The organism is Edaphobacter sp. FHG110511_03 (genome assembly GCF_059115365.1).
This window is the reverse complement of the sequence record NZ_JBZYWL010000001.1, coordinates 691,812-749,482: the sequence shown is the minus strand read 5'-3', so window position 1 is coordinate 749,482 and position 57,671 is coordinate 691,812. Positions and strand designations below refer to the sequence as shown.

Here is a 57,671-nt window from a genome sequence, read left to right as displayed (position 1 = left end):
GTAGCCGACGAGCAGGTGCTGGAGATGACCATCGTCGAGAACCTGCAGAGAACGGATCTGAATCCGATGGAACAGGCTCGGGCCTACCAACGCCTGGGCCAGGAGTTCAAGCTGACCCAGGAGCAGATGGCGACCCGCACGGGCAAGGACAGGGCTTCGGTGTCGAACTTCCTGCGCCTCCTTCGCTTGCCTGAGGGCGTTCAGGCGAAGGTGGAGACAGCGGAGCTGAGCTTCGGGCACGCTCGCGCCCTACTGGCGCTGGACTCTCCTGACTCGATCACCTCGGCGGCTCAGAAGGTTCTTGCTCTGTCCTTTTCGGTTCGCCAGACGGAGAACTACGTCCAGGGCCTGATCAATCCGGAGGCGAAGGAAAAGAAGGAGAAGCAGCAGCAGGTGCAGACCGAGGATCCGAACGTTCGCGAAGCAGAGGACAAGCTGCGAAGATCGCTGGGCCTGAAGGTGAGGATTGAAGATAAGAAGGGCAAGGGGAAGGTGATCATCGAATACTCGGGGTTGGAGGACTTCGATTCTCTGCTGGAGATGCTAGGCGGTAATTAGCTGGCGGGGTGAGAGCTAGTCTCCGCAATAAACCTCGTCTTCATGGTCAGGGTATTCTCCGGCGAAAAGGAACTTTATAGGTTCCAGCGCGTATGTATCCTCGGACCACCAAACAATTGTTCGTTTAATCGTTACATATTCTTATCTACATTTATGAAAGCCACTGCTCTCGAGTTTCGTCTTCGTTTTCTATTTCATGCTGTGATCTATGTGCTGGGCTTCACCGCTCCATGGGACCGGTGGCTGCATCTGGATTCCATCCGCACATGGCAGTATCTTGCGGCGTGGCTGACGCGCAGTGGATGGCTGAATTTCAGTTCGGCGACAGTGCTGGTCCTTGGGATAGGGGTCCTGTTCGCGTTTACAGGCGCATTTTGGCGCACGTGGGCCTCGGCCTACCTTGGAGCTTCGGTCGTCTATTCGCCGACGATGCACGGCAGCGGGATGGTTACCGCCGGACCATATCGGAGGACGCGGAATCCCCTCTACCTGGGGTTGATGCTGCATACGGTCGCCCTGTGCCTGTTGATGCCGCCGAGCGGAGCCATTGTGACGGTGGTCCTGATTGTTCTGTTCGAGCTGCGGCTAGCTCTGGGCGAGGAGTCTTTTTTGAGTGAGAGGTTCGGTGAGCCTTACCGCGAGTATGTCCGCCGCGTTCCGAGGCTGCTGCCCGCGCTCAGCCCGCGCTTTGAAGACAAGGGAGCCAAACCGCAATGGGGTTGGGCGTTTTTGAGCGAGATCTATATGTGGGGTGTCTTTGTCTCGTTTGCCGCACTCGGCTGGCGGTATAACTCGCTGCTGATTATGCAGGGTGTGCTGGTCTCGCTGGGCGTTTCGCTGGTTGTGCGAGCTATTTTGCCGAAGCCGCAGACGGCGGTTTGAGAGACTGAGGCATGGCGCGACTTCGAAGTCCCGAAAAACGCAGGGCCATTCTGGAGGCAGCGGTGATTGAGATCGCCGAAGCCGGGCTGGGAGCACCTACTGCAAAGATTGCAAAGCGGGCGGGCCTGGCAGAGGGCACGCTGTTTACCTACTTCGCCACAAAAGAAGAGCTGCTGAACGAGCTTTATGTCGAACTGAAACTTGAGGTGTTTGAAAGATTGAATGCGGACTTCCCTCTCAGGGCAAGCGTCAGGGAGCGGGCGTGGCATGTGTGGTCGAGCTCTTTGGAATGGGCAATTGAGTTTCCGCAGAAGCGTAAGGTCTCGGTGCAGTTGAATCTTTCGGATGCAGTGAAGGCGGAGACACGGGAACGGACTGCGGAGAAGCGCGGGCAAATCGATGCGCTGTTTCGCGAATTGGCCGAACGCGAGACGTTGCGGGACCTTCCGGCGGGCTTTGCCGGGGCGACCATGGCGGCGATGCAGGAGGCGACGATGGATTTTATCGCCAGAAGCCCGCGACAGCGAAAGGTCCTGATCGAGCGAGGGTTTGCTCTCTTCTGGCGGTCGGTGCGGTAACGGCTGTAGTTTGAATCCCTGATTCGACGCTTTCTTTCTTAACTGCTTCAGCGAATAAATGAGCAACCACTCGCTCATTTTAGAATCCTATGACACAGGAGGATCTGGCGAATGGCTAAGGTCTGGTTGATTACGGGAAGCGGAAACGGTTTAGGGCGCGACATCGCTGAGGCGGCCCTGGCGGCGGGAGACAGCGTGGTTGCAGGAACGCGGCGTATCGACGAACTCGATGCCTTGGTGGCACGGTATGGCGATCGTGTGCAGCCGGTCGTACTTGAGGTGCGCGATGAGGTGCAGGCGCGTGCAGCCGTCCAGCTCGCGGTCGACAGATTCGGCAGATTGGATGTACTGGTAAACAACGCCGGCTATGGGCAGCTTGCGCCCTTTGAGCAGATGAGCGGGGAGGACTTTCAGGCTGTCGTTGATACATGTTTCTACGGTGTGGTGTATACGACGCGCGCTGCGGTTCCAGTGATGCGACGGCAGAGAAGCGGACACATCTTCCAAGTCTCTTCGATAGGAGGGCGCTTGGGAATGCCGGGTAACACGCCGTATCACGCGGCAAAGTGGGCCGTTGGAGGCTTCAGTGATGGGCTGGCGATGGAGGTGGGCCCGTTCGGGGTAAAGGTGTGCTCGCTCGAGCCCGGTGGAATCCGGACGAACTGGGCGCGGCGCGCAGGGCAGAATCCTCCGGAGCTGTTGCCCGAGTATGAGCCTTCCATCGGTCCGATTCTCGAGCTGGTGAAGTATATTGAAGGGCGCCAGGAGGGCGATCCGAAGAGGATTGCGGATCTGATTGTGCGTCTGGCAAACAGCGACGATGTTCCGGTGCGATTGATTTTGGGTGTGGATGCGGAGAAACGGGTCAAGACCGCAGAGACGGCTCGCGCGAAGGAAGCAGAGAAATTTCGCGAGCTGACGCTATCCACCGTGTACGAGGATGCAGAGCCCATTCCTGAGCTATTGCGCCGATAGAACGAGGTACTAACAAGAAAGCCCGCGTGATTTTGTCGGACGACGACGCGGGCTTTATCTTTTTGTCCTATCTGCGGCTGGCTACCTGTCAGTAGTTCCTGTTTCGTTTGCCACACTGGACTGACGATATAACTACAATGTGAATGCGCCTTCCGCGGGGTTGATGCGAGGCTTTTTTGCCGGCGCGCCGCTTAAGGCTTTTTGGTATGCGGCCACCCCAGGAGATTGGCCCGCATGGGTTGATTTTCGGAGTGAATACGAAAGTCGCTGAATAGGAGCATGCGGAGGATCGTGTTCGGACGGAGATACCAGCTTGCCCAGCTGAGAGGAGAATCACCGTAGGCGTCACGCGCATCGATTTGAGCTCCTGCATCCAACAGCAGTTTGATCGTGTCCTCGTTGCCAAAAGCCGCGGCACGGTGAAGAGGTGTCTCTCCGCGCGTCCTTGAGTCGCGCATGAAGCAGCCGGTCTCCACGCCGATCTTTGTTACCACGTTTGGGTTGGCTCCATGCGAGAGAAGCACTGTGAGGACGCGGTCATGCGTCATGCGGTCGGTCGTGCATAACGCACTGTGCAAAGGAGTCTCTCCAGTCTCGGCGATAGCTCGATTCACATCAGTTCCCTGTTCCAACAGAAACTTACACAGTCGCCAGTGACCGTGAAAGGCTGCGGCGTTGAGGCCATAGTCTTCGCCAAGCGTGTTCAGTCCTGGTCCACGGGAGAGCAGGACCCTCATGGCGCTGACGTCGCCGTAATAGGCACACCACTGCAGCAGTGAAGCTCCCTTCTCCACGGTGTCGTGTGAGACTCCATACTGGAGAAGCTCGAAGATGAGGTCCGTGCGTCCATCAACAAATTCGTGGAGCAGCGAAGGTCTGTCGGGCTGTGGCATGTGGAAACTCCTCGGCGAGAAATTCTCCTGGAAATTTGAATGCTACATGCGAAAGAGCCCGCGTGGCTTCGTGGTTTGACGACGAAGGTGCGGGCTCTTCTTGTCTGATTGTCGCGGCGCGTTTGCAGTGTAGCTTTGGCGCCAATGTGTTGCCGGTTCAGTGCCGCCTGTCGCGACGGATGAAGCTACTTCTTCGGCGGAGCGATGGTATCCTTGGCGACCTTGGCCACGCGGAACTTCACGACGGTCTTCGCCTTGATCTTGATGGTCTCGCCGGTCTGAGGGTTGCGGCCCAGGCGTGCCTTGCGCTCGGCCTTCACCAACTTGCCGATGCCGGGAATGGTGAACTCACCGTTCTTCTTGGTCTCCTTGACGGCCGTCTCGGCCAGCAGGTCCAGGAAGGTTGCGGTCTGCTTGTTGGTGAGCTCGAGCTTCTCTGCCAGTTGGCGAACCAGCGCTGTTTTGGTCAATCCCTTTGCCATGTGTGTTGCTCCTTCTTGCATTCTTGTTTTGTCTAAAGCAGGTCATCCGCCCGTCTTCGAAACTGTCTTTTCGGCGTTTTGCGAAGCGCGAATCGCCAGTGTTCATGCGGGTGCAGAGAAACCGTACCGCAATTCACCTTCAGCTTTTCCGCGCGTTTTGTCAATCGGATTTGTTTGGTTTCCACAGGTTTTTTAGGGTTTTTCCGTTTTTTGTCCCATTTTCGGCACTTTTTACCCCAAATTGGCGACTTTTAGGTCCCACAAAAGCCGCTTCCATGCGTGGATGAAAGCCCTAAAACAGAGGTTTGCGGGGCTTGCGAACGACCAGAGGCGCATTGAGAAGAGCGACAAGCGGTGCGGTTGCTTCGAAGCGCTTCACGATCTCCTTGAGCAGCGTTGGGGTGGTTGCGGCATTAGGGGGAAGGTGTGCTGTCACTCCCCACTGGCCACAGAGGAGCAGGTCCATTGCCGGCGAATCCGGTGGAAAGCCCTTGGGGGGACGGGTAAGTTTGTGGCCGTCGAACTCGGGCATGACAGTACGCAGCTTTTTCGATGCGAGCAGGCGACGCAGTTCTTCGTGGTGGGTCTCGATGTGACGACGAATCGCAAGGAGTTGTTCCCGCTCGGGCATGTAGACACCGGCGGCGATGACAAGCTCGTCGGGACCCATGTGGAAGTAAAAGCCTCCGCCGGAGGTCTTTTCCAGGCCGGAGCGAGCCCACCACGCCCCCTGATTTCTTTTGTACGGTCGCTTGTCGGAGCTGAACCGAATATCGCGATAGATCCGCATCGCCACCTTTTGCGGGGGCTGAACATTCTCGGGTGCGAAGCGAAGCATGGCTTCGTTGATCGCGGTGATGAGGTTGAGCGTGGGGGCTTTTATCTCACGTTCATAGATAGGCTTGCGGGCGTTGAACCATTCACGGTCGTTGTTGCGCTTAAGGCTGCGCATAAATTTCAGGGCTTCAAGGGAGTAATGCGGTGCGACAGACGCCATGCGGCTATCTTAGCTGGAGATGCTGACGGCGAATGTCAGTAGGGCTTGGCTCCCATAGGGAAGATTTGAAAAATATTTCTGCCGAAGACTCCGTCATAGCCTAGATTGCTTGTATGTCATGGAACGATCGTCGCTCTTTCCTGAAGATGACCGCGCTTGCTGGCGCGTTTTCGACTAATAGCCTCTTTCGCCAGGCGCATGCCGAGGAGATGGGAGCCGCATCGTCTGCGGTGAGCCATCTGGACGCGAGTGCGGTGGCCCAGAACGAAGACTTCTGGAGCGTGATTCAGCGCGGCTATTCGGTGAGCACGCAGATCATCAATCTCAACAACGGTGGCGTATCGCCGGCTCCCGTCGTGGTGCAGCAGGCGGTTGAACGCTACAACCAGATGACGAATGAGGGGCCGTCGTACTTTATGTGGCAGATCCTCGATCAGGGGCGCGAACCTCTGCGGCAGAAGTTGGCTCACCTGGCGGGCACGTCGCCTGAAGAGATTGCGATCAATCGCAACGCGACCGAGGCCCTGAACACCATCATCTATGGATTACCCCTCCAGCCTGGCGATGAGGTGATTGGTACGAAGCAGGACTATCCCAACATGATGAATGCGTATCGCCAAAGGGCTGCGCGCGATGGGATCGTCTACAAACAGATCAGCTTCGACTTTCCCATCGAGAATGCCGATACGATCGTGAAGGCCTATGAGCAGGCGATTACGCCGCGCACGAAGCTCGTTCACGTTACCCACATGGTCAACTGGGTCGGTCAGCTGATGCCGGTACAGCAGATTGCTGACATGGCGCATGCAAAGGGCATCGAGGTGATCGTCGATGGCGCGCACTCGTTTGGCCTGATGGATTTCAAGATTCCTGATCTGCATTGCGACTACTTCGGAACCAGTCTGCACAAGTTCCTTTCGGCGCCAATCGGTTCAGGGATGATGTGGGTGAAGAAGGACAAGATCGAAAAGCTGTGGCCGCTGACCTGTTATGGCGATCCGCATAGCCCCGACATTCGCAAGTTCGAGGCGCTGGGAACGCGCAGCTTTCCGATCGAGCAGGGTATTGGTGAGGCGATCAACTTTCATGAGGCCATTGGTTCCAGACGCAAGCAGGAGCGAGTCTTCTATCTGAAGAATTACTGGGCCATGCAGGTGAAAGACTTCCCCGGCGTCAAGCTGCATACGTCGCTCGACCCGCGCTTCTCGTGCGCGATCTGCGGTGTGAGCATCGATGGTGTCCCACCGCACGATCTAATGAATACGTTGTTCGACCGCTATAAAATTCACACGGTCTCGATCGACTACGAAAAGATTCACTGTATTCGCGTGACACCGCATGTGTACACAACGCTCGCGGACCTAAATAAGTTTGTGGGTGCGATAGGTGAGATCGCAGCCAGTAAGAAGGCGGAAGCGCCAGTCAGCTCACGCTAGGTCTACATCAGTTGGTGCGGGCAGCCTTCTCTCGTAGTGCAGTGATGCTTGTCGCCGAAGGCTTCGATGAACAAGCCTAGGCTTGAGCCGAAGTTTTCTTGAACATCAGCGGGACGACGAAGGTTCCGCTGACCCCGAGCTGCGAAATAATGGATGAATGTATAAGACGCAATTTCAAGGTCCCGCTGTGGGGATCGATTTTGGCACGACGAATAGCTCGGTAGCGGTTGTGACAGAGGATTCGAAGGTAGAACTTGCTTCGTTTCCGGCCAACGGAGGGAGCACGGTATCGTATCGTTCCGTTCTTTATCTTGAGCAGACGAAGAAAGCCGGCACAAAACAGGTACTTTCGAAGACTGGACCCGCGGCTATCGAGGGTTATCTGGATACCGAGGAGAAAGGCCGGCTCATCCAGTCGCTCAAGTCCTACCTTCCGAACCATACGCTTACTGGAACAGAGGTTTTTGGCCGCCGCTACACGCTCGAGGAGCTTGTAGCGCGCATGCTTGCTGATCTGCGCGGGTATGCGGAACGTCAGTTCGGTATGCCTATTCGCCATGCCATGGTGGGGCGACCGGTTCGCTTTGTCGGGGCCGAGACCGAGGAGGATGATGCCTACGCCGTCTCGCGGCTCCGCAATGCCTTTGCACTTGCCGGTTTTGAGAGCGTCGAGTTCGAAATGGAGCCTGTCGCAGCAGCCTACTCGTACGAATCCACGCTCGATCACGACGAACTGATTCTCATCGGCGACTTCGGTGGAGGCACCAGCGATTTCTCTCTGCTCAACGTTGGTCCTGGCGTGCGCAGACGTGGACGCACATCCGAGGATCTGCTGGGCAACAGCGGCGTGGGGCTTGCCGGAGACGCCTTTGACGCAAGGATCGTTCGCAAGCTTGTCTCTCCCGCACTGGGATCGGAGTCCTATGCGCGTTCGTTCAACAAGATCCTCCCGGCCGTACCGGCATGGATCTATACCAATCTTGAACGCTGGCACTACCTCTCCTTCCTGCGTACAAGGAATGTTGCTGAGATCTTGCGGAGCGCGAGCCTGCGGGCTCTTGAGCCTGAAAAGATAGAAGCTCTTATTGCATTGATTGAAGAAGATCTCGGCTACCAACTACACCAGGCTGTGCAGAAGGTGAAGTTCCAGCTTTCGCGGGCCACCTCTGCGGAGTTCCGTTTTCACGAAGGCAGCCTGGATCTGCAGGTTCCGGTTACACGCGGCGAGTTCGAGGAATGGATCGCAGAAGAGTTGCACGTGATCGAGAGTTGCGTCGACTCGCTGCTCGACAATTCCGGCGTCAGTGCGCGCGATGTTGATCGCGTGTTTCTGACCGGTGGAACTTCCTTCGTGCCGGCGGTGCGGCATATCTTCGCGACTCGTTTCGGCGAGGATCGTATTCGAAGTGGTAACGAATTCACTTCGGTTGCACATGGGCTCGCGTTGCGAGCAGAGGAATCCCTATTGATGGCGGCTATCTGATCCGGTCGTACGGTTGTCTCAGTCGAGCCGAGAAACAACCGCACGACTTTGAACGCTACTACGTCAACGTGATCTGAAGCGAGGTAACGCTTGCTGGTGGAAAGGTGTGCGTCAGCTTGCCACCGGAGGGGTTGAGTCCACTGATTGTGCTTGGCTTCACGGCGTCCGGGTGGGCGAAGTCGTTGTGCGCGTGGACGTCTTTCTCGGCGAGGACTGTGCCTTTGGCGGAGGCGACTGTAGCTCCGCGCACAGCTATCTCGGTGGTCATGGGCTGCGTGAGATGAGGGTTGACAACGGTGAGGTTGAGCGTTTTTCCGTTGAGGGAGGCAGAACCGCTAAGACCGGCTAGCGATTTTACCGGTGGCAGCTGACCGATGTAGCTGTTACCGCCGACCTGGCTTGCAGTGTCGCCCATAGGATTGGGGATGGAGGGAGCGGTGAACTCGGCGCGAACGGCCTGGGCTCCACGATGAGGAAGGTACATCTGAAAGACGTGGAAGGTGGGAGTGACGCAGAACTTGTCGCCCTGCGCGAGCATGAGGGAGTGAATGCAGTTGATGGACTGTGCGACAGCGGCGACGGCGACCTTATCGGCGTGGCGCTGGAAGATGTCGAAGGTGATGCCGGTGAGCAGGGCGTCGCGCATGGTGGACTGTTGGGAGAGGTTGTACTCAGGGGCAAGCTCGGTGCCTTTGCCGTACCAGGCTCCCCATTCGTCAACGACAAGCTTGACTGTCGGCTGGCCTTTCGAGAGTTCACTGGAGACTGCGCTGCCCATCGCGGTCCAGTGATCGGTAATGACCTTGTCCATCAGGCTGCCACGGGTGAGCAGGTCGTAAAACTCGGCGTCGTTGAAGGCGAGTGCATCGCCGGCGGCGAACTTCGTGGGGCTTCCTGAAGTGTAGTAGTGGATGGAAAGTCCCCAAAGATGACGGCGCTCGGGATTGCCGTAGAGGGATTTGAAGAGGCGGCTGGTCCAGTCGACGTCATCTCCATTGGGGCCAACAGCGACGAAGCGCAGATCGGTTTCGCCATAGGTGGGTGTCCATGCGGTATAGCGCCGGAACTCGGCCGCATATTCCTCGGGGGTGAGATTGCCCCCGCACCCCCAGCTTTCGTTGCCGACGCCCCACAGATCAACGTTGAAGGGGTCGCGATCTCCATTGGCGGCGCGCTGGACGGCCAACGTATCAGGAGCTGCTGGAGCGGCGGAGTTGGACGGCAGGTCGCCAGCCGGAGCATTGCAGTATTCGATCTCCTGATAAAAGTCGCGTGCAGGCTGAGTACGCAGGTTGGCGGCGAGGTAAGGCTTGCATCCGATGGCACGGCAGGTTCGCATGAACTCGTGCAGACCGTACTGGTTGGATTCCTGCTGCTTCCAGAAACCCGCGCGAGCGGGCCGCTGGTTGCGCGGGCCGATGCCGTCGCGCCAGTCGTAGGAGTCGGCGAAGCAGCCGCCAGGCCAGCGTAATACGGGCACCTGCACGGCCTTCATGGTGTCGATGAAGTCCTTGCGGATTCCGTTGACGTTAGCGATCTTCGAACCCTCGCCGACCCAGACTCCGTCGTAGATGACTCCGCCAAGATGCTCGATAAAGTGCGAGTAGATTTCGGGCGAGATGGTTGCGATGGTCTCGGCGGGATTGACGTTGATATAAGCATCCACCTGACCGGGGGTCTGCGAGAGCAGAGCAGAGCCGCGCATGGCAGCAGCAGCTGCGGCAAGGGAGGTGGACTTGAGGAAAGCGCGACGCGACGGCGTGGTTGGGATCATGAGAAAACGTTCTCCGGGTATTGGAGAAACAATATACAGCGTTGCGGAATGGTTCAAGTGGTCAGAAGAAAGCGCTCTTTTTTTAGTCCGGTTCAGAAGAACGACGATAGGAAAAGACAGGCAACGCCTGCAGTTCTGTGAAAGAAAGATCTCCTAAAGTTTTAGTTGACAAGCAGGCAGGAGCAGACCTATTGTCCTAAGTAATTAGGAGAAAAAATGGGCCGAAAGGAAAATGATGCGTTGACCAAGCTCGAGCTGAAGATCATGCAGGTGATCTGGAAGCAGGGCTCGAGCAGCGTCTTGACCGTTCAGGAAGCTCTGGAACAGCCGCTTGCCTACACAACGGTGCAGACGATGTTGAACATCCTGGAGCGCAAGGGCAAGCTGAAGCGCAGGCTCCGTGGCCGCGCCTACGAGTACAGCGCAACGGTAACGGAGTCGAAGGCGGTGAGCCATGCGGTTCGCGACCTGGTAGATCGGATGTTCGGAGGCTCGAGCGAAGAACTGGTGATGAGCCTGATCAAGAGCAAACAGATCGATGCCGAACAGATTGCCAGGCTCAAGCGAAAGCTCGAGGAAGGGGGCAGCGAATGAACGGAGTCGAGAACTGGGTAGTTGGATATCTCGTGAACTCGCTGTGGATGGCCCCGCTGGTATTTGCAGCAGCGTGGATAGCGAATGTGGTGATGCGGAGGTCCGGTGCCCAAGCCGTGCACAGAGTATGGGTCGTCGCGTTATGGATGGAGGCACTGTTGCCCGCGTTGCAGATTCGGTTGGATGAAGCATGGCGTGTGGCACTTGCGCTCTGGCAATGGGGCAAGCTGGGTGGTGGCGGCGATGTGCATATCACGGTAGCGGCAAATGTCGCGCACGCTCAAGGAGGTGTGCAGCTTCCGCATTGGCTGCTTCTTACGGTTGTTGTGGCTTATGAATTGAGCATCCTCTATTTTGCGGCTCGACTCGTGTGGGGGGTATGGAAGACCTATGCGATGGAACGCGAGGCGAAGCCCGTTGAGCTGGGGAACGCGATTGCTGCTCAATGGGAGCGGCACAAGAAAAAAGCCGACGTCAAAGATGCGGTGCTATCGGTTTCCCCGAAGACGCGCGGCCCCGCAACACTGGGAATGAGTCGTGGAGTCCTGGTGGTTCCGCAGGGGTTCTTCGAGAGCGTCGAAGAGAGCGAACTGGATACAGTGATGGCGCACGAATGCGCGCACATACGAAGGCGCGACTTCGCGAAGAACGTGTTGTACAGCGTAGTTGCATTGCCGGTGGCGTATCACCCGCTGCTGTGGCTGACCTTTTCACGGCTGACAGAAAGCCGGGAGATGGTGTGCGATGCGATCGCCGCCGAGATCATTGCGGGCCGCGAGAGGTATGCGAGGTCCCTCCTGCGGCTGGCTTCGCTGTTCGTCGAGAGCGAGCCGGCCAGGACATTCCACGCCATCGGAATCTTCGATGCCAACAGCCTTGAAAGGAGAGTCATGAGCCTGATGAGAGGGAAGCCAAAAACTGGATGGGCGCTACGCGGCGCGATGCTGTCGGCGTGCGTGGCGATTGGAGCAGCGACCTGTGCTTCGGCATTGGCGCTCCGCATGGATGTGAGTGCGGAGAAGAATGAGAAGGCAGCGAATCGAGTGGTAAAGGTGGCTCCGGGTGTGATTGCAGGACAGGTAATCGAGCAGAAGGTGCCGGTATATCCCGCTGAGGCGAAAGAGAAGCATATCGAGGGTATGGTGGTACTGAAGGCGATTATCTCGAAAGAAGGAGCCGTGGAGAATCTACAGATTCTCAGTGGGCCTAAAGAGCTGTGCCTCTCGGCTCTTGATGCGGTAAGGGAGTGGAGGTTTCGGCCGTATGTACTCAATGGTGATCCTACCGAGGTGGAGACGAGCATTACGGTGACCTACAGCCTCGAAAAAAAATAGACCCCGAGGCTAGTATCCTTTAGCGACCGAGGCCATGTCTTCAAGGCAAAAGACCTCTTTCAGCAACCCTTAGGAGTACGTTTTATACGTACTCCTTTGTTTTGGTCAGAACTCGACTCCACGCCGGGCGAGGATGCCTTCCCTGGTAGGCGTGCTTGACCTCGCGCATCTCGGTGACGGTGTCGGCAAGCTCGATCAAGGTGGGGTTGGGCGTTGCGGCCGGTGAGGATGACAGGGACCATCTCAGGTTTCTGGCGGAGGACCGCGGCGACTTTTTCGAGCGAGAGCATCTTGTAGCCGATGGCGTCGTTGATCTCTTCAAGGACGACGAGATCCCAGTTGCCGGAGAAGGCAGGAGAATAATATTTATCTCTCGGCGAACCGTTTATCCGCTAATGACCACAGTGATAGGGATGTCCGGCAAGAATAGTGAAGGCACGATAAAGCTGTTCTGCGAGGACGACGCGAGCGAGCTGATGCGGCAGCGTGATGCGGCCGAATGAGAGGAGAAGGTTTGCGCGAGCACACCCTTTTTCCGACCAGCCATCTGCCGGACCAACCGCAAAGATGAGGCGTTGCGTTCCGGAGTCACGAAGCCGCCCAACGGTTCCGGCAAGTTCTTCGGACGAGAGTTGCTTGCCGCGGCTGTCAAGGAGGATCAGGTATGCAGGAACGCGGGCGGCTGGACGGTCCAACCAATTCAAAAGGTCTGACTCAGACTCGAAATTCCGGAGATCACAAGATAGATAACGATTGATTCGACTTACGTAATCCGCTGCCATGAGTGCCGGAGGATCGGAACGGGACTGGCTGCGACGAGGGTACACGGATGCCAAATCGATAGTCACGAGTTTAGCTTCCCGTTTTACGAGTTATTTGTATAGAGGGAGAGCTTCCATGAAGGGGACTGGTCTCAAGACAAATCTTCCATTTTTGGAATTATTTAAATTTTTTTTGGAGTTATTGGTCGCTCCGGAGCTTCAAAGAGGGAATTTTTATTGGAAAAACGGCATATTCATTTGGCCAAAAGATTGCTCTTTAGAAACCAAAGTAACCTTGTCCTTTTAAGAACAGCTTCTTCCCAGAAAGCCGTTTCTCGCTCCCCAAAGAGGTATTTGAAGGTATGATGCAGCGTCTAAGACTTCTTTTTGTTTTGCTTGCTTTTATCTGTTTATCGGCCCAACTTCAAGCGCAGGCGGTCTCAAGTGTTACCGGTGTGGTTGTGGACCCGTCCGGGTCGGTTCTGACTGACGCGGTAGTTACCCTTGCGAATCCAGCGACGGGAGTGGAATACAAGGCGGTTACGAATTCTGCTGGCTCCTACAGAATTACGAACGTGCCTCCTGGTCCTGGTTACACCATTGAGGTGACTCACAGCGGATTCAGTTCCTTCAAGGTCGAGAACGTCTACGTGAATGTTGCCAATGTCGCCAGCAGGAACGTGACATTGTCACCGGGGACGCAGGTTGAGGTTTCGGTGAGCGCTCAGGGACAGGGCGTTACGCTGAACACGGAAGACGCGACGATCGGCAACAACGTTCAGGTGGAGAAGCTCAATGAACTGCCGGTGCAGAACCGGCTTAGCCCCGCTGTCCTCTTCAGTCTGCAGCCTGGTGTGACTATTGATGGGTCGGTTACGGGGGCACGCTCGGACCAGAATTTTGTCTCGGTAGACGGCCTGGATGTTAACGATCTAGCGACGGGTCAGTTCGGACAGATTAATGGCGGCGCCCCGGTGGATTCAGTTCAGGAGTTTCGCGGCACGGTAGCTGGTTTCACATCGTCTACCGGATTTGGCGGCGGCGGCCAGTTCGCGCTGGTGACCAAAGGCGGAACCAACGAGTGGCATGGGCAGGCGAATATCTACCATCGCGACAACTCGACTACGGCGAACGACTGGTTCAATAATCTTGCGGGCATTCGCGCTCCCAAGCTGGTCCGGAATCAATTCGGCGGCAGCATTGGTGGACCTATTAAGCACGACCGCGCCTTCTTCTTTTTTGATTACACAAACTCCCGTACGGCACAGCAGTCTTCTGTCCTGCGTGTGGTTCCGCTGCCGTCTTTCCTGGCCGGCAATGTCTCCTACATCAATAATGGATCTGGATGCAGCCGGACCAGCCGCCAGAATACCCAGCCGAGCTGTATTAGTCAGTTAACGCCAGCACAGGTAAGGGCGATGGATCCGGGGGGAATCGGCGAAAGCCCGGCGATCCTGAACCTGCTCAAGTCGCGCTATCCAGCGGTGAACGACGTTACGGCTGGGGATGGGGTCAACTCGGGCGGCTATCGCTTCAACGCTCCGTACTCGACTTTCACGACTGCTTATGTTGGCAGGGTCGATTACAACATCACCAGCTCCATGCGTTTATGGGGCCGAGGTACGGTAACGCGGGGAAACCAGATCAACAGTACGCAGCAATTCCCGGGCGACCCTGCTGCGAGCGAACTTGTAGATCGCAGCTATGCGTACGTTGGCGGGCTGGATTGGCAGATCAGCACCAACAAATTCAACCAATTCAACTATGGCTCAACGGTGCAGGATTGGAATTTTCCGAGGCCAAACAACATATTAGGCGCCAACCAGGCCTCCTTTGCGGGAGGAACTACGACCCTTTTTGACCGCCCATTTTCCAACCCTTCGAATGCGCAGGGACGACACATTCCCATTCCACAGGTCCAGGATAATTTCAGCTGGACAATAGGAAGGCACTCGCTATCCTTCGGCGGTACATTCAAGTGGATCAACACCCACGAGTACTCAACCATCGACTATAACCAGCTTGCGCTTGGATTGGGCGGCAATGTTCAGGGATTGAACTCGGCTCTGCGGCCTAATGATTTACTTCCAGCCAGCACAACGGCGCAGGTGACCTACGACAGCGCGTTCGCGACGGCTCTGGGCAGAATAGGAAGCGTAGGATCCGGCTTCAACTACGATACCAGCGGCAACGCTCTTCCCCAGCTCACCGGTTCGCAGCGCACGTACCAGTACTACCAGACGCAGATCTACATTTCGGACGCATGGAAGGTAACGCCGCATCTGACATTGAAGTACGGTTTGAGCTATCAGTACTACTCCGTGCCTTACGAGACTCATGGGCTTGAAACGGCCCAGACCGCCTTCACCTTCGACAAATACATCGCCGATCGCGTATCACAGAGCCAGTCCGGGGACACAGACCCGGATGCGCTTCCCTTCCTGACCTACTCTCTGGGGGGCCCGAAGAATCATGGGCCAGGGCTCTATCAACCGGACCGCAAGAACTTCGCTCCCAACGCGGCCTTCGCATGGAATCCGAGCTTTGATTCAAAGACGGTGTTCAGCGGTGGAGCCGGCATGGTGTATGACCGCACGATCGTGAATGCTGTTCAGTATCAGCAGGATCAGTACAACTACCTATTCCAGCAGAGCCTTCAAACAAACTATGGCAGCGGCAAAGATCCTGCCGGCTCCCTTAAAAGCGATCCCCGGTACGATTCGGTCCCGGCCATTGCCGCGCCTGCCACGCCAAAGCCTCCCTTCACACCCTATGTGGATGCTGGCGGTCCCTTCGGCCTCGCCATTGGACAGTTCAGCCAGATGATCGATCCTAAGCTGAAGACGCCTTACTCAATCATGGCGAACTTCGGAATCCAGCATGAGTTTCCGGGATCGACACTATTGAAGGTCAGCTGGGTGGGCCGTTATGGCCGCCGGCTTCTGGCGCAGGCCGATTCCAGCCAGCTGATCGATTTTCCCGACAAAGCCTCGGGTCAGCTGATGGGCGATGCCATCGGTAACGTGACCCAGCAGCTTCGTGCGGGCGCCGACCCGACCAACCTTCCCGCACAGCCCTGGCTGGAGAACTTGCTTCCCGCCGGCCTTGGCGTTGATAACGGATACTCGAACACGACTTCGCTGGTGGCGGATAACCTTCAGTCCCTTCTTATCAAAGGCGACTTCGCCGATACCGTTCAGCAGCTCGCCTCAGGCTTTGGGCTGCCGTACAACGTCGGCATGTCTTCGCAATTTGCCGGCAACGTCGTGTTCACCAACAAAGGTTTCTCAACGTACAACGGTTTGCTGGTTTCCCTGCAGAAAAATTTGACGCAGGGTCTTCAGTTTGACGTGAATTACACCTGGGCACATTCAATCGATAACACCTCGTTGCTTGCGAACGATCAGGCTATTAGCGGCTATGGCTTTATCTGCGATGTGCTGCGTCCACGTTTGTGCCGGGCCAACTCGGACTTCGACGTAACCCACTACATCACCGGCTACATGACTTACCAACTGCCGTTCGGCCGTGGCCGCACTTACGGCGGGAACATTCCCTGGTTGCTGGATGAGGTGGTTGGCGGATGGAATCTGAGCAACATTGTGAGCTGGCACAGCGGCAATGCGTTCTCGACTGTTTCAAGCGCGTTTGTTGCGGGCTATGCCAACAATGCTGCCGCAATCTTCACAGGCGACTCGTCTGACATTCAGCGCAAGGTGCACAAAACGTCGGGCGGAACGCTGTCGTTGTTCGCTGATCCGACTCGCGCTGCAAATGCATTTGTGGGGCCTGTCGGATTCCAGATTGGACCGCGTAACTCACTACGCGGACCACAATACTTCAACCTGGATACCGGACTGGCGAAGACCTTCAAGGTCGTACCGGAATGGGGACTAAACCTACAGTTCCGGGCCGATGCATTCAACATCCTGAATCACCCCAACTTCGCTGTGCCGGATAACAACAGCGACTATGACGACATCACTAAGCCGAGCAACTTCGGCCAACTGACGTCGATGGTCGACTCAACTGGAAGGCCTACCGCCATCTCGGGTAACACCGGCTCGCGTGTGGTACAGCTCTCGGCGCGCGTGCAGTTCTAGAGGCCTCGCCATAAGAGTAGAAGGCCACCAGAATTCATGGTGGCCTTCTACCATTAAACGCTGGATTTTCTTGACGAATTCCCGTTTGTTTAGGGGCGGCGGGTAGACTTTGCCGCAGGCTTCCTCGTGGTGGCAGCTTTTTTTACGCGCCTCGCGGAAGGTGTCGTTACAGCCTTCTTTACCGCAGTTTTTTTAGCCGGCGCCTTGGCCACTTTTGTGGTTTTCGTTGCCTTTGCGGCTTTCTTTATCGCCTTCTTCGCAGAAGTCTTGCGAGTGGCGGCGATCTGGGCTTTTACCTCTGCATTGATGTCATCCACTGAGAGCGTCGTGGCGGATTTGCGCAGGCGCTCGAGGCCGTAGAAGGCGCGCTTCTCTGGGGAGAAGACGTGGACGATGAAGTCGACGTAGTCCATCAGGACCCACTCGGCCTGGCGGCGGCCTTCGACGGAGTTTGGATAGACGCCAAACTCCCGTTTGAGGCGCAGTTCGATCTCGTCGGAAATGGCGAGATTCTGGCGGTCGTTGGTGCCGTTGCAGATCAGGAAATAATCGGCGAGCCCACTCTCGGCTGGGTCGAGCGCGAGGATGCGAATCTCTTCGGCTTTTTTGTCTTCGGCGGCCGCGGCGGCGGCCAGCAATAGCTGATTGCTTTCAATCGAGGGCATGCGGCTCCTTGGTTCCATGGTAGCCGGTCACGTCCCTCGATGCCAGCCCATTGCGTGCTATCCAACAAGGCTTAAGAGGGATTTCTCGAGGGATGGACTGAATCGCTGGCCGGGAGTGACCGATAGAGGTGATGCTGGCGGATGTATTGTTCCACCGAAGGCTCGAGAGCATCATCACAATCTTCTCCGAGCGCAAGCCGGCGGCGCAGCTCGGTTGCCGAGACGGCGTCCTGAACCGTCTCGATCCGATGGATCCGTTTGCGCTGAGCCTCCGTGAGGTCAAGGGAGGTCAGGTTGCCGAGAGAAGAGCCCGGCCTACTGACTACAATCCATTCGGCGAGTGCGAGCAGCCGTTGCGGCTCCCGCCACTGACTCAGCGAGAGGAAGCTGTCGGCTCCCACCAGACTGAAGATCGTCGCTGCAGGCATCTCGGCGCGGAGAGTTGCCAGGGTATCGACCGTGTAGTTGGGGGTGCCGTCCGGGAGGGGGTCATCTATAGTCGAGGCCTTGAAGCGGGGATCCACCTGGCAGGCCAGCTCGACCATTGCGAGGCGGTCGGAAAAAGGAGTAGTCTCACAGCCCTCTTTCAGGGGCTGCCGCCCCACGGGCGCAAACAACACAGTGTTGAGTCGGAAGGCGTCCGCCGCCGCCCTGGCGATAGCGAGGTGCCCGCGATGGGGAGGGTCGAAGGTGCCTCCGAAGAGAGCTACGCGCATGCCGCCAACGCTACCACAGGCTGCGGGTCCCGGTTACCAGATCCGCAGCACCAGGCCGGTAGTAAAGATCTTTGCATTAATCGACTGACTCGAGACCGCGCTGTAGTCGAATTCGACTACGCGCCAGTCAACGCGCGGAAAGATAGTCATATCCAGGCCTGCCAGAACCTGGTAATTGAAATGCGTGTTTGAGAGGCCCTGATTTTGTACGTTACCCGCGCCCACGAGACCTTCTACGTAAGGCCGGAAAGGGAGAATGGGGGCCTTGAATGCGAAGCGGGGACCGACGGCTCCGGTGTAGTAGTGGAAGTCGCCACGGGAAAGAAAGGATCCACGAACATCGGCGCCGATGCTGACAATGTTCGCCGCGTAGCCCGTCTGCTTATAAGCGCCGACAAGGGGACCGTAGGCCCAGTTGGTACCCGGGGCTCCACCGATGGGAGCACCGCTGAATCCGGCGTATACCGCAATTTGGGCTTGAAGCGCTGCGGGAACCAGAAACAAGGCAAGAGCAAAAAGTACAGTGAGAAAACGATTCATGGGAGGGCCTCCTGTTCAGGCTACCGCAGCAACGGTGACTCAGTTTAAGTAAGGCCGGATACGAACCCGATAGAACACTCTGTCTTTCAGTGAGATGCGGCACGCATTGTTTGCGGCAGTCTGAAAAGGAGTGGAATCTTTAGATAGCCTCTGTGAGATTCAGTGTGATCGATCCAATCGATTGTCACCAGGTTCAGCGGGTAACAAGGCAGCCGAGGACTATCGCGCCGAGCTAAACACTCCCGGCCGCGAGCGTGAAAAAGACGCGTGCGTGTTCAAAAGGATAAGTGTTCATTTACGAACGATTGCTTCCCATATACGGACATCGGGAGTTGGTATATGTCTTTCAAGTTGCTGAAAATGAATGCCATTGTAATGGAGTATGAACTGCTGTCGAGACGGAAGAATTCATTGTCATCTGGAGTCGAACCGCATGCGGAATATCTTGAGCGACCTTCAATATGCCTTGCGCCAGCTGCGTCGATCCCCTGTTTTCACGCTGACAGCAGTCCTCACGCTGGCGCTTGGGGTAGGAGCCAATACGGCGATCTTCTCGTTGCTGGATCAAGCCCTGTTACGTTCTCTGCCGGTTCGCGATCCTGGGACCCTTGTTTATCTCCAGGGCACGGGTGATTCGTGGCGAGGCCATACGAGCAACCATGGCGGCGGAGTGGAGTCGTACTTTTCCTATCCGATGTATCGCGATCTGCGCGATCAAAATAAGGCGTTCGAGGGACTGGCAGGAACGTCGACGTCGACGGTCGACCTCGTGCGCGCGGCGGTATCAGAGTTTGCGCAGGCAGAGATTGTAAGCGGAAATTACTTCACGATGCTGGGAGTGCAGCCGGCGCTGGGAAGAGTGTTCACGCAGACGGAGGACCAGCAGAAAGATGCGGCTCCGCTAGTTGTGGTGAGCTTTGATTACTGGCGCAACCACATGAACTCTGACCCGGCGGCCCTGAATGAGACAATCTCGCTGAATGGTCATCCGTTCAAGATCATTGGTGTATCGGCTCCGGGGTTCCGCAGCGCGGTGTGGGGAGAGACGCCAGCGCTTTTTGTGCCGATGGCGATGATTGACCAGGTGATTCCGGGGCAGGGCAGAAGGCTGACTGATCACACCGATCGCTGGATGAACATCATTGGACGCCTAAAGGAAGGGGTGGCGATAAAGCAGGCGGAGGCGATGAGCGCACCGCTGTGGCATGCGCTAAGAGCAGATGAGCTGAAGGCGTTGGGAACAACATCGAAACGATTCACGGATGAGTATCTGACGAACAGCCGCTTGAAAATACAGCCTGCGGCGAGGGGGTTTTCTTATAATCGCGAAACCTTCGCGACTCCACTGACGGTTGTAATGGCTATGGCCTTGCTGGTGCTGCTGATCGCCGCGGTGAACGTGGCCAGCCTGCTGCTGGTAAGGTCAACGGCGCGGGTGCGGGAGTTCTCCCTGCGGTATGCTCTGGGCGCAAGAACCGCACGGATCGTGCAGCAGCTTCTATTGGAGGGATTGCTGATTGGCGTTGGTGGCGGCCTGGTGGGAATACTGCTCGCCCCAGCGGCGATTCGAGTGCTGGTGCATCGCATGGGAACCGCATTTGTATCCTCTCTCGACGCGCGGCTACTTCTGTTCAACTTTGCGATTGCAATTGGCGTAAGTATCTTCTTCAGTCTTGCGCCTGCGCTGCAGACACTGAAACCGGACTTGATGCAGGCTCTGCGAACGCAGGGCGCAACGGGATCAAGCAAGATGCTTGGCTTCAAGCGCGTTGTGGTGGGAACGCAAATCGGGTTGAGCCTGCTGCTGCTGGTGGGCGCAGGGTTGTTTGTGCGAACGATGCAGCAGCTTCGCTCGTTCGACGTTGGCTTCAAAACGGATCATCTGGTGGGATTCGCGCTTGCGCCAAAGCTGGCGGGTTACGATCTCGAGAGAATTCCTGCGATGCGGCTAAGGACGCTGGAGAGTCTCGGCGCGATTGCAGGAGTGGAGAGCGCGGGTGCGGCGAACAGTCCGCAGCTGGGGAACAGCGCCCACAGCGGCAACGTGGTCTTTGCGGGTTACGAGCCTGCTCCTGACGAGGACATTAATATCGAAAAGACGAACATCAGCTCTGGCTTTCTTGAGACGTTGCGGGTGCCACTGATTGCGGGGCGGGCGCTTAAGGAAGAGGACAACGTGAACCATCCCAGGGTTGCGGTTGTAAACGAGACGCTAGCGAAGAGATATTTTGGTTCGGCGGCCAAGGCGGTGGGGCAGAAGCTCGCCGATGGCGGGCCTTCGAAGCCGGCCTTCGATACTGAGATTGTCGGGGTGACGCGCGATTTCATTCACGCGGACCTGCGCGAGGCGGTAAACCCTGCGATGTTCATGCCGCTGGATCAGGCGACAGGTCCAGACGTAACCCGATCGATCTACTTCTATACGCGGACACGCGTGGAACCGGCGACGATGTTTGCTTCGATACGCCGTTCGGTTGCCGCAGTCGACCCGATGCTGGCGATTGACAACCTGCGCACGATGGATGAGCAGATCAACATGGATCTCGCGAACGATCGGCTGATTGCACTGTTGGCAATTACGTTTGGCGTACTTGCTACGGTGCTTGCCGGTATCGGCTTGTATGGTGTGGTGGCGTATACGACAGGCCAGCGGACAAAGGAGATCGGCATACGGATGGCGCTGGGTTCATCGCGGTGGTTGATCTCGCAGCTTGTCTTCCATGATGTGCTGCGGCTTGCGGGCGTCGGCATCCTCGTCGCGCTGCCGATTGCAGTGCTGCTGGCCAGGCTGGTCAGAAGTCAATTATTTGGGGTGTCGCCGGCAGACCCATATGCATTTTCAATCGCGATTGGTCTTGTGGCCCTGGTTGCGACGATAGCCGCGATTCTACCGGCGCGCAGAGCTGCAGCAGTTGATCCTTCGGTGGTGTTGCGGGCGGAGTAATGGGTCGACACTAGCTTATGTGGGACAGGGAGAAACAGGTCTGTCCACTTCGCAGGGCTTCTTCGCCAGGCAATCTGGAATCGTTAACGTCGGCTGCGACGAGCTGAGGCTGCGGGGGGAGGATACGCGGGCTTCAGCTTTGCAGCAGGTGCCGGTTCCGTTTCGATAGGTGCCGGACGATGCTCAGCGACGGCAGCGGCGATGGCGTATTTGAGTGCCTCGATACCCTCACCAGTCACAGCCGAGATGAGATAGAGCTGGAGCTTGCGGCGCTTGGCGTACGTGGTCAGCTTTTTGAGCTTGTCCGGGTTAGCGACGTCCGCCTTGGAGGCGACAAGGATGGTGGGCCGTTTCGCGAGCTCGGGATCGAAGCTGGCGAGCTCTTGAGTGATGACCTTGAAATCCTCCACGGGATCGGGGCGGGCATTGCCTTCGGTTGCCTCAGAAGCGTCGGAGACATCGATCAGATGGACGATAACACTAGTACGCTCAATGTGTTTCAGGAATTGAACGCCGAGACCGGCGCCAAGATGGGCACCTTCGATCAGGCCGGGGAGATCGGCTATGGTGAAGGATTGTTCATGGGGCCACTCTCCCACCTTGACGACGCCGAGATTGGGTTCGAGGGTGGTGAATGCATAGTTGGCGATCTTGGGCCGGGCGGCGGAGAGTCGCGAGATCAGAGTCGATTTGCCGACGTTGGGATAGCCGACCAGGCCGGCATCAGCGAGGAGACGGAGTTCCAGGCGAAGATGCCGCTCTTCTCCGGGGCGGCCAAGCTCGTGCTCGCGAGGCGCCTGGTGCGTGCTGGTAGCGAAGTGCTGATTACCGCGCCCGCCGCGTCCACCGCGAGCAACGATGACGGTCTCGTTGGGCCGCGTGAAGTCGTGGACGAGTTCGCCAGTGTCCTCATCGTAGACAAGGGTTCCTATAGGAACTTTGAGCAGAAGGGGTTCGCCAGCGTGGCCGGACATGTTGGAGCCCATGCCATGCTCGCCGCGGCCTGATTTGTGCTCTGGATTGAAGCGGAAATGAACGAGAGTGTTGTGGCTGAGCGATGAGGTCATCAGGATGTCGCCGCCGTGGCCGCCGTCGCCCCCAGAAGGTCCGCCGCGGGGAACGAACTTTTCACGCCGGAAGGCCATGCAGCCATTACCACCGTCGCCAGCCTTGATTCGGATTTTTGCTTCATCAATAAACATTTTTCATATTCAGTTTACAGGGCCCGCGCTAAACTACACGCATACAAAGACTGTTCCGTTGTACGTGAATGTGCCCTGACCTCTATAGGGATACGAAAAATATAGAGATTAGACGTAGGGAGCCATTCCGACATCATGATCCGGACCGACTCATTCACCCATGGTCCGGCCGTACCCTTCCGATAAAGGGTAATTCATTGTGAATTCATGATGATGAGAAGTCTTTTGTCTATCGACACGATGACAACGTTAGAGAGACCCTGCGCCAGTTTGGGCGTGAGCGGCTCAGCTTTTTAGGAGACCCCTTAATGAAGATCAAAAATTTTATGCGGCACGCATTGATAGCAATGCTGTTTGGCGGAGTTTGCCTCTCCGGCCATGCGCAGTCGACCACGCAGGGAGCCATTGCAGGAACGGTAACGGACGACACCGATGCTGCGATTCCCAACACCAAGGTTGTAATCCATAACAATGCGACCAACGCCGATGTGCTGCTAAAGTCTGACGACTCGGGCCTCTACCGTGCGCCACAGCTTGCCCCGGGCACCTACACGGTAACCTTCACCCAGCCCGGATTTCAGGAGCGTCGCGAGACCAGTGTCATCGTCGAGGTCAACTCTGTCACGACCCTGAATCCCCACTTGAAGACGGGTGATGTCAACACCACGGTCGAGGTTACGGCCGAGGTCCCGGTGCTGAAATTCGATTCGCCTGAGTTTGGCGGACATCTAAACAACAATGAGATTGAGAATATTCCGATCAACAACCGCCGTTGGTCCTCGCTTGCGCTTACGACCCCCGGTGTGACCAACGATGCCAGCGGCTTCGGCCTGCTGAGCTTCCGCGCCATCAGCGCGGTGTTGAACAACGTCCAGATCGACGGCGCCGACGACAATCAGGCGTTCTTCTCCGAAGAGCGTGGACGGACCCGTGCCGGCTATTCCACCTCGCAGGTAGCGGTTCGCGAGTTCCAGGTGAACACCGGCGTCTACTCGGCTGAGTTTGGCCGCGCAGTAGGCGGCGTCGTCAACTCGGTGACCAAGAGCGGCGGCAACCAAATGCACGGCGAATTGTACTTCTACAACCGCAACTCCAGCCGGTCAGCATTCGTACCGGGCGCGACCAACACCACCTTCAGCCCCACGGCCGGCTATGTCACCTCTCCCTATCGTCCGAAGGACAATCGCAACCAGTACGGATTTGGTGTCGGCGGTCCGCTAATCAAGGACAAGCTCTTCTGGTTCTATGCGTTCGATGCCTATCGTCGTAACTTTCCCGGCACTGCAAAGGCTAACGACCCGAAGACATTCTTCGTCAATGCGGATGCAAATCTACCCAGTGGACAGACCTGCAATACGACGACAGGCCTCATAAGCGGTGGCAGCGGAACCCCGACCTCTGGAAACTCAGGCGCGTGTCTTCTCGCAGCTCGACTGAAATATGCCGGTGGCTTTGCTCAGGGCGCGACTAACTACAACAATCAGCTTCAGGGCCTACTCACGAACCTCGGTTCGGTTCCTCGCTTTGGCAACCAACTTATCAACACACCAAAGATCGATTGGCAGATTAACCCGAAGCACCATGTCAGCTTCCTCTACCACCGCCTTCGTTGGGATTCGCCCGGCGGCGTGCAGACGCAGGGAACCAACAACTACGCGATCGATACTTTTGGTACGGACTTTGTGAAGCTGGACTACGGCGTGGCGAAGCTCGACAGCGTCTTCGGCAACAGAGTGAATAACGAGATTCGTTACCAGTACGGCCGCGAGCTGAACTGGGAAGGTCTCCAGCCCTCAAGCCAGTACACGCAGAACAATCTCATCAACAATACCGGTCTCGCTCCTGAGGTCGCGCTCAACACAAACGTCGGATTCTTCATGGGAATGCCGTACTACAGCTTCCGTGTGGCCTATCCTGACGAGCGCAAGTGGCAGATCGGCGATACCGCCAGCATCCTCCTTGGCAAACACAACCTTCGCGTAGGTGAGGACATCGTCCACAACTACGATCTACAGAACAACGTGTACGAGGGCAATGGCTACATCAACTACACCTCGACCGTGAACTACTTGTCAGATCTCTTGTCGAAGGGCAAGACCTGCAACGCCTCTGGCAGCGGTGTCGCAGGCTCCACCGCGGCAACCTCCTTTCCTTGCTACTCCTTCTATGCGAACGGCTTCGGTCCGGCTGTCTTCCAGATGACCACCGTCGACTACGGCTTCTTCGCGCAGGACGACTGGAAGCTGACTCCGACCCTTACGCTGAACCTGGGTGTCCGTTACGATTACGAGTCGATTCCATCGCCCTTCGCTGGTCTCAACGGAACGGCTGCCGGAACGCTTCCGATCACGACCTCGCATCCCAGCGACAAGAACAACTTCTCGCCTCGCATCGGATTTGCCTATGATCCATTCGGCTTGGGCAAAACGGTGGTTCGCGGTGGTTTCGGAATGTACTTTGGACGTATTCCAAACGCGGTCATCCTGAACGCGTATGAGAACACGGGTTCGCCAAACAGCCAATCGACGCCAAGCTTTACCACCTCCAACACGTCAGCTGCGGCTCTTCCGACCCTGCAGACGGCTCCCACCGGTCCTGCACCGGGAACCCGCACCGCGTATTACCTGGACAATCATCTTCAGAACCCTTACACCGAGCAGTTTGACCTCGCAATCCAGCAGGACCTTGGCCACCAGAGCGTTCTCTCGCTCAGCTACCTGGGCACTCTCGGACGCGAGCTCCCAAACTTCACCAACTACAACCTTGACGCCACCAAGACCTATACCATTCCGTACACCGTAAAAGCCGGTTCGGACGGAACCTGCGGTCCTCTACAGTGCGGTACAACTTACAACGTAACCGGGTATGCTGGCCGTCAGATCACGAGCACTGGAACTACGAATCTGGGTGCGATCGATCCAACCTTCGGTTCTGTAACCGGTGTGGTGAGCAACATCAACTCCAACTACCACGCGATGAACGTCGACGTGACGAATCGCAGCTCCAAATGGGTCAAGTTCGACGCGAACTATACCTGGGCTCACGCTTTGGACTTCAGTCAGAACCAGTTCACGGCAGCCAGCGTGAACAACTTCATCGACCCCTTCGCGAATCCGCGCAACAACTACGGAACTTCGTCGTTGAACGTTCGGCATAGGGCGGTCGTGTGGGCAATCTTGAATGCGCCCGGAATTCATGGTGACACTGCCTGGAAGTATCTTGCGAACGGCTGGTCGATTAAGCCGCTGCTGCAGATGCAAAGCGGTCTGCCTTACTCAGCGGTCTCGACCGGCACGACTCCGCAGTCCTGCTACAGCTCTGCCACAAACCCAATCCCAGTGGGTGTTACTTGCTTCGCACCGGCTGGAACAGGTATCGCGGGAACGAGCTCCTCGTCTTCCTACCTTCCATTCCTCGGTCGTAATACCTTCACGATGCCGCGCACGATCCTTGTCGATCTGCGCGCTCAGAAGGACTTCACCTTCATGGAAAAGTACAACCTCCAGCTGATCGGCGAGGCGTTCAACCTGGCTAACCACCAGAACGTGACCGGAGTCAACGGCACGGGTTACGCGATCTCGACCACACAGGGGACCACGCCAGGAGCTACCACCAATTCGTTGACGTATCAGCCGGCCTTCGGAACGGTGACCAATGCAAACTCGAACTATGCCTATGGTCCTCGTGTAATCCAGTTGGCCGCCCGAATCGTCTTCTAGCGACTGTCTGCTTTTCGGACCTGACAATGCGGCAGCCTCGGCTGTCGCATTGTCTTTAAGCCCTACATCTTTTAGGGGCTTTTCTGAACCGCTGAAGTTGGCTAATCTGCGGCTGTCTCCTTAACTCCCTTGAGCGAACCAGGTTTCCTGGAAGGCTTTCGGGTGGGAGGGAGTGGTCGGTCTCGACGCGTCCGATGCCGTGGTCGTGTAGAGCAGGAACCGACAGACCACTGGTGGAGAAGACATGTTCGATCGTCTCGGGCTCACTGGAGCTCGCGCCGTAGCTGAGGCGAGAAGAGTGCAGCGAAACATTCTGCTGATCTTTCTTGTTCTTGCGACATCACTGCCCCATCTTCATGCCCAAACTTCTGTGGAAGGCGTCGTACGGGGTATGGTCCTCGATCCGGCAGGAGCTGCCGTCGCAGGGGCAGTAATTCGTATTGAAGATGCTCGTCGCGGCCTCGCCTTCAATACGGTATGCAATATCCAGGGCGAATTTATCTTTTCGCATGTGCCGGCAGGCACGTATGTCGCAGCTGTTCAAGCACCGGGCTTCACAACCGTCGTTCTCGAACGGATTTCAGTGCAGGTTGGAGGCATTACCGACCTCGACCCTCGTTTGAGGGTTGCGGGCGTGCAGACATCTGTGACCGTAATCGACACTCTAGAAGACAGCGGGGGTGTGAGCCTTGAACAGTATTCGGGCACAGCAGTTGCAAGTGTGATCGGCACATACGAGATGGACGGACTGCCAGTGAACAGGCGTCGATGGCAGAGCTTTGCATTGCTGACCCCGACCGCGAATGCAGATGACCAGGGCGGAGACTTGCTCAGCTTTCGCGGGCTTGCGGTGACGCAGAACAATACCACGGTCGATGGAGTCTCCGACGATCAGAGTTTTCAGGCTGTTCCTCGCGGCATGGGGATCATCAACGATAGAGAAGCCAGCGAACAGACCGGAGCAGAGCCGGGAGGAGCTCGACGCAATGCGGCTTCGTGGCGGCGGGCCGGCGCGGCTTATATCTTTTCGCAAGAGGCGGTTCGCGAGTTCCGAGTAAACACCCAGAATTATTCCGCTCTCTATGGGCATGGGGCCGGTGGGGCGATTGCGACAATTTCGAAGAGTGGAACCAACGACCTGCACGGCACGGGCTTCTATACCGCGCGATCAAGCGCCTGGAGCGCAACAAATCCCTTCTCTATTGCGACGAACTACCAGGATGGCTTGATAACCACCAACTATATAAAACCGCACGATCTTCGCCAGCAATTTGGTGGTACGCTCGGCGGAGCGTTGATTCATAACAAGCTCTTTTATTTTTATGCCTTCGACCGGCAACGAAGAGGCTTTCCCGCAATCGGCGCTCCCTCCAACCCAGGTTTCTATAGCCTGACCGCGATGCAGAGCGCGTTGCTCGCGAATAGGGGGGTCTCGCAGGCGAAGGTGAATGCGGCTCTGAATTACCTGAACGGTCTGACGGGAAAGGTGGATCGGCGAGATGACCAGACCATCAACTTTGCCAAGCTCGATTGGCAGGCAACATCGCGAAATCGAGTGAGCGCGCAATACAATCGCGCTCGATCCGCTTCTCCGGCGGGTCTTCGGGGAGCACCGGTCGTCGATCGTGGCACAGCGAGCCTCGGCAGCGGCTTCGCCAAGGTTGACGCAGCGACGGCGCGGTGGACGTGGATAGCCTCGGCGCATTTCAGCAATGAGGTGCGTCTTGCTTACGGGCACGATCTGCAGTATGAGCAGGCGCAGACGCCATTACCGCAGGAGCCCGCGATCGGGCCCGGTGGCTATGCTCCGGAGATTGCAATTGGGCCGGATGGCTTGACGTTCGGAACGCCGGCAGGCGTAGGCCGCGTCGCCTATCCCGACGAAAAAAAGGTGCAGATCGTCGATATCGCTACATGGGCATTCGGACATCATCTTCTGCAGGCAGGCGTCGATTCGAGTTTTGTTTACGACAACATCAGCGCATTGAACAATACGGTCGGTACCTTCCACTACGATAGCGGCACGACGAACGGCCACGCGGGCGGGGTGGTTGATTGGATCACGGATTACACCTTCAACGTTCATGCCTACCCGAACGGCGGCTGTCCATCGATCTTCGCGGCGACCCACAATTTCTGCTTCCGTTCTTTCACGCAGAGTTTCGGCGAGCAGAGTGTTGCCTTCCGTACACAGGAGTGGGCAGGGTTTCTTGAAGACAACTGGCGGATAAGACCGGGGCTGACCGTGAATGCCGGGCTGCGCTACGAGTATGAGCTTCTACCCCTTCCGCAGAGCCCGAATCCGGCTCTGGACGCGGTCTTCGGAGAGCGAGGCGCGACGAGCATTCTCCCGGAAGACAGGAACAACTTCGGCCCACGCATCGGCGCATCGTGGGCTCCGTTCGGTTCGCGACGCGGCGTCGTCCGCATCGGCTATGGCCTGTATTATGGTCGAGTTCCAGGAACCATATTGCAGAGCGCGTTGGTCAACACTGCGAAATCATCCTCAGCGACTCACATCAGCATCACTCCCAACACCATCACTTCTTGTCCGCAGGTTGCCAACCAGGGTTTTGGATATGTTTGCACGTATGTAGCGGTCCCTCCTGCGGCAGTTACATCGACGACATCCGCCACGGTGTTCAGCAGAAGGTTTCGGACGCCGATGGTTCAGCAGGCAAGTCTTGCGGTGGAGCGCAGCGTCGGCGCGGGTGTGGTTACAAGCGCGACCTACCTGATGAATATTGACCGTCAACTTTCCGGTGCTGTCGACCTCAACATTGCGCCTTCCACTGTTGCGAGAGCCTTTCAAGTCCAGGGTGGCAACAGAGCGGCCGGGGTTCAGAACGGCGAACTTTTTGTGATTCCGGTTTACACGGCACGGATTAGCGATCGATACGGACCGGTAACTGCGATAACCTCTGACATCGGCGCAAGCTACAACGCGTTGGTGGTAGAGGCGCGTAGACGAAATCGCAAAGGCCTGGAGTTTCGCGTGGCATGGACGTGGTCGAAAGCAATCGATCAGGGACAAAACGCCGGGGCCACGCCGCAAGGCAACTCGCAGTTCGACCCGTTCACGGTGCAGTATGACAAGGGTCTGTCGCGACTGAACTTCCCTCACAAAATTGTCGCCAGCGCAGTGTGGGAGCCAAGGTTGCGAACCTCGCAACGATGGCTGTCGCGTGCAGCGAATGGGTGGACGGTCTCAGGGATCTTCTATGAGACCAGCGGAAGACCTTATAGTTACGAGATCTTCGGCGGCACGCGATTGACCGGTGGCCGAGAAAGCATCAATGGCTCCGGGGGCGCCGTCTATCTACCCACCGTGGGAAGAAATACGTTGCGTCTTCCTGATACAGATCGCCTGGATATGAGGTTGGCCCGCGTCGTCCACGCTGGCGAGAGGATGCGTGTGCGTGCCACTATCGAGGCATTCAACGTGGCCAATCATGTGAGCTACACAGGGGTGCAGCAAAGAGCATTTCTCGTCGGTACGCCCGCAGCTAACGGAGTTGTCCCACTGATCTTTCAGGATGCGGCAACAGTTACGACCGAGGGATTGAACGTGCTTCCGTTCGGAACCTTTACAGCTTCGACAGCGAATAATTCTCGAGAACGGCAGGTTCAGCTTGGCCTACGGGTTGAATTTTAGGTGGGCCGATTAGATTAAATGTTCGGGAATCGAAGCCCGACGATTTCCACAGCCACCTCACTTAGCGAGGTATTTGGCTTCCTATCTTTCTGAAGCGATGCAAGATCTCCATCTACTGTCTTCTTTGGCCATCCACGCCTTTCCTGGCATCTAACAAGAGGGGGAGTGTGCAATGGAGTGGAAACACAATGGATGGAAGAACGGCAGCGGTTTTGGAAGGAATAGAAAAGCACGGTCAGGCGGTTAAAAGATTCCGATCACTGTGTGATATGCACCAGGTTCCTTTTGGAGGGGCTGAGAATCTAAGCGATCTCATTCATAGTCTGAGGGAAGATCGGCACTTCGCCATGGACTTCTGGGCGATGGTAGGAGACTTGAGTGCTCAGGAGCGCGGATCGCTTACAGACGCGGAGATGCTGGACGCTATCGTTGAAGGATCGTCGGGCCTCAGTCTAGAGCGCTTGATTCAAACAACAGAAGACCTACCCGAAAAGGCTGCTCTGCTTAATGAACTGGAACAAATGCTCGCGGGCGTGGATGTAGGCTCCCCTGTATTGCCAGATGTAATCGTCGAGCCGATAGATGCACTGCTGTCTGAAACAGAGACGAAACCAACACAAGCTCATGAACCAGATGTGCATCCGCGAATAGAGTCGCGTCCTGTTGTATCAAAAGTGGATATTCCTGACGTGTCCGGGGCACGGCACACGATTGCAGAGACGAGACCAACGCAAACTCATGAATCGGCTGCGCAATCTCATGAACCGGATGTGGATCCGCGAATAGAGTCACGTCCTGTTGTATCGAAAGTGGATATTCCTGACGTGGCCAGGGCACGGCACACGATTGCGGAGGCTCTGCTTCGGTTGGAAGAGACCAGCCGCGAACTAAGAGATCAGTTGGATGCGATTGAACAGATCAAGGGCCGAGAGACCATGACCCAGGATGTTGCCCGATCTCCAGCCCTCCGACCGTCGAGCCACCAACAAGAAGGAGAACATCGTGAACAGGCTAATGAACCGGAGTTGCCATTCACGCCAAAGATAACGAAGCCCATTGATACTCTTCCTTTCGACCCGAGATCGAAGCAGGCCACCGAGCCGACTGTAGCTGCTGTAAAAAACATTGCGACGGCAGCTACCGACGTGGCCCAGCCGATTTTTCGGCCTCCGCCTGTGAACGAGCGACAGGTTTTCACGCCGCGTCCGGTTCACAGTCTCTCCCGCCGAGGACTTGCGCCTGCCGAAGATGGAGACGACGATCCTTCCATCGTCGTACCTCTGGCCGCATACGCGGAATCCCACAGGCGTGGTTGGTTCACTGGGGCTGCGGCTCTAGTAGTCCTATTGGTGCTTGGAGGTGCTGTGTGGACTGCGGTAAGCCACGGATATGCGGAAAGCCTGATAGCTCACTATGGACCGGCCGCCCGAGAAAAAATGGAACTGTTTCGCGGAGAGTTACGCGATCTGAAAAATAAGGGATCTGCTTCGAAACCAAAAATCTCCCAAAAGCCAGTCTCTCCTGTGAGCCCGGCGCCCCAGAAGCCTTCTAATCCCGTAGCAACCGCAGCGTCTTCCGGACCTAAGATGACAGCCACTAAAAGCGCGGATTCTACGCCGCGCGAGCCGACGAAGCTCCCTTCTCCGAGGAACGCACCTCCCACGGTTCATGCAGCGAGTGCTCCAGCTGCGATTCGGCAACAATCTGCGCTGGTCGACGAAAATGCTATTCGGGTGCCGTCCTCAACCATGGAGGCAAACCTGGTGGCGTCACGGGTTCCAATTTACCCGGATGCGGCGAAGGCGATGGGAATCGAAGGCCCGGTCGTCCTCGAGGTCACAATCTCTAGATCGGGAACGGTCGATTTCGCACGCGCAGTCTCGGGAGACCCGCACTTGCGAGCCGCTGCTGAAGAGGCAGTGATGAAATGGAGATACAAGCCCTACAGTTCGCAAGGAAGAGCGGTTGAGGCAGCAACCCAGGTTCGTGTCGTCTTCAAACTTCCCGCGTACTAAGAAACAGAGTCAAGAGACAGCCGTCCGGGCTAAAAGAAGAGAGCTTCCATATGGAAGCTCTCTTCTAGGTCACTAAGTCACTACGTTATTTTCAAAGAGTTCTATTTAACTCCCTCACGCAGTAAGGCATCGGCAGACCATAAAACAGGTGCCTGGCCATGGAAGTCGCCGGTACGCCGTTTTCGCTGGTAGTAGTACTCGAGCGAATCCTTCTTGCCGGTTCCCTCACATACCTGTGTGACGTCATAATTCTGATCCACGTAGCCGACGACTGCAATCCATGCTTTGCGGGCCGCCGGACCGTAGGCCTTCGCATCCAGCCAACCGTGTTTGACGCCTGAGATCATACCGAAGGCGAACATCGCCGAGCTTGAGCTCTCGGGCCATGCATCGTCTTTGTCGATCAACTCGCGCCACATGCCGTCTTTGCCTTGATACTTCAGCAACGAGCTCATCATGAGCTTGTAGCCCTTCATGATGCGGGCGCGATCCGGGTGATTCTCCGGCAGCTCGCTGAGCATCTCGGCCATACCGGCTGCCACCCATCCATCCCCTCGTCCCCAGAAGTACTTGACGTCAGGAGCGTGGTAGAAGAGGCCGTTCGGTTGCTGCAGCTTGTCGAGATAGGAGACCATCTCCTTTGCATCTCGATCGAGATACTTCTTGTCGCCTGTCGCGCGATAGGCTTCGAGCTGCAACATGACGAGCATGTACATATCGTCGATCCAGTAACGCGTCTCTGCGGACAGACCGTCGGGTTGAGGATTCTCCCACTGCCGGTCAGCCCACCAGAGACCCTCCTTCAAAAACTTCTGATCTTTGGTCTGACGCGCGATCTCAAGTGGGGCAACGCCGAAGATGGAATCATCGACATGGCGTCGTACCGGCCGCCGCTCAGCCTCGGCGCCTCCGGGCAGCAGCGGCTCAAATTTCTTGATCAGCTGATCGCGCAGTGCGGTGTCATGGGTGAGCTCGGCGAACTGAAGCGCGCCATACCACGTGCAGATCTCGGAGTAGTGAATGGTCTTGGTGTACTGGTGCGGGCTGGTTACGAAGTGATCGGCCAGGTGCTTTCCGACCTCCTGCGGGCTGGTTCCTGCGGGCCAGTTGGTGAAGTAGTTTTCCTGCGCGCCGGCCGTCGCAGCAAACGAACAAAGAAGCAGAAATCCAGTAAACACGCCTTTCAAGGGCATCCTTATATTCCTTCCGTAAATCATCTTTCCGTTGCGGCCATTCTAAACATCGTTGCCTACGACTGCCTATAGTACCAAACAGAAATATTTTATCTTTTGAAAATCGAACTCTCCGCGGTAAAACCGCGTGGCCAACGGCAGGAGCCTACTCTGCCATACTTTCTTTATGGAAGAGAGCCTACCTGACGAAGGCGGAACTATATTCGAAGATACGATCGTTGCTATCTCCACGCCATCCGGCCGGGGCGGAATCGGAGTTATAAGACTCTCGGGCACACGCGCACGATCGATTGCGGAGGGTTTGGTCAGGCTGGCTCGGCCGCTGGAAGCTGGCCGGGCGCGATTCGGCTACATGACGGACGCCGGGACCAAAGACACCCTGGATGAGGTCGTCGCGACCTTCTTTGCCGCTCCTCATTCCTACACCTCCGAGGACGTGGTTGAGATCGCGATGCACGGCTCTCCAGTTCTTCTGAACTATGCGCTCGAACGGGCGACAGAGGCAGGCGCGCGTCTCGCCGAGCCCGGCGAGTTTACAGAACGCGCATTTCTCTCCGGTCGTCTGGACCTTACACAAGCTGAAGCCGTGCGTGACCTGATTGACGCATCCACACTGCACCAGGCACGAGTTGCGGCGCAGCAGCTGGGGGGCGCGCTGTCTCGGAAGATCGCCCCTGTGAAGGAACGGCTGATCGCGCTGATCGCCAGTCTAGAGGCCGGTGTGGACTTTGCTGAAGACGATATCGATACCATGGCTGGCGCTGAGGTCGCATCACGCCTAGGGGAAATCGAAGCGCCACTTCGCGAACTTGAGCGTAGCTTCGGATATGGCCGGCTTGTTCACGACGGCTTGCGACTGGCAATTGTAGGGCGACCGAACGTAGGGAAATCCTCACTCTTCAACCGGCTTGTCGAGCGGGATCGCGCCATCGTGACGGCGAGTCCAGGAACGACGCGCGACCTGATTACGGAGCGTGTGTCTATGGAGGGAATCCCCCTGGAGCTGATCGATACAGCGGGCCTGCGGGAGGCCAGCGATGAGGCTGAGACGATTGGAATTACGAAGTCACGTGAGGCTATGGCCGAAGCCGATCTTGTATTAGTGGTGATCGATGGAACTTCACAGCCGCACCTCGAAGATGAGGATACGATGGCGACCCTTGCGGACAGGCCGGTGCTGATCGCCGCGAACAAGGTCGATCTCGGAGCCGTAGATTTGTCCTTCGAAAAAGAGGCTCAAATTGTGCGGACCTCCGCTGTGACAGGAGAGGGGATCGAAGAACTGCGCCGCTCGATCCTGCAGATAGCCACCAGGGGCACGACCTCGCAGGAGACGGCGCTCGTAACCAATCTGCGGCAGCGACAGGCCGTGCTGGAAGCACTCGGCTCGGCGCAACAGGCAAACGAGGCTGTACAAGCTGCTCTTCCTCACGAAGTGCTTCTGGTGGACCTGTACGAAACCCTCGGTGCCTTGGATCGATTGACAGGGGCGACTACTGCCGACGACATCCTTCGGCGGATCTTTTCTAGCTTCTGCATCGGAAAGTAATATGATTTCCGGTAACAGTTCAAGATGTTCAGAAAAGCACGATATATGCAGTGTAATGTGAGATTTTACGTCTAGTTTCGTCTGCTAACTTCCACGACAATCCTGCACAAATGTTGTCCACATTGCTGTACACTTACGCTAAATCGAGTGCTAAATTACCGATGTGTACAAGTGAGGCGGTATGTCTCTAACCGAAGTGGGCATCAAGGCTCTCAAACCAAGGGATCAGAGGTACCAGGTCACTGACAGCCGTGGGCTTGCCATCGAGGTATTCCCGACTGGCGGTATGGCGTGGCGTTACCGGTATCAATTCGACGGCAAAACGCAAAAGCTTGCCATGGGAAAGTACCCACAGGTCAGCCTGAAGGCGGCTCGACAGAAGCGTGACGAGTACGCAGTGATGATTGCGAACGGGCAGTCCCCCGCACAGGAGAAGCGCCTTGGCAAAGTTGCTCTCGCCGCTGCTTCGACATTGCAAGACTTTGGTGAGCGTTACTACAAAGAGGTCGTTCTGAAAGACCTGAAAGATCCCAAATCCATTCGTCGCTACCTGGACAAAGAACTCTATCCCGTTCTCGGATCAAAGAGTCTCCGATCAATTACGTCTGCGGATGTGCAGGCCATCGTCTTTCGGAAACGAGACAACGGCTTTGAGTCAGCAGCAGCTGCGATCCGAAACCTGGTCAAGCGCATTTTTGACTATGCCCTTGTGTGTGGCGCCGCGCAAATCAATCCCGCGTTAGCACTACCGACGCGATTCATAACCCGTGCAAGGCCTCGGACAAGAGCGCTTTCACCAGACGAGATTCGGGAGTACGTGAGCAAGCTCTATAGATCGAACATTAGGCGCCAATTTAAACTTTCGCTTCATATCATTCTTCTCACGCTCGTCAGAAAATCTGAACTTCGCCTGGCACTCTGGAAGGATGTGGACCTGGGAGCTGCGGAGTGGCTCATTCCGGCTTCCATCTCGAAAACAGGAAAACCTCATACTGTTTATTTGTCTCGGCAAGTCGCTACGATGTTCGAGGAATTGCGTGCGCTCGCCGGCACGTCGGAACTCGTTTTGCCAGGTCGCGGCAGTCTGACTCGCCCATTTGCTGGCAACGCTATGAATCAGGCGATGAACAGCATTCATTTCGCGATAAAACCATTTACGATCCACGACCTGCGACGGACCGGCTCTACCCTGCTTCACGAACAAGGATTCCCGACCGACGTCGTTGAGAAAGCTCTCAATCATACGATCAGCGGGGTGCGTGGCATTTATAACCGTGCAGCTTATGCGGACCAAAGACGAGACATGCTCCAACGATGGGCGGATTATGTCGGTGTGCTTTGCAATCAGAACACGATTGAACTGGGTTGAAAGGTGGCATCGTGACGCGCAAAGAATCTTCTCAAAACAACCGTCTCGGCAACGAGAATAATCTCGACCAACTGACGCGTAATGACACGAAATCCTTGGGTTCGAACCCAATCCCTGTGAGCTCAGATTCACCAAGCGTCGAACCGGCTGTAGAGGAATCGAATTTTGTCTATTTCAATCCTAAGAATAGGCATCGGATATTTCCTGAACTCCCCGATTTCGGAATTCTCTATCTCGCGTTGCCACGTGCAGCTCATCTGATCGCTGTGGACCTGTGGGTTAGTGGTCGTTATGTCGTGAAAGGAATGCCCGATGTTGCGGCCTGTGAAACCCTTGAGGATCCCGCTATCGTCTCGGCATTATCCGAACTGGCAAATGTTTTCCAAAAGCGATTATTGGGTTCAGTTCAAGAGGGAAACTTGGCTTCCGTCCAACGGAAGCGCGACTTCGCAGACTTCGTAAACTCTTTCGACGAAGATTACATCCCCGATGAAACCTACGTTCATTTCAATGATCTCCGGAAGTGGCTCATCAACAAAGGCTACGTCGGCCCACAGGGACTTGATGGTATAGGGGCTGTCTTGGATGAGTTCGAGGAAGACGAATTGATGATGGCCGCCGAAATCAGCCGTGACGTCGCCATGCGACGCTTGCTGCGAAGGCACGACCGCAACTCCTCAACCAGCATAGCGAGATCGCTGGAGCCCGAGTATGAAACCAAGACGGAGCTTATCCGAAGCCGTGAAGCATTGTCTGAAGCACTCGGGCGGGTAGATCAGTTAGAGAATGAGCTGAAGCATGCGCATATTTCACGACAGAGTCCTGTCGATAGACCACTCCTCTTGAAAGAGCGTCGTACCCTCCTGGTGATTATCGCTGCTCTTTGCAAAGCTCTTGGCATTGAGTGGCAAGGCCGTAACGCCGTAAGCAGTGTTGAAAAGAGAATCGGCGCCCTCGATCTCTCTATTAATGACGACACAATTAGGCGGATCCTGTCGGAGATTCCTGACGCATTGGAAACACGTTCCAGGTAGGACGCGACTAACTATAAAACCCGAATTCGGATTTACTTACCCGAATTCGGCCTTCAATCGGATCTCTTGGGAGATGCTGGCAGCAGATGCCATCCAGAGAGGTTCCGAAATGTTGAATACAATCCTCAGGCTTCCAACTGTCAAAGCTCGTACAGGTCTATCTCGAAGCACGATCTACCTACGTGTTGCGGAGGGAGACTTTCCAAAACCAATTTCACTTGGTGCGCGAGCCGTCGGCTGGCTCGAATCAGAAGTCGATAGATGGATCGCCGAACGCATCGAATCGACACGCAGGGCGCATTCGGAGCGTGTCGCTTGATCCGCCTCGTCAATGTGAACCAACGAGGCGGATCTGGGAAAACATCCCTGACAACAACCAGCGCGCGCAGTCTAGCTGAAAGAGGCTTGCGGGTTCTGATTGTTGATGCCGACCCACAAGGTTCCGTGTCGGTGATTCTGGGGCTAAAGCCAAAGGCGTTTCTCTATGACTTTGTGATCGAAAAGCTCGCACTCCGCGAGTGCTTGGTATCTGCGCATCCTCGGATCGACGTTCTTTGTGGTAACCGCAAGACCACAGAAGCCGAGGCGATCGTTATGGGGTTACCCTTTCGAGAGTTCATCTTTGAACACATGTTGTCCGAGCACGAGAAGAACTATGATGTCGTGCTCATGGATGTGGGGCCTTCGATCAGTCTCTTCCAGACCTGCGCCATGGTCTATGCGCAGCGGATTCTTGTTCCGGTCGATATGGACATCCTCAGTGTGCAAGGAGCTACTGCTTGCATTCATGCGGCTGATACGTTGAATCGCATGTTAGGTGGGAGCCTCGATATTCGCATCTTGGGACTTCTTCCCGTCAAACTGAACAGACGCCTCGCCATTACGGAGGTTGTTCTGAACACGTTAGAGTCTATCTCCGAGCGTCGCACTGTCCCGATCCTGGAAGGAATACGTACCGACCAATCAGTGGTCAAGGCGGCACGTGCTCGCCAATTCCTGGCCGATTACGATCCGAAGTCTAAGGCTCTCGAAGACTACGAACAGCTCACGGATTCCATTCTGAATCACTTCAGAAATCCAGAGGTCATAGCGATCGATGCCAAGACAGCTTGAGCGAAATAAGAAGATCCTGGACTGGGAAGAGTTGGAGAATGCACCTAATACCCTGGGTGCGTACTCTTTCCTCCGTCCGACTGCCGAAATCATCAGTATCCGCGACGGGCGAGGGATCCCTCTTGCTCAGATTGCGGAGCCCAGCCTCTATGGCGGAGCCACCCCAGAGATCGAACGATCGGGGGCTCAATCAGTCACAGTGCCGGACCAGACACGCAGCCGCCCCTACAAGGTCCACGCCTGCTCACTAGTCCAGCATGGACACTCGCTCGGTGAGACGGCTCTCTACAAGGCCCTTTGGGATGCCGGAGAGAGACAGGCCGACGACACAAGGGTGATCACGATCGGTTGGAAGACAATGGCCCACTTGGCCAACCTGAGCGATAAGAGTGCAAAACGTAACATGAAGAGCCTGATCGAAAAACTTGCAATCGAGCAGATTGCCGGAGAGGTGCTTGAGACAAGTACTGGTCGGACATACCGCGTCTACTCATTCGCTCAGATTCTTGAAAAGCGCAAAGGAGCTGGAATGCTCTGGTCTAAGTGGGATAAGGGACGACGGTTCGTCCAGCAGAATGGCTCTCCACTTGTACTTCCACCAAATTCGTTGTCGGAGAATCCAAGAGGCGTCGCCCCTGTGGACAAAACGACCTCTATGGACAAACCATCCATAGAGGCTATGGACAAAACGACCATACCCCCTATGGACGTTTTGTCCTCAGGGGCTGGGGATGTTTTGTCCCCCCCTTTAAGAAGTCTTTTAAGAAAACAACAAGGAATAAAAACGTCGTCGTCGGAGCGCCAATCGATCGTGCAGGCAATTGCCCAATATGGCACACCCGACGACCAGGCGGCGGACCAGTTGTGGCGTGCATGTCTCGTGGTTTGCCCTGATGCGACGGTGGATGAGATTGTCACACTGATCGATGAAAAGGGCCGTCAAATCGCGAGGAACCGCTCGGTGAAGAATCCAATTGGCTTCTTGCTCACCGCAGTTCCAAAGTGCTTTCGTCCAGAATCAATCGCTGTACTTCGCCAGCAACGAGAACGAGTCTTGCGGCTAGAAGCAGACCGGAAAGAGGGCGAGAAACGGCAAGAACGGGAGTACATCGAAATGCTGAAGGCCAATCACGAAAAGTACCTTGCGATTAGTCTCGATCCGTCTGCTCCGCAAGAAAAAAGGAAGAACGCTGAATCAATGCTGGCAGATATTCTGACAGCTCTGGAAAACGCACAAAGACGCGCTGCTGAGTCGATGGATGCTGAAGATGAGGTTACATGCGCTTGAATCAGATGCTGGGCCGGGAATACCGCTTTGGTACATCGTTCAGGTTTGGAGGCCCTAATGAATTCCGAACAGATCAAACAAGCTGCGGCGCGCATTCGAAAACTGGCACGCTCCCATTTCGATTCTAGATCTGTGAAATCTACCTGGGAACAAGTAGCTCGTCTGGCCCTTCGGGTTCAGATCTCCGGCAGCCGTAAGGCTGATACAGAAGAGCTCATCAAGCTCGCTGCTGATCTGCTAATGGTCGAGATAGAAATACAAGGTCTTCGGCTGAAGTCCCGTAAATTCTACCGAGATGTTGTACACCTTTGCTTCGACAATATCGGCGTCTTCTGGGATCAAAAGCCCATGGTGCATATCATCGCAGAGCTCAGTTGGATCGTGGAAACAGCCAGGAAGGACTCGGTAGACCCGCTCGAACTGCTCGAAGAGAAGATCGGCTGTTCAGCCATGTGGAACGTGCCATTTCAGGGACACTTCTAAAAATGAATGAGGTCATAGTAAATCCCTCACAGACCGGCTTCGGAGCGCTCGGGAAACCTAAGCCTATACCATTCCTGATAGCGAGGCTTGGAGATCCAACTTGGAACGGACCTGGATCCGCCGGACGGTAGATCGAAGAGTGTGTCGACGTATATCCATTGATCAGCTTCCTCAGTTGGAGGCTCATCGTATCGCGTGAACGACTCGACATTCTTGTACATTTCGATCAGCCGCAAATATCGTTCCTCTTCGGTCATATCGAAACCCCTCTCTTTGTCTGCTGTCCTTTAAAAAGGATCAATACGCAGCGTACTGGGTGGGCGGATCGCTTCGATGATCCCGCAGAATCGAAGGAATGACGCATGCCGGCAGATCTTGCGAATTCCTTTTTCCAGCGTCTCTTCGCGGATCCTGGTAACAGATGTCAACAAACTTCATACAAAAGTCAACACCTCGGCAACGGCCGTTCTTCTGGGTCCACAAAGGTCATACAGATTTCATACAAAATTCCAACATTCAAAGTCTTACAGGATCCCTCAGGCTAGGCGACTTCACCGCTCTGCTGCGATTTTTATTCCTCAGTGCTCTGACGCGCAACGCGGATCACCGTGCATCTCAGCGCATTCTTTCGTAGTGGAACATAAAGAGGAAGCATTACCCTACGGGGCTGTTTTGTAGTTATCATGCTTATTTACAAATATTTAGACTGCATTGCACTTTTTGGCTTTGCAATGCATTTGCATTGCAAATGCAAGTGATAGGAAGTAGGTTTCGTGATCGTAAGAATTCGCGGATGGTGCCGATCAGTTGGGAGCATCCCAATCTTCGCGGAACAAATCGATTCGCGGTCCGTACTCATATTGAGTACAATCGTTCTCATGTTGAGAACAAGAGACACTGCTCTCAGCCATTTGCTCTTCGGTCAAACGAGGGGGCGCATCCTTGCGACTCTATACGATAAGCCCGAAACAGCATTCTTCGTCCGGCAGTTAGCTCGCCACATCGCGGGCAGCGTGGGAACGGTCCAGCGGGAACTCACTACCCTGACCGCCGCGGGACTGATTCTACGGACCGACAATGAGAATCAGGTGTTCTATCGCGCCAATCGCGACCATCCCATCTTTGCTGAACTTCATGCCCTATTGGCAAAGACCACTGGAGTCTTTCACCTGCTGCACGAGGCTCTTACACCTCTTGCCGCGAATATCGAGTTTGCCTTCATCTATGGCTCCTTTGCTCGCGGCGAGGAGAAAGCCGAGAGCGACATCGATCTCATGGTGGTCGGGGATGTGACGCTCGACGACCTTCTGGAGCAAATTTCCCCCGTAGAACTGAAGTTGAGCAGGCCAATAAACCCAACCGTTTATGCTCGGGAAGAACTGCGAACGAAGCTCCGCGCAGGCAATCACTTCCTGAAGTCTATGCAGAGTAAGCAGCTAGCCTTTTTAATCGGAAATGAAAATGACTTTAGAGAGATACGTTGAGAATGCCTGGCTGCACCGCGAAGCCACCAGCCCTCAAGAGATTGCTGATCAATTGGGGATCGTAGCCCGATCAATGAGGGACGCCAGTGTAAAGGACATCTCTGACGATCTTCGCTTCTACACTACCTTCAACGCCATCCTTGCGCTTGCGAATACCGCGCTCCGTGCAAGCGGATATCGCACGACAAACCAGTCTGGGCATCACACCCGCACCGTCGAGACACTCGAATACACGATCAGCGCCGACGCAAATCTGATCCGGAAGTTGCTCACTTTCTCGAAGAAGCGGAACGTAGCCAGCTACGACGCTGCCGGCTCCATATCAAACCAGGAATTGCAGCAAATCCTCGTTACGGCTGAAGACCTTCGCCATACCGTCGAAGCGTGGTTGCGAACAGCTCATCCAGAACTCCTTGGACATCCATGAGCCTACGCATGAGCGACACTTTCAAATTACGATTTAGCGGATCTCAGCACGAACGATTTCTCTATCATAGTGACGACACACGACACAACAATGCGATTCTGACATCTGAGAAGAGGAGTTTCTCAGATGTCAGAAACGATTTTGGTGCTTTCGCGAGGATTCGATATAGAGCGCAGCAAACTTCGGCAATAGCATCCTGGCCAGCCATCTTGGGACCTTGCCGATCTCCAAAGCACAGAGGGCTTGTCGCAACGGCCGGCCTGTCCTTCGTGCACCGACAGCTCGTCCGCTTACGTTTGTCACGTTGGCTTTTAACTTTGACCGACCTGTGTAGCATTAGCAGCCCTACGACCTTCATGTGACGCAATTTTGTGATCCACCGGGCTTCGCGTACGGGTATACCTCAACAGAACACTCAAAATGAAGCCATGTTTGAGTTAGGCGACACCACACCACGGTCTGACCCGTCAGAGGATCCCAATCCGCAGAAATGCCGTAGTTACAAGCGGTTAACTCGAGCAGAAAACGTCTCCCGCCAAAATGAGAAGACATAGGAAGCGGGGCGCTCCGTTAGAATGTTGTGGCCTGCCTTAGCCCAAATTGGCCCCGTTCGTAGTTGGTCTATGCGAGGTGTCACGACGGCGCGCAGCATGTTCTCGATGTTCGAAAAAGGAGACGCTGCAAATGCCCTACACCGCCGAAATAAGTCGTAGCAACCCAACCTGCTTCATCTTTTTGCTGGACCAGTCGGGATCGATGTCCGAAGGCTTCGGGGAGGGCGGGATTCGCAAGGCTGACTTCGTTGCGGATGTCGTGAACCGCACCCTGCATGATCTTGTCATTCGCTGCACTCGGATGGAAGAGATTCGGAGCTACTACCACATTTCAATCATCGGCTATGGCGCATCCGTCGGTCCCGTCTTTAGCGGATCGCTCAGCGGTCGCTCGCATGTGCCAGTAGGAGAGGTTGCAGACCTCCCAGCGAGGCTGGAGAATCGTACGAAGAAAGTCCCGGACGGGGCGGGCGGCCTTGTAGAGCAGCAGGTTCGATTCCCGGTATGGATGGACCCGACATCAAATGGAGGTACACCCATGTGCGATGCTTTCGGCCAGGTTCGCTCCTTGCTGGAGCAGTGGCTACCAGAGCACCGCAACAGTTTTCCTCCTACGGTCCTTCATCTTACGGACGGTGAATCGACGGACGGCGATCCTTCAGCCGTGGCACAGCAGATTATGTCCATGAGCACCAGTGACGGGCCGGTATTGCTGTTCAACTGCCATGTTTCATCTCGCCACACCGTGAAGATCGAATATCCAGGAGATGAATCGAAACTCCCCGATGATTTTGCCAAGACCCTGTTCAAGATATCGTCGCCTCTTCCGGAAGCATTTCGCCAGGCCGCTTCCAGCATGAGCCTGAGCACCACCGAAGGTGCCCGAGGTTTCGTCTTCAATGGAGATCCGGTCTCCGTCGCCCAATTCTTTGAAATCGGGACCCGCCCAGCGAATCTTCGATGAGCGGCAATGATTGGCACTTCTCCGTCGCGCAATTCTTGCTGCCGAAGGAGGGCTTGCTTCCTTCCGAATGTGAGGATGCGATAGCCCTGTCTCTCCGGCAGAAGCGTTTTTGCGTTTCAGACGGCGCAACGGAAGCTTATGATTCACGCCGCTGGGCAAGACTGCTCACCCGGTGCTGGGCAATCAGCGGCCATCTCCTGACGAAGGAGGAGTTCGAGCCGTGGCTATCCGTCATGGGCGAGCGCCTGCAGCGGCGCTGGAGCCGAAAAGCCTTGCCTTGGTACGCCGAGGAGAAGGCGAGGGGCGGGGCCTTTGCCGCGTTCGTGGGGATCGCCTTCATACCGTCGGAGGACCGTCTCATCTGGCAAGCCGTGGCTTTGGGAGACAGTTGCCTTGTGCAGGTCCAGAACGGAGCAATCGTCACCGCGCTGCCGATTAGTGAGCCCGCGGCCTTCAGCTACCATCCAACGCTTATCCCTTCGAACCTCCAACGACAGCAAGGGATTGGAGAGCAATTTACCGTCGCAATGGGCGGTGCTGCCCATCGAGACAGTTTTTGGCTGCTCACCGACGCCATCGCCGCCTGGTTTCTTCGCATGGCCGTGGAAGACCCTTCCCGGATCGACGAGCTGGCGCAATTGCTGGACGCGAACGATACGCCTGGCTTTGAACGGTTCTTTGAGCGTGAACGGGCCGACAAATCTCTTCGCAACGATGACGTAGCCGTGCTTCGGATCACAATTGATGCGCCGCAGATTCCCATAGCGGCGGTATGACGACACGCCTATGCCTACCGGTCAGTGGCCCAGCTCGCGAGATTATGTTGAAGCAGTCCAGAATCCCGCATTGGCGTTCCAAGATCCTGACCTGAAAGCAGCAACTCCGGCCTTAGACCGGCTCGGAATGCCCTTTGTCACGTCCGGGCAATTCGCCTATGTCTTCAAGCTGAACACCGCTGACGGCAAGGCGCAGGCGGTGCGATGCTTTCGCGGCAGCGTCCCTGACCGTGAGGACCGGTATCAAAAAATCGATGACCATCTCGATAAGGTATCCGCACCCTGTTTCGTTAGCTTTGAGTATGACGCTCAAGGGATCATGACCGGAGGAAAGCGGTATCCGATTCAGGTGATGGAATGGATCGGCGGGTTTCCGCTCGACGTGTACCTTCCCAATGTCCTGGGCAGGAAAGACATGTTGAAATTCCTCGCCGAGCAGTGGCTTAAAGCGCTTGCAACATTGCGCGACGGCGGCATGGCGCATGGCGATCTGCAGCATGGCAACGTCATTGTGGACGAGAGTAATTCTTTACGCCTGGTAGACCTTGATGGGATGTACGTGCCTTCCATGGCGGGTCGCAAGGCTTCGGAACTCGGTCATCGCCATTATCAACACCCGAAGAGATCAGCAGACCATTTCGATGCAAGGCTCGATAACTTTTCGGGGCTTGTCATTTATCTCTCGTTGATTGCGCTCGCGGAGCACCCAGATTTGTGGAAGGAATTCCACGACGAGAATCTGATCTTCATCAAAACCGATTTTGAAAATCCCCGCACCTCCAAACTCCTAAGCAAGATCAAGACGATGGGCGGGGAGTGTCGGCCATTAGCAGAAGCGCTCGAAAAAGCCTGCCACGAAGATCCTTTACGTTGTCCTTCTGTTCTGGAGCTTGTCAACGCCGCACCATCGAAGCTGCCCGCATGGATGGTGAATTCTCCAGCGGTCACCGTACAGCAGGCCACGCGAGAGGTTAAGCCTGGGCAGGCTCCGCCTCCTCCCGTTTCAAGTGCCATTCCCCTTCCCAGCAGTCATAGCTCCCCTGGGCAGCCCTGGTACACGACCGCACCGGCCAACGTCTCCATTCCTGTATCAACGCCTTACACCCAGGGGGCGGCGACTGTCCAAATCACTCCGCGTGATGTGGCGCGGCACACCGTGACCTATGCATTCATCGGGATATTTCTCAGTTGGCTATGGCTTCCATTGCTTCGGCTTTTCTTTGCAGGGACCGGCGCTACGTCACAAGCTGCCCCCTGGCTTGCAGTATTCACATATCTAGCGGCGTGCATATTGCTCGCATACCGGCGCACTCAAAAGGAAGCGAAGCCGCACGTCGCGACTTCTCAGCCAGTGAGTTGGATACCGGCACCGCCAGTTTCTACATCCCGTCCCGCACCCGCATACAGCTCTTATTCGACAGGGAGCAAGGCTTCAGGCAGTAGTGCTTCAACGGCCCCCAGAGCGCTCGTCGGAAGCAAGATCAGAATGATTTACCACAAACCCTCTTGCAAATGGGCGATCAAGATTTCGCCTCGCAACCGAGTCAGTTTCAGTTCCGAGGCGGATGCGAAAGGACGCGGATATCGACCGTGCAGTGTCTGCTCGCCATGAAAATCGCTATCGAAAAAGCTTGCCCAGCAAACGCCCCGACCACTTTCCGGCGAGGCGCCGGAAGATCCGCTGCAGAACACGCCCCTTTAGAACGGCGTTGATATCGCCGAGGGAACGGGCACTGGCATACAGAATTCGTCGAAGCTTGCTTATCGTCATCTGCCGGTTCTACCGAACTGAATTGCGTTATCTAAGAAGAGCGAATGTCTGACTTATTTACCAAAGCGGCGAAGGTCAATACTTCAACGAAGTTGTGGGTTATCGGCGTTGCGCTTCTGATCATGGTAAATCTTCCGGGCTCCGAGAATCCTTCCCCACCGGCTCCCGTTTCAGCGCCCACCTCTCATTCGACCAGTACCGCGCCGCTGGCTACACCAATGGTTGCGGCTCCCGATAGGCGTCCTGTGGCTTCTACGGTCGATCCGTCACACCGAAGCACGCAACCCAGTACGTCCCCAGCAGTTGCAGGTCACTATGCGGGCACTGTTCATAACCAAACCGCCGCTTTATCCGCTGACTTTGCTATCGAGCTTCACGATTCCCACGGTGCGCTTTCCGGCTCAATGGCAGTCAAGCCGCCACTCTACGGTAGCGGGGCTCTAAAGGGCACGATAGACAATAACGGCCTTACCTTCACCGTTATGAGCGATATCGGGACCCTCGTCTTTACTGGCGTGCATGAGGGGGAGCAGATAACCGGCACGTATACGGTTCAGCATCCCGCTGGCGGTCAAGAAGCTGGCTCGTTCAAGCTTTCAAAAGAGAGCGCGGTCAGGGCCGTCCTCCCAACAGAGGCCCCCTCCCACGCAGCGACGGCTGTTGAGTCGGCAAACATAAGCCCACCTGAAAAAGCTCCAGTCGTAGCGGAATCTCCAAAGGTGATCCCTCAACCATCTGCTCATTCAGATCCGAAGAATTATTCGGCATGCATGAACGGGCGTTCCTATGCCTGCAATAAATCGCTGCTTACCTCAGATGAAGCAGTTAATGTGCAGGCCAATGACTTGCGGCGAAATTATTCGTCCTGCATGAATGGCTTGTCTTACGCCTGCAATAAAAATCTTCTGACATCGGATGAAGCGGTCAAGGTGCAAGCCAGCGACCTCCGCCGAAACTATTCGAGCTGCATGAACGGGCTTTCCTATGCCTGCAATAAAAGCCTGCTCACCCCTGAGGAAGCAACAACCGTTGCGGCGAGCGACCTCCGGCGGAATTACTCTTCCTGCATGAACGGTCTGGCTTATGCCTGCAACAAAAACCTCCTCACGCCAGACCAGCTCTCCACAGTGCAAGCCAGTGATCTGCGAAGGAACTATTCGGCCTGTATGAACGGCCTAGCCTACGCCTGTAATCGCAGCCTCCTGACCAGCGAACAGTTATTGTATGTCGAGACTAAAGGACGGAAGTGACCCCGGAGCGAGTCGATACTGCCTTATCCATGTGTCTGGAGAACGACGGTCAAACTTACTTCTCCTTGAGGTTGAATCTTAAATTCCCGCAGCCGCAGCGAAGATCTGTCGGATTCACGCGCGGGGAGAGCGACATCCACGAATCGCATTGCGCCTTGTCGCACCTGAATTGCTCCAACACATGGCGGAAGGCCAGGACGACCGGCTTGAAATCGTTCTTGTTAAGATCCGCCCATTCGTTGTAGTGGACCGCTTTATTGATGATCCATTCCTCTCCGTTTCTTTCGGCGAGGATCTTTGCACGAGCATCCTGGAATGCTTGCACCCTAGCCAGCTCGGTATCGTTTCCCCAGGATTTGGCGGCTTTCGCGGCCTGCTTCAGCAGGTCTCCCTGGCGCCCAATGACGGCGCTAAGCAATTCGCCCATGTCGTATCCACCATCACCCCGATAATGTACCTTCGCACTCAGCTCATCCGCAAGGTCCGATGCTACGAACTCCAGATGCCTGCGAAGCTTCGCCGCTGCCGCCGGCACCTCATTCTTTGCGAGGTCAGCATCGATCTTCTCCCAAATTTCAGAAACCTCATCGAGGATCGGCCCGGTTTCCACCGACCAGGTGTGAAAAGCCACCGCTGACTTCGCGCTAATAACACCCTCTGAGCGGAGCTGCCGCGCCCATACCTGATCGTGCGTGGTGATGACGAACTGCGTGTTCGGGAATGCCTGTTTGAGCAACTTACAGAACTGCTTCCGATGCTGCGAATCGACCGACATCACTACGTCATCGAGAACGGCCAGCGTAAAATTCGCGTCGAGCACGCGTTTCATCAGAGCAAGATAGAGGCACACTCCCATGCCGTCTTGGTGCCCTTCGCTGTGATAAGCGCCAGGCGGGAACATGCCCTTCTTGTGAAAATCAACAAGCAACCCGAGCTTGCCGTTCGCCGCTTCGAATTTGGCCTTGAAATCGCCTTCATCATCCTGATTAATGGCCCGGTAGAACGCGCCGAATTCACCTTCAACCTCTTCGTACAGCGAGACAAGTGCTGCTTCCGAAACATCGCAATAGGTTTTGTAGGCTGCCTTCCCCAATGCAGCTACAGCTTTCTTTTCTTCCGCGTCGCGTCTGGCAAGGCGCAGATTGCGCAGCCGCTCCTGCGCCACTACCAGGAAGCTGTTCGCTTCGGCTGTCGCGCTCTTATCCGGGCGAGCCTTAACCTTCTGCTCCAGGGCCTGCAAGTCGGCAACTAGCGGGGACGGTGTCTTTGACCAGCCCGACTCGAAGCGTTCTTTGGCTGCAATCGCGCCTTCAACTGAAGCAATCGAATCGGAGAAAGACTGGAGATCCCCCGACCAGGATGCAAGTGCCGTCGCCAGCTCTTTAGGAGTTTCGGCGACTTTCGCAGCGGCTGCAGCGAGTGCCCGGATGCGAATGATCGCAGTCGCGATTTCGCGAGAGGTTTTTAACATCTGCTCCCGAAGAGCTTGAGCTTCCCGTGATCGCGCCAGCTTATCGCGCAAATGCGCTCGTAGTTCCTCCATATCCCAGGCCGTGTCGCACAGCGGGCAATTGGGTCCATCGACGAGGCCGAGCCCGCTCTGCACAAACGCATGGCGGTTGATGGAAGCCAGCAGCGAAGGAGCGGCTTCGATCTTGGCCACACCCTGGAGCAACTGCTCGACAGAAGATTCTAGATTGTTCTCGAAATCTTTTACTGCGGGGTTCAGGAGCGCCTGCACATCCGCGATGGCGGATTCTTTAGACTGCTGTGCACCTTCTTGCGCCGCCCCTTCCGAGATGCCCTCCGAAAGATCGGTGTCTTTCGTGAGTGCAGTGAGGGGCGCCAGGGACAGTAGAGTTCTGCGTTTGTTGACTGCTTGCAGCAGATCATCCGCTTTGAGAGCCGGAAGATCGAGATGGCGTTTCAGGCTGTCTTCGGACGTGCTTACTTGGGTCCTCGCCGTGGAATAAGCGGTATCGAGTTTGTTTTCGGTTGTCTTCAGCATTGCCCGCGTCTGATCGATGTCATCGAGCTTCAGCAGGGTCTGCACGTCGCGCGACCGCTGAGCTGCTTCGCTAAGGATGAATTTGATGATCTCCCGGCGAGAAAGACTGATTTCAGGGTGGAGCGCGACCTCCTCGAAAACTGCCCGCACTGCAGGTTCGTCCGGCGCAATCTTTGGTTTTTTCGGCTGCTTGATAGTGCGGGTGATCGTGGCTTTCTTTTGCAAGTGCGGGATATATACGCTTAAACACACTGAGGCCGCATCAGGATCGCTTCTGGCCTCGACATGTGGACCGTGGGCAGAGAGTGTCAGATCTCCCGTTCCCGCACCTTTGAGGCGTGCAATCTCCCCGGTCAGGGCAAATTGAATCGCGTCGATGACGCCGCTTTTGCCTGATCCGTTGGGGCCTGAAATAACAAAACTGCCGCGATTGAGACTCAGTTCAAGGTCGCGGATGCCACGCAGCTCGAAGATCTTGATGTTTTCGATCTGAATCATGGCAGCTCTGCCTTTGCAGGCTCTGCCAAGACCCGTATTACATCAGCCGCTTTGGGCTTCTTACCGCCGCTCAGAATATCGCGGAGCGCCTGCACCTTGGCGTCAGTGAAGCCCTCGGTGTCCTTCAGCTTGGTGTAGAACGCGGCGAGCACTTCTTCTTGTATGGTTGCCATTGGTCGTCTCAGTTGATGCGGGGACCGGATAAGGATACGTGATGATCACGAAAGACGAGATCGAAACAAAGGCGACAGACTTCGGCCTGCACCCATCGAACATCGAGCGCGACTATGTATTCGGGTGGCTCCTTACCGGCATATACAGCCAGAGCGAGCTGAAGAACACGCTCATTCTCAAAGGGGGCAATTGCTTCCGGAAGGCATATTTCCCCCACACCCGTTTTTCCAATGATCTCGATTTCTCCAGCACTAGGGCGATCCAGCAAGACCAGCTCATCGCGGAGCTGAACCGAGTCTGCGGGTTCGTAGAGCAGCAGACGGGTGTGACGTTCGAGACCAATAAGAACTGGGTTAAGGAGAAGGCGAACTCTGACAAAGACCGCCGCATCTTCGAAGGACGGCTTTACTTCAAGGATTTTTACGGCAACCCGCACACGACCACTATCAAGGTGCAGATGGATGTCACCGAGTACGACCGCATCTTCTTGCCGGTTCAGGATCGGTTTCTCATTCATCCCTATTCGGATAGCGCTCAATGCAACGTCGCGATCAAATGCCACAAGCTGGAAGAGCTGCTCGCGTCAAAGCTCAAATGCTTGCTGCAGCGCAGGCACTCGTTTGATCTCTATGACTATGTGTACAGCGTTTTTATCAACCGTGACATCGAGGTTAACCGCCCTGAGTTACTCCGAACGTTCTTGCAGAAAACGATCTTTGAACCCAGTCCCGGCGTGGCCAAGGGTCTTCTTCTCGACCTGCCACTCGAAACGTTCAGGGCATTCTGGCATAAGTACATCGTGTGCCCGGCTCCGAGCCTGTTCGATTTCGATATAGCGCTGGGCCGATTTAAAGATGACATCGAAGGGTTGTTCGCCGGTCTGCGTATCGATTATTACGGCGAGATTGCGTTCTTCCCGTCTGGTTTTCGCAACACGATCATGGAGGCTGCGAGCGATCTAAAGATGCTCGATATTACCTATGATGGCCAGCGCCGCCTTGTTGAGCCTTATTCTCTGGCATTTAAACGGCGTAAGGATGGCTTCGGCCAGGAGTATTTCTATGCCTTCGATACCACTGGCGGTAGATCGAGCGGACCAGGACTCAAGACTTTTCTCCACCCTAAGATTCAGGGACTCGCCATCGCAGAACAGGTTTTTGAACCGCGATATCCCATCGAGCTTGGCAAGGCTGGTGAATTTGCAGCGAAAACGTATTTCGGGGGGAATGGTGGCTTTAGCACCAGGACAACGAGATCTATAGCACACAGGACGGCGCGGCACATATATCTGGTCGAATGCTCATATTGCGGAAAGCGCTTCCCTAGGAAGCGTTACAGCACGCGCCTCCGCCCCCACAAAGATCAGCACGGGAATCCGTGCTACGGACGTTCCGGCTACATCGCATATTGATGAGTATTCGGTAAACGGAAATCGGTATGGCTTCAGGCTCAAGCGGAAACATGGATGTTTTCAAACGATAATTCAACGGGGTGGCGGTTCATCGATCAGATGGATCGTCCATTTCCCGAGCTTAATTTCACGTTCATTTTTATCCGCCGCAACTTGCACCTCATCAAGACCCGCTCGCTGAGCGAGCGCTGAAAATGCAGCTACGGGAGAGGTCGCTATCGACGTTACGTCATCGAGCGTCGCTACCGAGACCCCTTTGTTTATAGATTCTTGCCAGGTCACATAGTCACCTGCATAACCATCAGTTATCACTACGCCTTTAGCAGGAGACCCGACTCGTCCTACAATCTCCGCTGTATGGCGAATGCCTTCAAGAACATCATCATTTCTTTTTAGTACCTCCCACGGCGATTGCGGACGTAGTGTGGATTTGAGCTGGACTATGAGAATCTCTGTACCCCGTGTCGCATAGCCATCGATCTCGCGCATAGGATTCGAGAGTATATAGTGTGGCGTGAACAGCCAACCCTCCTCCTCAAATGCGGTCTTACATGTGGTGATCATCCGGTCTTCCCGAAGCCCGCTCACCTTTTCGTATTGCACGGGATCGTTGAGGACCGCAATCCGAAGCATGTAGTCGTCAATGTCTTCGAGTGTCTTTAGGGGCAGCGTGACCGCAAACGTCTGATCTTTGATTTTGATCAATGGGGAATCATGCCACCCATCGATCTTCCAGTTGAGTGGTCCTCTCACCTTATCGATAGTGAGCGTGAGATCGCGCTGGACTGTCTCAAGATTTGCCGGAGGGAGCGGAATCTCGATTACCACCGGGCGCTTCATTACCTCCTGCATGGGGCCTAGAATGCCACCAGCTGGCAGCATGATGGTCTCTTTCTCTGCGTCCACGCAGAGCGCTTTCAGCCAACGCCAATACTCCCGATACTGGCCAGCGTTCCAACTTGCAGTTAATTGGTCACTGTCTTCGACAAATGGAGTTTGAGAGCGAAACGGTGTCGTGAGATGGGTGCGACGGAGAAGCTCGCTGTCGGCACCCGTGAGGTCCCCACCCTCATACACGGTTAATATCTTGCTCTTCTCTTCAACGGCGAAACCAACCCTGTCGTGATTTCCCATCTTCAAGGCATCGACGAGGATCTGATAGTGCGCTGCGGTCTTCATGACGATTTCGATCAACGCTTTATCGTCAATTGATCCCGAGCCCTTATCGGGAGCGAACAACATCGCCCATTTCAAACATTGGTATACACCGGTAGCAAGGAGATGTTCTCCCGCGATACTTTTCTCGATGCCGTTCGGGATATTGAAAGTGAGCGCGTGCGCGGCCTTCAATCCCAGCACCTCAAGCCCATCACGCCACACCGTCATCAGCTTTGTGAGCAGCACATCTCTCTCTGTCTTCCAAACCGGCAAGTTTTGGACGAAAAGATCTATCTCTTTTTCGGCTGCACGAACTTCCGGAGTGATCATCGTTTTGCTCGCAGTGGGTCGAAGTTTAATCGCAATGTAGCGTATCTGCGACAGCAATCTAAGGCCGTTTGGATTCTGTGGTCATCGCTGCAGGCCACTATATCGAAGTTGCCTTAGTTGCGCTTTTTTCGGCATGTTTCTTTCGTAGGCTTAGCGTCGAGTGGGGGACGCCCATACGCTCCGTTATATTCCCCAGGGAGCCCGCCATCTAGAATGCTTCTATTCGGAATGCGGCTTTGCTCTCGCCGATAGGAGTGACTGATGGGCTGGAATGACCATATGGACGATGAGGAGCTTGGCAATCTCCCTCCTGAAGCGTTTAGCACCTGGGATGTTGATGGCCCGTTTGATCCGCAGGATCACTGGCTTGAGACCGCGAAAAGAAACGACCAGGTAATTGCTGTTCGGGAGTGGTTCCTGGCTCGGTATTGTGACCCTGTCCACGACACGCCGTACAACGGCCACGAAGGGGGCTTCCAGTTCATTGATGGCGGGCCCTTCGACCCGGCTGACGTATTGCCGGATCGTTTCGCTCGTGTTGTGAAAGATGACGTGATTCGGGAAGTCATCGATGAATTGCATCGACAGGTCGGGGATGAGTGGGCACCGGTGCAATTCAGGGCTCCTCGCGAATATGACGAAGACTACGGCGTCATATTCGAGAGCAGCAGCCAGCCCCTGGCAAGACTCCGTGAACGCCTTGAGCAATCGAAGCTGCTCCTGACTCTGCAGGGCGATCCTTCTGCGCAGTTTCTCGCGCGTAATCTGGCATTCAGCTCAGTTATTACGAGCCTTGAATCGTTCTTGTGGGAGACGGTCGTCTATTGGGTGGGTCATGATGATTCCACCGTCATAAACATCGTGAAGAATATCCCAGTGTTCCGCGATCAGCCACTGAGGCTTGGGCAGATTTTCGAGAAGAGCGAAAACCTGAAAAATGAAGTCAAAGCGTACCTGCAGAACCTCGTATGGCATCAGTGGAGCAAGGTGATCGGTGAATTTACGGTCTCAGGCGTTCATAGTGATTCGCCACGCCGTCTGTGGCGCAAGACAAAGTCCGCAGCAGGTGTAACGGAGCGGTTCTTTACAGAGTATTTCGCTGGGCGCGAGGTTGGTTTTGCAATCGAAGTAGCACAAGCGCGCTTGTATGCCGAACCGCTGGAACTCACCGATTTTGTTGCGAACGGCTTCGCACCTCAATCATTCGTTTATCTCGCCGCTAAGTAGGTGGCCTTTGCGGCTCGGGTCAGAACGGAAATCGATCACGCAGGCCAATAGATCTTCTTCAAAGGGAGGAGAACCCGCGTCTCCGCATCCATGTTGTCGTAATGTTCCATCACCGACTTTCCTAAGCCGTCCAGGTCCAGAAGGGCGAGATGATGATTAGCTCTCTCGGCTTCGTACCGGGCCTCGCGAGTGAATCCGCCCGTCGAGACGTACAAACCATTGTCCCGCTGCCTCAGTCCTCCCAAGAACGCACGAACGTCGGGAGCACCAATTGTGCCTTTCCGATGTTTCACTTCGACTAGAATTCGCGGTTCCTGAAACCCAAAGCCATCGGGAGATGCGATGATATCGCGGCCCCGGTCGGCACCAGGAGCGGACACCTGCGTCTTATAGCCCATAGCTCTCAGAAGGCCAGCAACAAGCTCCTGCATTTCGTCCCACTCCAGCCGCACAATCCGATCCTGCAGGAACTCCAAAGCTTTTTGCTCGATGTCTCGCCGGATATCGGATTCGGCAGCGATCGCCTCTGTGGTCGCCGTGAGAGGCGCTTCGCTTAAGACATCGATTGCTTCTGTCTGCACGTGACCTGCAAGCCGGTCTGATATCTCCTCTGCTGCGTCATCAGAGATACAGAAGATTGTCGCAATCGAACCAAGTGAGTTCTTCGTCTGGGGCGTCAGAACATCCCTACTCACTTCTTTATCCCATCGCACCGTCTTGGTGTGTCGAAGTTCCTCATCAGCAAGAGCGTTGTATACGTACCCGCCAGTCACCGTGCCAACGCGATAGAGGCGGTCTGCAGGTTCGTACATCAGGACGGTGCTTCCCTCCACCAATTCCTCCCTGAAGCGGAAGATCTGACCCGTAGCATTTGCAACCTGCAGCCGGTTGTAATCACCAAACTCCGCGGAAACCAATGCCGAGATTTCTTCGCGGGTATGAACGTCGTCAAGGCTTCCGACCTTCCCCCAACCAATGGCAGTAATGCCTTGGGAGACAAACTCCGAGGCATAAATAGCGGCTCGCCCTGCACGTACCATCCAGACCTTGCTCATTATGATTGATCCTTTAGCTGCTTAGTGCTTTGTCTAGGAGTACACGCAAATTCATCCATTAAACCGGATGTGCAATCAATGATCGGCACACATATTAGTTTAGACATCTGAGCACCCTGCGGGACCGGGTGCCCCCCATGTCCCATCACAGTGCCAACGCCTTGAGAAGAGCGTCTCTCGCATCCAGGTAATAGTGCAGGGTAATCTTGGCCGCCAGATCATCGGGTAGATCGTTCAACTGTCGTCGACTTCCAATCGGCATCAATATGGTGGCTGCTCCCTTCTCGATCGCGGTTTCCACCACGGCGACAGGATTGAATATCGTCTCTATGGAACCGCCAAGGTTGAGGCCACCTGCAATCGCAAGCCCCCCTTTGAGGCTCTTCTGAAGCAGAGAGGAGCAAAGGGCTAAGAGCACGCCCATACCAACGCCGGACCCGCTTTTTGCGCTGTCAAATGCCCTGAGTTGAATGGAAAATTCGTGCTGTCGCGGATCTCGATCCCCGACCAGCTCGGCTGGGCGAGCATAAAGATTTTGCTCAGCACATCGAACGCTTTCCTTAAAAGCTGCCGGCGCAGGCTGATTCAAGATTTTCACCCCGCCACCGGGTCCTTCCGTGACGTTCACCTGGTAAAGACCAGGATTCTCCTCGCCACCGCCAGGTGCAATAATCCATGCCTGCCCTGGCGGAAGCGGATCGCTGCTAATACTGTTTTCACTGAATAGTTCAGGCGTTGCGACGAACTTTTCCACGCCATCCTCACCCACCGAGTAGCTGAACTGCGTGTTTCGAAATTCGGCGGAACCGATCCGCTTCTGTTGTTCCTTGACGCGTCTACGACATTCCAAAGCGATCCGCAACGCCCACTCAAGTGTGTCATCAGCGATGGGAACATCGGGATTCGGCGACACGAGCTTGATCAGACCGCTGACTGTTTTCTGAACACCCGTAGTATCTCGGCCGCTCAAGGCCCCTCCGAGGTGGACGCGGCCCTGAAATACATTTTGCCGACTCTGTCGACGAAGTTGGTTCCAGCATTCCGAAAGAAAGTCGCTCACAAGGCCGAAGTGGTCAGTCAGCAGTTCGCGATTCACCTTCGGAAGATCCCATCCCGGAAGATATGCGTGGATGCGGTCCATGAACGCGGTGTCGTCACGCATTTCGGCAGGCAAAGGCCCTAGGAGATGCCCGACGCGCTGCTGGTGCTGCACGTCAACATCGAAGTTGCCAACCATGACGACACCGCCGTCGGCTCTAATACTCTCCTTTCCACGGCTGAACTCGCCAGACTCCATATAACCCTTCATGATGTTTACACCATCTTTTTGATCAAACGAGACGCCGGAGATCTCATCGAAGCAGACGACATCGTACTGACAAACCAACCCCCGCTGTCCGTTAGCGTTGTTGACGAACATTCTCGCGACCGTTGCTTTGCCGCCTGATATTAGGTGCGCGTACGGGGAGACTTGCTGGAACAGATGGCTCTTACCGGTTCCTCGAGGTCCCAGTTCAACTAGATTGTAGTTTCGCTCCACAAATGGAACCATGCGCAGCAGCATCATGTCTCGGGCGCGAGGCGTAAGCTTGTCTGGCTCGATCCCCACGCTCCGAACCAGGAAATCCTTCCACTCTTCAATGGAGAATGTATCCCGGCCTTGATACAAAGCTGGCAACACCTCCCGTTTAGATAGCTGTATCTCACGCAACGACTCGATACCGAACGGCCTACCATTCTTTTCTAGAGCGATGATCGGGTCATAAGCAAGCTCGACTTCTGCGTAGAAACCACCGGTCAACATGCGTTCATTGGCATGGACCATCTTCTCGCTGATCCGAACATCCTTAAGTTGCAAGCTTGGCAAAGCAGCCAGGAATGAATCGCTTCCTGCGTCCAGCCGAGCCGTAACAATGTCAATCAGCTTGACGTGCCCTTTGTCTTTCGCACGCGCTTTGAACAGCTCGTGCTCTCCAGCTCGAACAGTCTTCTCGCTCAGTTGCCTCTCTACGATCTTCAGACCTTCTGCGATCTCGACATCGTCCACTGAAGCGCAGTATCGACCTAACAAAAATTCGGCCACATATGTAGGAACCGGATACTGTCCCTTAAACTTTCGAACGAGGTCCTTCCGAACCACATATCCTTCAAACGCCTTTGTCGCGATCGCATCGACGGAATCTAATTGTTGATTCATTTCGCTATTCTCCAATCGTGGTGGCCAACACGTCGACCACCTGCCCGGTCGC

At 55.6% G+C, this 57,671-nt stretch carries 45 protein-coding genes (2 of these 45 cut by a window edge); 28 read left to right on the top strand and 17 right to left on the bottom strand.

The window, feature by feature from the left end:
- From AC5S26_RS02875 to AC5S26_RS02860, 4 genes are all read left to right on the top strand, one after another.
- Positions 1 to 558, top strand: partial view of a ParB/RepB/Spo0J family partition protein gene (locus tag AC5S26_RS02875; RefSeq protein WP_494183343.1) — the 3' portion only. It extends 402 nt beyond the left edge of the window; 558 of the gene's 960 nt are visible here — the last part of the coding sequence; its start codon lies beyond the left edge, outside the window; its stop codon occupies positions 556 to 558.
- A gap of 153 nt (positions 559 to 711) precedes the next feature.
- Positions 712 to 1,440: a methyltransferase family protein gene (locus AC5S26_RS02870; RefSeq protein WP_494183342.1), complete on the top strand. Its 729-nt coding sequence runs from the start codon at positions 712 to 714 to the stop codon at positions 1,438 to 1,440.
- 11 nt (positions 1,441 to 1,451) lie between these two features.
- Positions 1,452 to 2,018, top strand: a complete 567-nt coding sequence (locus AC5S26_RS02865) for a TetR/AcrR family transcriptional regulator (RefSeq protein ID WP_494183341.1) — start codon at positions 1,452 to 1,454, stop codon at positions 2,016 to 2,018.
- A gap of 111 nt (positions 2,019 to 2,129) precedes the next feature.
- Entirely contained in the window at positions 2,130 to 2,993 is an 864-nt protein-coding gene (locus AC5S26_RS02860) for an SDR family NAD(P)-dependent oxidoreductase (protein ID WP_494183340.1), read from the top strand.
- 191 nt (positions 2,994 to 3,184) lie between these two features.
- Here the strand turns inward: AC5S26_RS02860 and AC5S26_RS02855 are convergent, their stop codons facing one another.
- The 3 genes from AC5S26_RS02855 to AC5S26_RS02845 all read right to left on the bottom strand — a co-directional run bounded on the left by AC5S26_RS02855 (position 3,185) and on the right by AC5S26_RS02845 (position 5,365).
- Entirely contained in the window at positions 3,185 to 3,886 is a 702-nt protein-coding gene (locus AC5S26_RS02855; protein WP_494183339.1) for an ankyrin repeat domain-containing protein, read from the bottom strand.
- A gap of 185 nt (positions 3,887 to 4,071) precedes the next feature.
- On the bottom strand, positions 4,072 to 4,368 hold the full coding sequence (locus tag AC5S26_RS02850) for an HU family DNA-binding protein (RefSeq protein WP_026387847.1): 297 nt from the start codon (positions 4,366 to 4,368) through the stop codon (positions 4,072 to 4,074).
- Between the two features lie 292 nt (positions 4,369 to 4,660).
- The gene (locus tag AC5S26_RS02845) at positions 4,661 to 5,365 is read right to left on the bottom strand and encodes a DUF2461 domain-containing protein (protein ID WP_494183338.1); all 705 of its coding nucleotides are present in this window, start codon (positions 5,363 to 5,365) and stop codon (positions 4,661 to 4,663) included.
- A 113-nt stretch (positions 5,366 to 5,478) separates the two neighbouring features.
- Between AC5S26_RS02845 and AC5S26_RS02840 the strand changes: the two genes are divergently transcribed.
- Together AC5S26_RS02840 and AC5S26_RS02835 are read left to right on the top strand one after the other, a co-directional pair.
- Positions 5,479 to 6,801: an aminotransferase class V-fold PLP-dependent enzyme gene (locus tag AC5S26_RS02840; protein WP_494183337.1), complete on the top strand. Its 1,323-nt coding sequence runs from the start codon at positions 5,479 to 5,481 to the stop codon at positions 6,799 to 6,801.
- A gap of 157 nt (positions 6,802 to 6,958) precedes the next feature.
- Positions 6,959 to 8,284 carry an Hsp70 family protein gene (locus AC5S26_RS02835; RefSeq protein WP_494183336.1) on the top strand — a complete coding sequence of 442 codons (1,326 nt, stop codon included), beginning with the start codon at positions 6,959 to 6,961 and terminating at the stop codon, positions 8,282 to 8,284.
- Positions 8,285 to 8,342: 58 nt separating this feature from the next.
- Here the strand turns inward: AC5S26_RS02835 and AC5S26_RS02830 are convergent, their stop codons facing one another.
- Positions 8,343 to 10,058, bottom strand: a complete 1,716-nt coding sequence (locus AC5S26_RS02830; RefSeq protein ID WP_494183335.1) for an alpha-N-arabinofuranosidase — start codon at positions 10,056 to 10,058, stop codon at positions 8,343 to 8,345.
- 216 nt (positions 10,059 to 10,274) lie between these two features.
- Between AC5S26_RS02830 and AC5S26_RS02825 the strand changes: the two genes are divergently transcribed.
- Both AC5S26_RS02825 and AC5S26_RS02820 read left to right on the top strand, forming a co-directional pair.
- Positions 10,275 to 10,652: a BlaI/MecI/CopY family transcriptional regulator gene (locus AC5S26_RS02825; protein WP_494183334.1), complete on the top strand. Its 378-nt coding sequence runs from the start codon at positions 10,275 to 10,277 to the stop codon at positions 10,650 to 10,652.
- A complete protein-coding gene (locus AC5S26_RS02820; RefSeq protein ID WP_494183333.1) occupies positions 10,649 to 11,986 on the top strand; it encodes a M56 family metallopeptidase in 1,338 nt (445 codons plus the stop codon). The genes AC5S26_RS02825 and AC5S26_RS02820 overlap by 4 nt, the downstream gene beginning before the upstream one ends.
- Positions 11,987 to 12,045: 59 nt before the next feature.
- Here the strand turns inward: AC5S26_RS02820 and AC5S26_RS02815 are convergent, their stop codons facing one another.
- Positions 12,046 to 12,276 carry a hypothetical protein gene (locus AC5S26_RS02815; protein ID WP_494183332.1) on the bottom strand — a complete coding sequence of 77 codons (231 nt, stop codon included), beginning with the start codon at positions 12,274 to 12,276 and terminating at the stop codon, positions 12,046 to 12,048.
- A 102-nt stretch (positions 12,277 to 12,378) separates the two neighbouring features.
- Positions 12,379 to 12,768, bottom strand: coding sequence for a 23S rRNA (pseudouridine(1915)-N(3))-methyltransferase RlmH (locus AC5S26_RS02810; RefSeq protein ID WP_494184594.1), 390 nt, complete (start codon positions 12,766 to 12,768; stop codon positions 12,379 to 12,381).
- 341 nt (positions 12,769 to 13,109) lie between these two features.
- Here AC5S26_RS02810 and AC5S26_RS02805 point away from each other — a divergent pair, with 341 nt between their 5' ends.
- Positions 13,110 to 16,850, top strand: a complete 3,741-nt coding sequence (locus AC5S26_RS02805; RefSeq protein ID WP_494183331.1) for a carboxypeptidase-like regulatory domain-containing protein — start codon at positions 13,110 to 13,112, stop codon at positions 16,848 to 16,850.
- A gap of 89 nt (positions 16,851 to 16,939) precedes the next feature.
- Here AC5S26_RS02805 and rsfS read toward each other — a convergent pair whose 3' ends face one another.
- From rsfS to AC5S26_RS02790, 3 genes are all read right to left on the bottom strand, one after another.
- Positions 16,940 to 17,515: a ribosome silencing factor gene (gene rsfS, locus AC5S26_RS02800; RefSeq protein ID WP_494183330.1), complete on the bottom strand. Its 576-nt coding sequence runs from the start codon at positions 17,513 to 17,515 to the stop codon at positions 16,940 to 16,942.
- 71 nt (positions 17,516 to 17,586) lie between these two features.
- Complete coding sequence (gene nadD, locus AC5S26_RS02795) at positions 17,587 to 18,231, bottom strand: nicotinate-nucleotide adenylyltransferase (protein ID WP_494183329.1); 645 nt, start codon at positions 18,229 to 18,231, stop codon at positions 17,587 to 17,589.
- 33 nt (positions 18,232 to 18,264) lie between these two features.
- Positions 18,265 to 18,771 (bottom strand): hypothetical protein, encoded by a 507-nt coding sequence (locus AC5S26_RS02790; RefSeq protein WP_494183328.1) that lies wholly within the window; start codon positions 18,769 to 18,771, stop codon positions 18,265 to 18,267.
- A 433-nt stretch (positions 18,772 to 19,204) separates the two neighbouring features.
- Between AC5S26_RS02790 and AC5S26_RS02785 the strand changes: the two genes are divergently transcribed.
- Entirely contained in the window at positions 19,205 to 21,715 is a 2,511-nt protein-coding gene (locus tag AC5S26_RS02785; protein WP_494183327.1) for an ABC transporter permease, read from the top strand.
- Positions 21,716 to 21,798: 83 nt separating this feature from the next.
- Here the strand turns inward: AC5S26_RS02785 and obgE are convergent, their stop codons facing one another.
- A complete protein-coding gene (gene obgE / locus AC5S26_RS02780) occupies positions 21,799 to 22,917 on the bottom strand; it encodes a GTPase ObgE (protein WP_494183326.1) in 1,119 nt (372 codons plus the stop codon).
- A gap of 308 nt (positions 22,918 to 23,225) precedes the next feature.
- On the opposite strand from obgE, the gene AC5S26_RS02775 reads away from it, so the two are divergent.
- The 3 genes from AC5S26_RS02775 (at position 23,226) to AC5S26_RS02765 (ending at position 32,306) form a co-directional block, all read left to right on the top strand.
- Entirely contained in the window at positions 23,226 to 26,636 is a 3,411-nt protein-coding gene (locus AC5S26_RS02775) for a TonB-dependent receptor (protein WP_494183325.1), read from the top strand.
- 244 nt (positions 26,637 to 26,880) lie between these two features.
- Positions 26,881 to 30,291 (top strand): TonB-dependent receptor, encoded by a 3,411-nt coding sequence (locus tag AC5S26_RS02770; protein WP_494183324.1) that lies wholly within the window; start codon positions 26,881 to 26,883, stop codon positions 30,289 to 30,291.
- A 269-nt stretch (positions 30,292 to 30,560) separates the two neighbouring features.
- Positions 30,561 to 32,306: an energy transducer TonB gene (locus AC5S26_RS02765; RefSeq protein ID WP_494183323.1), complete on the top strand. Its 1,746-nt coding sequence runs from the start codon at positions 30,561 to 30,563 to the stop codon at positions 32,304 to 32,306.
- Between the two features lie 101 nt (positions 32,307 to 32,407).
- On the opposite strand, the gene AC5S26_RS02760 is transcribed toward AC5S26_RS02765, so the two are convergent.
- Positions 32,408 to 33,499, bottom strand: coding sequence for a glycoside hydrolase family 88/105 protein (locus tag AC5S26_RS02760; protein ID WP_494183322.1), 1,092 nt, complete (start codon positions 33,497 to 33,499; stop codon positions 32,408 to 32,410).
- Between the two features lie 166 nt (positions 33,500 to 33,665).
- On the opposite strand from AC5S26_RS02760, the gene mnmE reads away from it, so the two are divergent.
- From mnmE to AC5S26_RS02695, 13 genes are all read left to right on the top strand, one after another.
- On the top strand, positions 33,666 to 35,048 hold the full coding sequence (mnmE, locus tag AC5S26_RS02755) for a tRNA uridine-5-carboxymethylaminomethyl(34) synthesis GTPase MnmE (protein WP_494183321.1): 1,383 nt from the start codon (positions 33,666 to 33,668) through the stop codon (positions 35,046 to 35,048).
- 181 nt (positions 35,049 to 35,229) lie between these two features.
- Complete coding sequence (locus tag AC5S26_RS02750; RefSeq protein WP_494183320.1) at positions 35,230 to 36,417, top strand: tyrosine-type recombinase/integrase; 1,188 nt, start codon at positions 35,230 to 35,232, stop codon at positions 36,415 to 36,417.
- Positions 36,418 to 36,428: 11 nt separating this feature from the next.
- The gene (locus AC5S26_RS02745; protein WP_494183319.1) at positions 36,429 to 37,451 is read left to right on the top strand and encodes a hypothetical protein; all 1,023 of its coding nucleotides are present in this window, start codon (positions 36,429 to 36,431) and stop codon (positions 37,449 to 37,451) included.
- Positions 37,387 to 37,770, top strand: coding sequence for a helix-turn-helix transcriptional regulator (locus tag AC5S26_RS02740; RefSeq protein ID WP_494183318.1), 384 nt, complete (start codon positions 37,387 to 37,389; stop codon positions 37,768 to 37,770). The genes AC5S26_RS02745 and AC5S26_RS02740 overlap by 65 nt, the downstream gene beginning before the upstream one ends.
- Complete coding sequence (locus tag AC5S26_RS02735) at positions 37,713 to 38,564, top strand: ParA family protein (protein ID WP_494183317.1); 852 nt, start codon at positions 37,713 to 37,715, stop codon at positions 38,562 to 38,564. The genes AC5S26_RS02740 and AC5S26_RS02735 overlap by 58 nt, the downstream gene beginning before the upstream one ends.
- Before the next feature lie 403 nt (positions 38,565 to 38,967).
- Complete coding sequence (locus AC5S26_RS02730) at positions 38,968 to 39,852, top strand: hypothetical protein (RefSeq protein WP_494183316.1); 885 nt, start codon at positions 38,968 to 38,970, stop codon at positions 39,850 to 39,852.
- 57 nt (positions 39,853 to 39,909) lie between these two features.
- Positions 39,910 to 40,335 (top strand): hypothetical protein, encoded by a 426-nt coding sequence (locus tag AC5S26_RS02725; RefSeq protein WP_494183315.1) that lies wholly within the window; start codon positions 39,910 to 39,912, stop codon positions 40,333 to 40,335.
- 878 nt (positions 40,336 to 41,213) lie between these two features.
- Positions 41,214 to 41,819, top strand: a complete 606-nt coding sequence (locus AC5S26_RS02720) for a nucleotidyltransferase domain-containing protein (RefSeq protein WP_494183314.1) — start codon at positions 41,214 to 41,216, stop codon at positions 41,817 to 41,819.
- Positions 41,797 to 42,246, top strand: coding sequence for a hypothetical protein (locus AC5S26_RS02715; protein ID WP_494183313.1), 450 nt, complete (start codon positions 41,797 to 41,799; stop codon positions 42,244 to 42,246). Before AC5S26_RS02720 ends, AC5S26_RS02715 begins: the two co-directional genes overlap by 23 nt.
- A gap of 684 nt (positions 42,247 to 42,930) precedes the next feature.
- Positions 42,931 to 43,764 (top strand): hypothetical protein, encoded by an 834-nt coding sequence (locus tag AC5S26_RS02710; protein ID WP_494183312.1) that lies wholly within the window; start codon positions 42,931 to 42,933, stop codon positions 43,762 to 43,764.
- Positions 43,761 to 44,540 (top strand): hypothetical protein, encoded by a 780-nt coding sequence (locus AC5S26_RS02705; protein WP_494183311.1) that lies wholly within the window; start codon positions 43,761 to 43,763, stop codon positions 44,538 to 44,540. Before AC5S26_RS02710 ends, AC5S26_RS02705 begins: the two co-directional genes overlap by 4 nt.
- 10 nt (positions 44,541 to 44,550) lie before the next feature.
- A complete protein-coding gene (locus tag AC5S26_RS02700) occupies positions 44,551 to 46,152 on the top strand; it encodes a serine/threonine-protein kinase (RefSeq protein WP_494183310.1) in 1,602 nt (533 codons plus the stop codon).
- Positions 46,153 to 46,355: 203 nt separating this feature from the next.
- Complete coding sequence (locus tag AC5S26_RS02695) at positions 46,356 to 47,561, top strand: hypothetical protein (RefSeq protein WP_494183309.1); 1,206 nt, start codon at positions 46,356 to 46,358, stop codon at positions 47,559 to 47,561.
- A gap of 55 nt (positions 47,562 to 47,616) precedes the next feature.
- Here the strand turns inward: AC5S26_RS02695 and AC5S26_RS02690 are convergent, their stop codons facing one another.
- Both AC5S26_RS02690 and AC5S26_RS02685 read right to left on the bottom strand, forming a co-directional pair.
- Entirely contained in the window at positions 47,617 to 50,067 is a 2,451-nt protein-coding gene (locus tag AC5S26_RS02690; protein ID WP_494183308.1) for an AAA family ATPase, read from the bottom strand.
- A complete protein-coding gene (locus tag AC5S26_RS02685) occupies positions 50,064 to 50,240 on the bottom strand; it encodes a hypothetical protein (RefSeq protein WP_494183307.1) in 177 nt (58 codons plus the stop codon). Before AC5S26_RS02685 ends, AC5S26_RS02690 begins: the two co-directional genes overlap by 4 nt.
- Before the next feature lie 41 nt (positions 50,241 to 50,281).
- Between AC5S26_RS02685 and AC5S26_RS02680 the strand changes: the two genes are divergently transcribed.
- Positions 50,282 to 51,652, top strand: a complete 1,371-nt coding sequence (locus tag AC5S26_RS02680; RefSeq protein ID WP_494183306.1) for a nucleotidyl transferase AbiEii/AbiGii toxin family protein — start codon at positions 50,282 to 50,284, stop codon at positions 51,650 to 51,652.
- 72 nt (positions 51,653 to 51,724) lie between these two features.
- Here the strand turns inward: AC5S26_RS02680 and AC5S26_RS02675 are convergent, their stop codons facing one another.
- On the bottom strand, positions 51,725 to 53,056 hold the full coding sequence (locus AC5S26_RS02675; protein ID WP_494183305.1) for a hypothetical protein: 1,332 nt from the start codon (positions 53,054 to 53,056) through the stop codon (positions 51,725 to 51,727).
- Between the two features lie 345 nt (positions 53,057 to 53,401).
- Between AC5S26_RS02675 and AC5S26_RS02670 the strand changes: the two genes are divergently transcribed.
- Positions 53,402 to 54,367 (top strand): hypothetical protein, encoded by a 966-nt coding sequence (locus AC5S26_RS02670; RefSeq protein ID WP_494183304.1) that lies wholly within the window; start codon positions 53,402 to 53,404, stop codon positions 54,365 to 54,367.
- 35 nt (positions 54,368 to 54,402) lie between these two features.
- Here AC5S26_RS02670 and AC5S26_RS02665 read toward each other — a convergent pair whose 3' ends face one another.
- The 3 genes from AC5S26_RS02665 to pglZ all read right to left on the bottom strand — a co-directional run.
- Positions 54,403 to 55,422: a restriction endonuclease gene (locus tag AC5S26_RS02665; RefSeq protein ID WP_494183303.1), complete on the bottom strand. Its 1,020-nt coding sequence runs from the start codon at positions 55,420 to 55,422 to the stop codon at positions 54,403 to 54,405.
- A 145-nt stretch (positions 55,423 to 55,567) separates the two neighbouring features.
- Entirely contained in the window at positions 55,568 to 57,619 is a 2,052-nt protein-coding gene (brxL, locus tag AC5S26_RS02660; protein WP_494183302.1) for a BREX system Lon protease-like protein BrxL, read from the bottom strand.
- A 4-nt stretch (positions 57,620 to 57,623) separates the two neighbouring features.
- Positions 57,624 to 57,671 carry the final stretch of a BREX-1 system phosphatase PglZ type B gene (pglZ, locus tag AC5S26_RS02655; protein WP_494183301.1) on the bottom strand. 2,274 nt of this gene lie beyond the right edge of the window, so the window shows 48 of its 2,322 coding nt (coding positions 2,275-2,322); its start codon lies off the right edge, out of view; the stop codon is at positions 57,624 to 57,626.

Excerpts from the sequence above, each read along its gene's own strand:
- AC5S26_RS02870 (WP_494183342.1), top strand. The coding sequence starts at position 712 with ATGAAAGCCACTGCTCTCGAGTTTCGTCTTCGTTTTCTATTTCATGCT.
- AC5S26_RS02865 (WP_494183341.1), top strand. The coding sequence starts at position 1,452 with ATGGCGCGACTTCGAAGTCCCGAAAAACGCAGGGCCATTCTGGAGGCA.
- AC5S26_RS02860 (WP_494183340.1), top strand. The coding sequence starts at position 2,130 with ATGGCTAAGGTCTGGTTGATTACGGGAAGCGGAAACGGTTTAGGGCGC.
- AC5S26_RS02855 (WP_494183339.1), bottom strand. The coding sequence starts at position 3,886 with ATGCCACAGCCCGACAGACCTTCGCTGCTCCACGAATTTGTTGATGGA.
- AC5S26_RS02850 (WP_026387847.1), bottom strand. The coding sequence starts at position 4,368 with ATGGCAAAGGGATTGACCAAAACAGCGCTGGTTCGCCAACTGGCAGAG.
- AC5S26_RS02845 (WP_494183338.1), bottom strand. The coding sequence starts at position 5,365 with ATGGCGTCTGTCGCACCGCATTACTCCCTTGAAGCCCTGAAATTTATG.
- AC5S26_RS02840 (WP_494183337.1), top strand. The coding sequence starts at position 5,479 with ATGTCATGGAACGATCGTCGCTCTTTCCTGAAGATGACCGCGCTTGCT.
- AC5S26_RS02835 (WP_494183336.1), top strand. The coding sequence starts at position 6,959 with ATGTATAAGACGCAATTTCAAGGTCCCGCTGTGGGGATCGATTTTGGC.
- AC5S26_RS02830 (WP_494183335.1), bottom strand. The coding sequence starts at position 10,058 with ATGATCCCAACCACGCCGTCGCGTCGCGCTTTCCTCAAGTCCACCTCC.
- AC5S26_RS02825 (WP_494183334.1), top strand. The coding sequence starts at position 10,275 with ATGGGCCGAAAGGAAAATGATGCGTTGACCAAGCTCGAGCTGAAGATC.
- AC5S26_RS02820 (WP_494183333.1), top strand. The coding sequence starts at position 10,649 with ATGAACGGAGTCGAGAACTGGGTAGTTGGATATCTCGTGAACTCGCTG.
- AC5S26_RS02815 (WP_494183332.1), bottom strand. The coding sequence starts at position 12,276 with ATGCTCTCGCTCGAAAAAGTCGCCGCGGTCCTCCGCCAGAAACCTGAG.
- AC5S26_RS02810 (WP_494184594.1), bottom strand. The coding sequence starts at position 12,768 with ATGGCAGCGGATTACGTAAGTCGAATCAATCGTTATCTATCTTGTGAT.
- AC5S26_RS02805 (WP_494183331.1), top strand. The coding sequence starts at position 13,110 with ATGATGCAGCGTCTAAGACTTCTTTTTGTTTTGCTTGCTTTTATCTGT.
- rsfS (WP_494183330.1), bottom strand. The coding sequence starts at position 17,515 with ATGCCCTCGATTGAAAGCAATCAGCTATTGCTGGCCGCCGCCGCGGCC.
- nadD (WP_494183329.1), bottom strand. The coding sequence starts at position 18,231 with ATGCGCGTAGCTCTCTTCGGAGGCACCTTCGACCCTCCCCATCGCGGG.
- AC5S26_RS02790 (WP_494183328.1), bottom strand. The coding sequence starts at position 18,771 with ATGAATCGTTTTCTCACTGTACTTTTTGCTCTTGCCTTGTTTCTGGTT.
- AC5S26_RS02785 (WP_494183327.1), top strand. The coding sequence starts at position 19,205 with ATGCGGAATATCTTGAGCGACCTTCAATATGCCTTGCGCCAGCTGCGT.
- obgE (WP_494183326.1), bottom strand. The coding sequence starts at position 22,917 with ATGTTTATTGATGAAGCAAAAATCCGAATCAAGGCTGGCGACGGTGGT.
- AC5S26_RS02775 (WP_494183325.1), top strand. The coding sequence starts at position 23,226 with ATGAAGATCAAAAATTTTATGCGGCACGCATTGATAGCAATGCTGTTT.
- AC5S26_RS02770 (WP_494183324.1), top strand. The coding sequence starts at position 26,881 with ATGTTCGATCGTCTCGGGCTCACTGGAGCTCGCGCCGTAGCTGAGGCG.
- AC5S26_RS02765 (WP_494183323.1), top strand. The coding sequence starts at position 30,561 with ATGCACCAGGTTCCTTTTGGAGGGGCTGAGAATCTAAGCGATCTCATT.
- AC5S26_RS02760 (WP_494183322.1), bottom strand. The coding sequence starts at position 33,499 with ATGCCCTTGAAAGGCGTGTTTACTGGATTTCTGCTTCTTTGTTCGTTT.
- mnmE (WP_494183321.1), top strand. The coding sequence starts at position 33,666 with ATGGAAGAGAGCCTACCTGACGAAGGCGGAACTATATTCGAAGATACG.
- AC5S26_RS02750 (WP_494183320.1), top strand. The coding sequence starts at position 35,230 with ATGTCTCTAACCGAAGTGGGCATCAAGGCTCTCAAACCAAGGGATCAG.
- AC5S26_RS02740 (WP_494183318.1), top strand. The coding sequence starts at position 37,387 with ATGACGACACAATTAGGCGGATCCTGTCGGAGATTCCTGACGCATTGG.
- AC5S26_RS02735 (WP_494183317.1), top strand. The coding sequence starts at position 37,713 with ATGGATCGCCGAACGCATCGAATCGACACGCAGGGCGCATTCGGAGCG.
- AC5S26_RS02730 (WP_494183316.1), top strand. The coding sequence starts at position 38,968 with ATGAAGAGCCTGATCGAAAAACTTGCAATCGAGCAGATTGCCGGAGAG.
- AC5S26_RS02725 (WP_494183315.1), top strand. The coding sequence starts at position 39,910 with ATGAATTCCGAACAGATCAAACAAGCTGCGGCGCGCATTCGAAAACTG.
- AC5S26_RS02720 (WP_494183314.1), top strand. The coding sequence starts at position 41,214 with ATGTTGAGAACAAGAGACACTGCTCTCAGCCATTTGCTCTTCGGTCAA.
- AC5S26_RS02715 (WP_494183313.1), top strand. The coding sequence starts at position 41,797 with ATGACTTTAGAGAGATACGTTGAGAATGCCTGGCTGCACCGCGAAGCC.
- AC5S26_RS02710 (WP_494183312.1), top strand. The coding sequence starts at position 42,931 with ATGCCCTACACCGCCGAAATAAGTCGTAGCAACCCAACCTGCTTCATC.
- AC5S26_RS02705 (WP_494183311.1), top strand. The coding sequence starts at position 43,761 with ATGAGCGGCAATGATTGGCACTTCTCCGTCGCGCAATTCTTGCTGCCG.
- AC5S26_RS02700 (WP_494183310.1), top strand. The coding sequence starts at position 44,551 with ATGCCTACCGGTCAGTGGCCCAGCTCGCGAGATTATGTTGAAGCAGTC.
- AC5S26_RS02695 (WP_494183309.1), top strand. The coding sequence starts at position 46,356 with ATGTCTGACTTATTTACCAAAGCGGCGAAGGTCAATACTTCAACGAAG.
- AC5S26_RS02690 (WP_494183308.1), bottom strand. The coding sequence starts at position 50,067 with ATGATTCAGATCGAAAACATCAAGATCTTCGAGCTGCGTGGCATCCGC.
- AC5S26_RS02685 (WP_494183307.1), bottom strand. The coding sequence starts at position 50,240 with ATGGCAACCATACAAGAAGAAGTGCTCGCCGCGTTCTACACCAAGCTG.
- AC5S26_RS02680 (WP_494183306.1), top strand. The coding sequence starts at position 50,282 with ATGATCACGAAAGACGAGATCGAAACAAAGGCGACAGACTTCGGCCTG.
- AC5S26_RS02670 (WP_494183304.1), top strand. The coding sequence starts at position 53,402 with ATGGGCTGGAATGACCATATGGACGATGAGGAGCTTGGCAATCTCCCT.
- AC5S26_RS02665 (WP_494183303.1), bottom strand. The coding sequence starts at position 55,422 with ATGAGCAAGGTCTGGATGGTACGTGCAGGGCGAGCCGCTATTTATGCC.
- brxL (WP_494183302.1), bottom strand. The coding sequence starts at position 57,619 with ATGAATCAACAATTAGATTCCGTCGATGCGATCGCGACAAAGGCGTTT.